Consider the following 56,816-nt stretch of genomic DNA (forward strand, 5'->3'; position numbering starts at 1 on the left):
CGTCGTCCTCGTCACGCACGATCCGGGCGCCGCCGAGGCACTGAACCCGGAGCGGGTCATCCTGCTGCCTGATGGGCAGGAAGATCACTGGTCCCAGGAGTACCTCGAACTCATCCAGCTCGCCTGATTCGTCCCATCCCCGCTGGCTGAGCGAGTTTTCGGTTTGTTGATCACGCGTCGATCGGTGATCTAGCCTGGAAACCGGGGCTCGCTCAGCTGACCGGAGGATGTCATGGCGGAGAGCACGGGGATCGGCGGGGTTTCCGGCGGGGTTTCCCGGGGGGCCCGAATCACCGGGGAATCGCGTGACAAACTCCGCGACGAACTGAAAGCCCAGTACGAAGCCGGTGCGAGCATCCGCACCCTCGCCGAACAGACCGGCCGCTCGTACGGGTTCATCCACAACGTGCTCGTCGAGGCGGACGTGACACTGCGGCGGCGCGGTGGGCCGAACCGGCGTAAGAAGACTGTTTGACCAGGCTGTTGCCGGATCGGGGAGCTTCTGGTGGAATCCGCCCAGCCGGACCCAACAGGGATTCCAGTTTCGATCGGCCGGTCCGCGAGATTCTGCCGTCCGGCCAGGGCTTGCGGTATCACGGAAAATCGCCAGCTTGAAGGTCCGCGGTATGTACTGTCCGAATCATGCGTATGCGGGCTGTAGCTGCGTCCTTGCTGCTCGCTGCCGCCGTGGCCGGTTGCGCGAGTACCGGTACGGGCGGTGATGGGCTCGACTCGCCCGTATCTTCGCCACCGAGTGAGGAATCTCAGCTCTACTCCGCTGCGCTGCACCAACTGGTTCTCGTCGACAATCCCTTCGCGAGATCGCCGTCGCCGGTCGGGTACGTCTACGTCGTCGACAGTTCGCAGTTCGACACCGACCTGAAGAACGACATCACCGCACAGTCCGGCGATCTTCCCTCTGTCGAGTTCGTTGCAAGCCCTGATCAGCGGGCAGATGTCGGAAGACAAGGCTTGACTGGCGTCGAGAACGACGGAGTCATCATCGAGCTCGATCCGACGCAGCGACAGGACGACGGGAGGGCCCACGCCGGCGTACGACTATGGTGTGGCATCGATTGCGGAATCGGGCTCACCTACGTCCTCGAGCGCATCGACGGACAGTGGACAGTCACCGGAACGACGGGCCCCGTTACCATTTCCTGAAGCATGGTTCTTGTTCGGTGCGCCACCGCTACGTCGTCGCGCGAGGCTGTAACTGGACTCCGCGGGGAGGCCGCCGTTTCCATTCGACACGGATGCCTACGGATCCCCGCCGGGTCGCCACCCACACACAACGCCGACGTCCATCCAGGAATGGCCCGCTAGACGTTTGCCGGTGGGCGGCCGGATGAGGAACCGCCGAGCCGTACTCGCAGCGTCGCCAGGCCGGGGCCCTCGAGCTCGTTCGCGACATCGCCGCGTCCGGCGATGGACATGAGCAGGGCCTCGCCGGGTCCGCGGACTTCAGGTCCGCTTCCCGCGGTCCAATCCAGGTCTGTTGCCGCCAATCGAAGGCCCCGGATCCGTCGGTGTGCGCCTATCGGGGGCGCGATGCGCGCGAAGTCGAGAGCGGGTACGAGCGCCTCGACGGGGATATCCCGGGGGAGGCCGAGCGGCCGACGAATGTCCTGCTGGTGGATCATGCCGTCGACGAGTGCGATTCGGCTCCCGAATGCGGTGGTGAGTCCTCGGGGCTGCAGGCTGCGATCCAGTAAGTCGAGCAGTTGGTGTGGGCTGTGCTCTGCGAAGTCGTCCAGCCCGATCGCGTTGGCGCGGTCGAACCGCAACCAACCGCGAGCGAACCTGCTCGCCACCCCGCCGGGGCCCAGCTCTTCGTAGCTCAGCATGTGGGCAACGACGTCGCGGACGCTCCAGCCCGCGCACAACGATGGCGTCTGCCACTGCTGTGGGGTGAGTGAATGCAGGAGAGTCGCGAGTTGGGTCCGCTCGGCGCGGGCCAACTCCTTCACGTCACGCATTGCAACTCCCGGACTGGTCCAAGACCACGAGTAGCCCGTGCCCATTGCCGGCCGTTCCCCTGTTGTGCCGCGGTCGGCGATCAGTAGCCATGACGCAGTATCACTCGATCTCGGCCGGCGGCGGGCCGGTTACGCGCGAACGCCCGCAGCTGATGAAGGGACGAGTCGGTTCAGGTATCTCTGCGACGCACCGATTCCTCGACGAGATCGAGCACGGCCGAGAGGTTCTCGCCGCCGTGGCCGGAGGCGATGCGTGCGATCAGGCCGTCGAGGACCAGGTCGAGGTAGTCGAGCAGAACGTCGGTAGGCAGGTCGTCGCGCAGGCGTCCGGCCGACTTCTGGCGCTCGAGGCGGCGGACGGTGGCCTCGGTGAGTTCGGCACTGCGCTGCGTCCAGTCGCGGGCGAACTCGGGGTCGGTGCGCAGCCGTCGGGCGATTTCGAGTCGCGTTCCGAGCCAGTCGAACTGCTCGGGGGACGCGAGCATGTCGCGCATCACCTGGACCAGACCGCCCTCGGCGACGACGTCGGCCATGCGTTTGGCGTCCTCGTGGGCAAGGGCGAGGAACAGTCCGTCCTTGTCCTTGAAGTGGTGGAAGATCGCACCGCGCGAGAGCCCGGTGGTTTCCTCGACGCGGCGCACGGTGGCGCCGTCGTAGCCGTACTGCGCGAAGCACTGGCGGGCCCCGTCCAGAATCTGGCTCCGCCGCGCCGCGAGATGGTCTTCACTGACCTTGGGCACAGCCGACATCCTTTCGTACGAAACTGCAACGGCGGGCCCGAGACTGACGTCCCGAGCCCGCCGTCAACGCGCTGAGTGATCCCGGGGGACCGGGATCACACGATCAGGTGACTAGCCCCGGATCATGTTGCGCAGCACGTACTGCAGGATGCCGCCGTTGCGGTAGTAGTCCGCCTCACCGGGGGTGTCGATGCGGACGACCGCATCAAACTCTGTACGAGACCCATCCGCCTTGGTCGCGGTGACCTTGACCGTCTCCGGGGTGACGCCCTCGTTCAGCTTCGCGACGCCCGCGATGTCGAAGGTCTCGGTGCCGTCCAGGCCCAGCGAGCCTGCCGACTCACCTGCCGGGAACTGCAGCGGGACGACGCCCATGCCGATCAGGTTCGAGCGGTGGATGCGCTCGAACGACTCGACGATGACGGCCTTGACGCCGAGCAGGCTGGTGCCCTTGGCGGCCCAGTCGCGCGACGAACCGGAGCCGTACTCCTTGCCGCCCAGCACGACCAGCGGGATGCCGGCGGCCTGGTAGTTCTGCGACGCGTCGTAGATGAACGACTGCGGGCCACCCTCGAGGGTGAAGTCGCGGGTGTAGCCGCCCGAGACGTCGTCGAGGAGCTGGTTGCGCAGACGGATGTTCGCGAACGTGCCGCGGATCATCACCTCGTGGTTACCGCGACGCGAGCCCAGGGAGTTGTAGTCCTTGCGCTCGACACCGTTGGCGTCCAGGTACTGCGCGGCCGGGGTACCGGGCTTGATCGGGCCGGCCGGGCTGATGTGGTCGGTGGTGACCGAGTCGCCGAGCAGCGCGAGCACGCGGGCGCCCGAGATGTCGGTGACCGGAGCCGGATCCATCGTCATGCCGTCGAAGTACGGCGCCTTGCGGACGTAGGTCGACTTCTCGTCCCACGCGAAGGTATCGCCCTCCGGGGTGGCCAGGGTCTGCCAGCGCTCGTCGCCTGCGAAGACCGTGGCGTAGGACTTGCGGAACATGTCCTGGCTGATGGCCGACTTGATGGTGTCGTCGATCTCCTGCGCGGACGGCCAGATGTCCTTGAGGAAGACGTCGTTGCCGTCCTGGTCCTGACCCAGCGCGTCGGTCTCGAAGTCGAAGTCCATGGTGCCGGCCAGCGCGTACGCGATGACGAGCGGCGGGGACGCCAGGTAGTTCATCTTGACGTCGGGGGAGATGCGACCCTCGAAGTTGCGGTTGCCGGAGAGCACCGCGGTGACCGACAGGTCGTGCTCGTTGATCGCCTTGGAGATCTCCTCCGGCAGCGGACCGGTGTTACCGATGCACGTGGTGCAGCCGTAACCGCCGAGGTAGAAGCCGAGCTTCTCGAGGTACGGCCACAGGCCGGCCTTCTCGTAGTAGTCGGAGACGACCTGCGAACCCGGAGCCATGTTGGTCTTGACCCACGGCTTGGTCTCGAGGCCCTTCTCGACCGCGTTGCGGGCGAGCAGAGCGGCGCCGAGCATGACCGACGGGTTGGAGGTGTTGGTGCAGGACGTGATGCCGGCGACCGCGACGGCGCCGTGGTCGAGAACGAACTCGCCGCGCTCGGTCTTCACCGTCACCGGCTTGCTCGGGCGTCCGTGCGAACCGTTGGCGGCCGACGGAATCACCGAGGCGACGTCGGAGACGCCGGCCGTCGAGGCCGGGTCGGACGCCGGGAAGGACTCCTCGACGGCCTCGTCCAGCGCGGAGTGGGCGGCCTCGGCACCGTTGGTGACGTAGGTGACGATGTCGCGACGGAACGCGTCCTTCGACTCCGACAGCAGGATGCGGTCCTGAGGACGCTTCGGGCCGGCGATCGACGGCACGACCGTCGACAGGTCCAGCTCGAGGTACTCGGAGTACGCGGGCTCGTGGTCCGCGTCGTGCCACATGCCCTGCTCCTTGGCGTACGCCTCGACGAGCGCGAGCTGCTCCTCGGAACGTCCGGTCAGACGCAGGTAGTTGATGGTCTCGCCGTCGATCGGGAAGATCGCTGCGGTGGAACCGAACTCGGGGCTCATGTTGCCCAGGGTCGCGCGGTTGGCCAGCGGCACCTCGGCGACGCCCGCACCGTAGAACTCGACGAACTTGCCGACCACGCCGTGCTTGCGCAGCATGTCGGTGACGGTGAGCACGACGTCGGTCGCGGTCACGCCGGGCTTGATCTCACCGGTCAGCTTGAAGCCGACGACGCGCGGGATCAGCATGGAGACCGGCTGGCCGAGCATGGCAGCCTCGGCCTCGATGCCGCCGACGCCCCAGCCCAGCACGCCCAGGCCGTTGACCATCGTGGTGTGCGAGTCGGTGCCGACGCAGGTGTCGGGGTATGCCTGACCGTTGCGGGTCATGACGGTGGGCGCCAGGTACTCGATGTTGACCTGGTGCACGATGCCCATGCCCGGGGGGACGACCTTGAAGTCGTCGAACGCGCCCTGGCCCCAGCGCAGGAACTGGTAACGCTCGCCGTTGCGCTGGTACTCGAGGTCGACGTTGCGCTCGAGAGCGTCGGCGCGGCCGAAGACGTCGAGGATCACCGAGTGGTCGATGACCATGTCGGCCGGGGAGAGCGGGTTGACCTTGTTCGGGTCGCCGCCGAGGGCGGTGACGGCCTCACGCATGGTGGCGAGGTCGACGACACAGGGCACGCCGGTGAAGTCCTGCATGATCACGCGCGCGGGGGTGAACTGGATCTCGACGCTCGGCTGCGCCGAGGGGTCCCAGTTCGCGATGGCGCGAATGTGATCGGCGGTGATGTTGGCACCGTCCTCGGTGCGCAGCAGGTTCTCGGCGAGAACCTTCAGCGCGTAGGGCAGCTTCTCGGTGCCGGGGACGGACGCGAGGCGGAAGATCTCGTACGAGTTGTCTCCGACCTCGAGCGTTCCCTTGGCGCCGAACGAATCAATACTGGTGGTCACGTCAGCTCCACTCGTCTTTGAGGTTCGCCGTCGACGGGGCTGTGTCGACGGCTGAAGCGAGGCACGCGAACAGGACCCGATTCGGTCGGCGGACCGAACCCGACAGTTCCGCGGGCGTCTCGAAACGAGTCTAACAGTACGCTTGTCCTGTGAGACTGCAGGGTATTGCCGAGTTCCGGCCGGGGCTGACGGGCCTGCTCGCGTCGGTCCAATCCTCACGCAGTCGGCGCGCGGGCGCAACGGACGAGGCGGTCTCGGCGGCGGGCCGTCACGTACTGTGCAGTGCACGCTTGCCCTTCGTCACCGAACCCGGATGAGAGATGTCTGCTCCTATCGCGCATGCCCTGCTCCCGCTCGTCGCCACCATTCCCGATGGCGTCTCCGTCGACTCGGTGCTCGCGGACCTCGCGGACGACGGAGTCTCGGCGCCCGCATCGGACGTGGAGGGTCTGCGCGACGTCGTGATCCGCGCCGAGGAGCACGGGATCAAGCTCAGTGTCGTTGTCGTGGACAAGGATCCGGGCCGATCCGAGCAGTTGCGGGACCTCGCGACCGAGGTGGGGCAGACCGAGGGCGGCACGGTGCTGGTGCTCGGACCGTCGGCGCCCGGCACCTACAGCGACACCGTGAGCCGGGTCGTGCTCGAGGGTGCGCAGGACCGCACGTACACCGGTAACGCCGTTGAGTCGGCGAACAACTTCGTCGACGAGATCACCGAGCCCGGTACGCCGTGGGGCCTCGTCACCGCCCTCCTGGTGCTGGTGGTGGTGCTGGTGGGCGGGGTGTCCTACTTCGCGAAATCGCGCCGTGGACCCGCCCCCGCGTCTGCCCCGTCCGGTCCGGCCGTGGGCGCCGATGCCGATTCCGACGGGGACAGCGCCGCCCGCTGACGCCCGGCGTTCGCCGCCCGAACTCCCACCCACCGTCCCGACCGCCCGTACCTGCGCGAGGGCCGTCGATTCGGCGTATTCGCGCCATTTCCCCAGGTCGAATTACGTCCACGTCATTTGTGACAAGAGTTCACCAGAGAGCGCAAAGTGTCGTACGGTGCCAATGGCACTTTTTGGGGAAGAAGTGTCGCGAGAGTGATGTGACGATTCGCGTGACCGTTGTGCCGTCACGCGATCTGCGCGTCGCCGGCGGTGCCGTCGGCGTACCTCCCCGCACGGGTCGGACAAGCCGCCGGCCCGGTCACAGCCTTAGGGAGGGTGTTGTGAGGAGGAGGGGTTCTAGGAGTTCACGCGGTGGCGTGCGACGTCCGGGCTTCTCGCGGACGCGTTCACGGTTCGCCCGAGTCGTGTTGGGTGTGAGCATCGTCGGCGCGCTGGTAGCGGGGACACCGGGCATCGCGGCCGCCGTGCCGCCGCCACCGCCCAATCCGTCCGATGCCGAGATCCAGAGCGGCAACGCGCAGGTCTCGGAGGGCGTCGTCCAGGTGGGTGACCTCATCAACCGAGTGGCCACCGCGAACCAGGAGTTGTCGCGGCTCGACGACGAGGTCGCGATCAAGCGCGAGGACGTCAATCGCGCCCTCGTCGACCTGCAGAGCGCTCGGGACGCCGCGGATGCCGCGGGCGGCATGGTGGCGCAGAGCCAGCAGGCGCTTCGTGACGCCGGAACGCAGATCGAGCAGGCTCAGAAGCGGTTCACCGACTACGCGGTGTCGAGTTACACCAAGGGGCGCAACGTCGCGTCGCTGTCGTCGTACTTCGGTGCCGAGGGGCCCGACGACATCCTGGACCGCGCCCAGATCATGCGGGTGCTGTCGGCGAGCCAGAAGGCGGTTCTCGAGAACCTGCAGCGGGCGCGGACCGAGCAGGCCAACCGGGACTCCGCCGCCCGCGAGGCCAAGCAGCGCGCGGACGCCGCGGCAAGCGAGGCCGAGTCGAAGAAGGCGGAGGCGGAACAGGCGATCGTCTCGGCCCGGAGTGCGCTCGAGGAACAGGCCACCCGGAAGGCTCAGATCGAGGCCGACCGCAATTCGGCCCAGGCGCAGCTCGACGCCGCCCGGAGCAACGTTGCCGGACTGCAGGGCCAGCGCGAGGCATACATCAACTGGGACAACCAGCGGCAGGCGGAGGAAGCAGCCGCTGCTGCCGCCGCTGCCGCCGCCGCCGAGGCCGCGCGGCGGGCCGCGGAGGATCGCGTGGCGAACGAGCGGGCGGCCCAGCTGGCGGACGGTGAGCGCCCACACACCCAGATCGACGACGGGGACTCCGGCTGGACGCCACCGGCCCAGTCCCAGCCACGCCCGATGTCTCCGGCCGTCACCGGGAGCGCGGCGATCGAGACGGTGATCGACCGTGGCATGTCGCAGCTGGGCGTCCCGTACGCATGGGGTGGCGGGAACGCCAGCGGCCCGACACTGGGCATCCGCGACGGCGGCGTCGCCGACAGCTTCGGCGACTTCGACAAGGTCGGATTCGACTGCTCGGGACTGATGATCTACGCGTTCGCCGGTGTCGGAATCTCCTTGCCGCACTACACCGGATATCAGTACACGGCGGGCACCCAGGTGGCGTCGTCGGACATGCGTCGTGGCGACATGATCTTCTACGGCCCGAACGCGAGTCAGCACGTCGCCCTCTACCTCGGTGACGGGCAGATGCTCGAGGCGCCGCAGTCCGGGTCGATCGTGAAGGTCTCGCCGGTGCGGTGGGACGGGATGACGCCCTACGCTGTCCGTATGGTGTCCTAGGTCACCTCGCCTGCGTGCGGGGAACGGGTGACACCTGGAATAGTTGAGCGGACAGTCGAGTCGATGAGAACGATCTAGGTGGAAGCGGGGATTCTTGGTGACCTCACGTGACGGCGCGGTAGCTGGGTCCGGCTCGGAGGGAGCGCACGCGAGCGCGGGGGCGCCGGCGTCCGATCTCGCTCGTGACGTGCACACCCTCGAGCGGGCGATCTACGAGGTCAAGCGAGTCATCGTCGGGCAGGACCGCCTGGTCGAGCGCATGCTCGTCGGCGTGCTGGCCAAGGGGCACGTGCTGCTCGAGGGCGTTCCGGGCGTCGCGAAGACGCTGGCCGTGGAGACGTTCGCGAAGGTCGTCGGCGGATCGTTCTCCCGCGTGCAGTTCACCCCGGACCTCGTGCCCACCGACCTGATCGGTACCCGCATCTACCGGCAGGGCCGCGAGCAGTTCGACACCGAGCTCGGCCCGGTCGTGGCGAACTTCCTGCTCGCCGACGAGATCAACCGCGCACCCGCGAAGGTGCAGTCGGCGCTGCTCGAGGTCATGGCCGAACGCCACGTGTCGATCGGCGGCAAGACGTACCCGATGCCCGAGCCGTTCCTGGTGATGGCGACGCAGAACCCGATCGAGAACGAGGGCGTCTATCCGTTGCCGGAAGCCCAGCGCGACCGCTTCCTGTTCAAGGTGCTCGTCGACTACCCGTCGGTGGAGGAGGAGCGCGAGATCGTCTACCGGATGGGCGTCGCCGCTCCGGAGCCGCATCAGGTTCTCGACGCGCACGAACTCGTCCGACTGCAGAAGGTCGCGAGCACCGTGTTCGTCCACCACGCGCTGGTCGACTATGTGGTCCGTGTGATCGCCGCGACGCGCACGCCTCGACAGTTCGGCCTCGACGACGTCGCCGGTTGGATCGCCTACGGGGCGTCGCCGCGCGCGACGCTCGGCATCATCTCCGCGTCCCGCGCCCTGGCGCTGCTCCGCGGACGCGACTACGTCGTCCCGCAGGACGTGCTCGAAGTCATTCCGGATGTGTTGCGCCACCGTCTGGTTCTGTCGTACGACGCGCTCGCCGACGAGGTGTCGCCGGACGACGTGATCACCCGGGTGCTGCAGACCGTCGGGCTGCCGCAGGTCGGCGCCCAGCCGGTTGCGCCGGTGGCACCGCCGGCGTTCGAGCCCGCGCACCTGTCCTCGTCGGGCACGCAGCAACAGTGACCCGTCGCGCGGGAGCAGTGCCGTCGTTCCGCTCCGGATCGCTGCGCGACCCGGAACTGACCGCCGCCCTGCGGACCCTCGAACTGACCGTCCGCCGACGCCTGGACGGGGTGCTCCACGGCGATCACCTCGGTCTGATCCCCGGTCCGGGCTCCGAACCGGGCGACGCCCGCGAGTACCAACCCGGTGACGATGTGCGCCAGATGGATTGGTCGGTGACCGCCCGCACCACCCATCCGCACGTCCGGCAGACGGTCGCCGACCGGGAGCTCGAGACGTGGCTCGTGGTCGACCTGTCGTCGAGTCTGGACTTCGGAACCGTCGGGTGCGAGAAGCGCGACCTCGCGGTGGCCGCGGCCTCGGCCATCACCTACCTCGCCGGCGGCAGCGGGAACCGGATCGGTGCCATCGTCGCCACCGGGGATCGGACGGTGCGGATTCCGGCGCGTGGGGGCCGCGTCCACGCGCAGGCGATGCTCCGGCGCATCGCGTCCACCCCGCACGCCGCCGACGGTGTCCGCGGCGACCTGCGCGGCGCGCTCGAGTCGCTCCGCCGCCCGGAGCGCCGACGCGGTCTCGCCGTGGTCATCAGCGATTTCCTGGGGCCGATCGACTGGGAGCGCTCGCTGCGCGCCCTGTCCGGCCGGCACGAACTGCTCGGCGTCGAGGTACTCGACCCGCGCGATACGGCGCTGCCCGACGCGGGCGACGTCGTGCTGTTCGACCCCGAATCGGGTCGGACGCGGGAGTTCTCGACGACACCCCGGTTGCGCGCCGACTTCGCGCGCGCCGCGCAGTCGCATCGCGACGACGTGGAGGCCGCGCTGCGACGCTGCGGGGCACCACGACTGAGCTTGAGTACCGATCGGGACTGGATCGCCGATGTCGTGCGGTTCGTCACCTCCCGTCGGCACAGCTACGGCGCTCCCGGGACCCGGGCGGCGCGCGGATGAGCCTGTCGCAGTTCGCTTCTCCCTGGTGGTTGTTGTTCCTGGTGGTCGTGGCGGGGTTGGCCGCGGGCTACGTCGTCATTCAGCGTCGCCGCCAGAAGCACGTGTTGCGCTTCGCGAACATGGAGCTGCTCGAGAAGGTCGCACCCAACCGGCCGAACCGGACCCGGCACATCCCGATCGCCCTGATGCTCGTCGGGCTGGTCTTCCTGACCGTCGCGCTCGCCGGGCCGACCGCCGACAAGCGGGTCCCGCGGAACCGCGCGACGGTGGTGCTGGTGATCGACGTGTCGCTGTCGATGAAGGCCACCGACGTCGAGCCGAGTCGTCTCGCGGCCGCGCAGGAGGCGGCGAAGTCGTTCGCCGACGGCCTGACTCCGGGGATCAACCTCGGGTTGGTCGCGTTCGCGGGCACCGCATCGGTTCTGGTGTCGCCGACGCCGAATCGCGACGAGACCAAGGCCGCGATCGACAACCTGAAGCTCAGCGAACGGACCGCGACCGGTGAGGCGATCTTCACCTCGCTGCAGTCGATCGACACGCTCGCAGCGGTTCTCGGCGGCAGCGAGCAGGCGCCGCCCGCCCGCATCGTGCTGCTCTCGGACGGCAAGCAGACCGTGCCGGAGAGCCCCGACGACCCGCGCGGTGGGTTCACCGCGGCCCGGCAGGCGAAGGACAAGGGCGTGCCGATCTCCACGATCTCGTTCGGTACGAGCTACGGCACCGTCGAGATCGAGGGCGACCGCATCCCGGTGCCGGTGGACGATCCCTCGCTCCGGGAGATCGCGAACCTCTCGGGCGGCAACTTCTTCACCGCGTCCAGCCTCGAGGAACTACGCGACGTGTACGACACACTCGAGGAGCAGATCGGTTTCGAGAACGCCCGCGGCGACGCCAGTCGACCCTGGCTCGTCCTCGGCGTGCTCTTCAGCGCGGCGGGACTCGCGACGGCACTCGTGCTGCGGCAGCGCCTGCCCTGATCTGGTCCGTTACGTCGAATTCGTCCACCTCCGCCCGAAACCGGCAACCGAACAGATAGGTTGATCGCATGTCGAAATCCAGCTCCCCGTCCCGTTCCGTGCTCGTGACCGGAGGCAACCGCGGCATCGGCCTGGCCGTCGCGCAGCGCCTTCTGGAGGACGGGCACAAGGTTGCCGTCACTCACCGCGGGTCGGGTGTGCCGGAGGGCCTGTTCGGCGTCAAGTGCGATGTGACGGACGCGGAGTCGATCGACCGTGCGTTCAAGGAGGTCGAGGAGCATCAGGGTCCGGTCGAGGTCCTGGTCGCCAACGCGGGCATCACCGACGACACGCTTCTCATGCGGATGGACGAGGAGCAGTTCTCGCGCGTCATCGACTCCAATCTGACCGGCGCCTTCCGATGCGCCAAGCGCGCCAATCGGGCGATGCTGCGCGCCCGTTGGGGACGGATGATCTTCCTGGGCTCGGTCGTCGGCCTCGCCGGCCAGGCAGGCCAGATCAACTACGCGGCGTCGAAGGCCGGCGTCATCGGCATGGCGCGGTCGATCACCCGTGAACTGGGGTCGCGGTCGATCACCGCGAACGTGGTGGCACCGGGCTTCATCGAGACCGACATGACCGCGGAACTGTCGGAGGACCTGCGCGACACCGCCAAGAAGTTCATCCCGCTGCAGCGCCTGGGCAAGGCCGAGGACGTCGCCGCGGTGGTCAGCTTCCTCGCCTCCGAGGACTCCGCGTATGTCTCCGGTGCCGTGATCCCGGTCGACGGCGGCATGGGCATGGGCCACTAGGCCCTCCCGAAACATCACGCACCCACAGACTTTCATCTACAGGAGAAGCAACATGGGCGGACTGCTCGCGGGCAAGACCATTCTCGTCACCGGAATCATCACCGACGCATCCATCGCGTTCCACGTCGCGAAGGTGGCGCAGGAGCAGGGCGCGAAGGTGATCATCACCGGGTTCGACCGGCTCCGGCTGATCGATCGCATCGCGCAGCGTCTGCCGGAGCCGGTGCCGCCGGCCGTCGAGCTGAACGTCCAGGACGACGAGCATCTCGCGACGCTCGCCGACCGGGTCCGGGAGTTGGCGCCCGAGGGCATCGACGGGGTCGTGCACTCCATCGCCTTCTCGCCGCGCTCGGGTCTGGGTGCCCCGTTCCTGGACGCACCGTGGTCGGACATCTCCAAGGCAATGGAGATCTCCGCGTACTCGTACGCCTCGCTTGCCAAGGCGCTGCTGCCGGTCCTCAACGACAACGCGTCCATTGTCGGCATGGACTTCGATCCGTCCCGTGCGATGCCGTTCTACAACTGGATGGGTGTGTCCAAGGCCACGCTCGAGGCGGTCAACCGGTACGTCGCCAAGGAGGTCGGCGTGCGCGGCATCCGCTCCAATCTCGTTGCGGCAGGGCCGGTCAAGACGCTGGCGGCGAAGGCCATCGCCGGCGACGCGACCGGTGCCGGCGACGAGCTGAACAAGCTGAACACCGCGTGGGACAGTGCCGCGCCGATCGGATGGGACGTCGACGACCCGACCCCCGTCGCCAAGAGCGTGTGCACGGTGCTCTCGGACTGGCTGCCCGGCACCACCGCGTCGATCATCTACGTCGACGGCGGCTTCCACGCGGTGGTCGGCTGACCCGTCCACGGCGGTGTTTCGGCGACGGGCGAGAATGAGGGCATGAGCGGTCAGCAGGAGACGGAGTTCGACGCACTACTCGTGCTCTCGTTCGGGGGGCCCGAGAAGCCCGAGGACGTGCGGCCGTTCCTCGAGAACGTGACCCGGGGCCGGGGGATCCCGCCCGAGCGGCTCGACGCCGTCGCCGAGCACTACATGCACTTCGGCGGGGTGTCGCCGATCAACGCTCTCAACCGCGACATCATCGAGCGCGTCGAGGCGGATCTGCGCGTCGCCGGGATCGATCTGCCGGTGTACTTCGGCAACCGCAACTGGCACCCGATGGTGGAGGACACCGTCGCACGCATGCGTGACGACGGTGTCCGCACCGCGCTGGTGTTCCCGACGTCGGCTTGGGGCGGGTACTCCGGCTGCCGGCAGTACCACGAGGACATCGTCCGGGCCCGTGCGGCGGTCGGCGCCGACGCTCCGACGCTCGCGAAGCTGCGGCAGTACTACGACCATCCGCTCCTGATCGGGGCCTTCGCCGACGCGATCCGCGTTGCGCGACAGCAGCTTTCGGGGAACGTGCGGGATCGCGCGCGGCTGGTGTTCACGGCGCACTCGGTTCCGATCGCCGCCGATGCCGCCGCCGGGCCCCCGGCCGAGGGCGGGCATCTCTACAGCCGGCAGGTCGCCGAGGCGGCCCGCCTGTGTGCGGAGGCCGTCGGCGTCGACGACTTCGACCTGGTGTGGCAGTCGCGGTCCGGTCCGCCGCAGGTGCCGTGGCTCGACCCCGACATCTGCGATCACCTCGACACGGTGGCCGCCGCGGGTGCCCCGGCGGTGATCGTGTGCCCGGTCGGGTTCGTGTCCGACCACCTGGAGGTGGTGTGGGACCTCGACACCGAGGCCCGCGACAAGGCCGCGGAACTGGGCATCGAGTTCGTCCGGGTCGCGACGCCGGGCACCGATCCGCGTTTCGCTCGGATGGTGCGCGCGCTGGTCGAGGAGCGGCGAACCGGCACGGCGCCGGCTCGGCTCGGACGGGAGCCGCTGCTGGGCGCCACCGTGGACGGGCTGCCCTGCGCCACCGAGTGCTGCGCGCCGGCGCGTCGTCCGGCGGGTCGCTGACGCCGGACCCGCCGGCGCGTTTCCGAATGGAAACGCGGGATGTGGAGGGCTATGTTGGGCGGGTGCACGACACCCTCTATCACCGCTTCGAATTCTCGTTCATCGTTCCGCTGCTGACACTTTCGCGGGAGGCGACGATCGCGGAGGAGTTCGGCGGCCGCGTCGACGAACGTTCGGGGCTGCAGCTGCTGACGGTGACGACCGAGGGCATGCGCTGCGCGACCGCCGGTATGAGCCTGGTGGACCAGTTGGCGGCGCGGGGGGTGCGTCCGCTGCGCACCCATCCGGATCTCGTGACTCGGCAGGACGTCGCCGACCGTGCCGGGGTCACCCGCCAGGCGGTGGGGCAGTGGGTGCGCGGCGTGCGGCAGAAGGGAACCCCGTTCCCGGTGCCGTTCAACACCGTCTCCGGCGGCATCTGGCTGTGGGGCGACGTGTACGCGTGGCTGCGGCACCACGACTACGGTCGCGACACCGGCCTGCGATACCCCACCCTCGACGAGCACGTGCGGATCGACCGGCACATCGTGATGAACCACCGCGACGACTGAGCCGTCTCGGGGCCGTCTCGGAGCGGTCAGGCCCGGTGTGCTGACCCCGCGCACGCGGACACCGCGGCCACCCGGGCCGAACGGACCGCCGCCCACAGTGGGCGCAACAGTTCCTCGCGGGCGGCGGCGCTGGACGCCGACGGCGCCTCGGTCGGTGAATCGTCCTCGGCGACAGCGAGAATCGTGGCCACCTGGTCGGCGGAGTCGAGGATGCGCAACGCCCGCGTCGGGATCGCGTCGGGGTACCGATGGTGGGCGCGGTCGTCGAGCGCCTCGGCGATGCGCCGGCGGGGATCGCCGTCGGCGCGGCCGGTCTGCACCGACGACAGGCGCAGCAGTGCGTCGGCGGCGCCGCGGATGGCCTCGCGCATCGCGTACTCGGCCTCGCCCAGTCCCGTGTAGTCGGCCGCCGGCGGCACCGTCGCGATCGGAAAGACCGTCCACCGCAGCACGTCCGGTCCCTCGATCACGGGCACGAGTCCGGTTCCCGGATGCCCGGTCTCGCCGACGATCACGCCCTCGCCGGCCTCGAGCGCCGCCCGCGCGAAGCCGGTGCCGGCGGGCAGGCCGCGCACGTCACCCGGTGCCGGTAGGACGAGACGCACCTCGGCCCCCGCGGGCGCGGTGCCCTGTCGCACGATGCGCAGCAGGAGCGGCCCCGCGCCGTCCTGAACGCCCGGCCAGTCCAGCCCGGCCGACTGCGCGGTTGCGGCGTCGGAGGCGCCGACGATGTGCATCGGCGCCCACTGGTGCAGGGCGTCGATCACGTCGTCGGGGGCGCTGTCGCCGGCGAGCCAGGAACCGGCCCACACGGTCAGCGTCGCGCTGGGGGAACTCACGGTTAACGAGCATAGGACGGCGTGGCGACCGGCGCGCGCACGCCTTGCTCGCATAGCGTGAAGTGCCGTGAACGCGAGCAACAAGTACGGCGACATCTACGCCGGCCACCCCCGGACCCGGAAGCCCTCGATCCCGAAGGTGCCGGCGGAACGGGACCTGGTGGTCGAGGACGCCTCGACCGGATTCTGCGGGGCCGTCGTCGGCTTCGAACGCACCTACGACGGCGACTTCGTCCGACTCGAGGACGGTGCCCGGCGCACCCGACTGTTCGCGATGCGCGAGGCCGCGTTCCTCATCGACGGTCGACCCGTCACCCTCGTCCGTCCCGCGCCGCAGCAGCAACAGAACGCGGCGGCGCAGCGTTCGGCGTCCGGTTCGACGCGCGTCGAGGGCCTGCGGGCCCGCACCGCGCTGCCCAGCCGGATCTGGGTGGAGGGCGTCCACGACGCCGCGCTCGTCGAGCGGGTCTGGGGGCACGACCTGCGCGTGGAGGGCGTCGTCGTCGAGCATCTGGAGGGGCTCGACAACCTCGCGGACCGGTTGGTCGAGTTCCAGCCGGGTCCGGGACGCAAGGTCGGTGTGCTCGTCGACCATCTGGTCACCGGTTCCAAGGAGGAGGGGCTGACGCAGGGGCTCGGCCCGCACGTGATGGTCACCGGCCACCCGTACATCGACGTCTGGGAGGCGGTGCGACCCAAGGCGGTCGGGATCGACGCGTGGCCCAAGGTGCCGCGCGGCCAGGACTGGAAGACCGGTGTGTGCGACGCGCTGGGCTGGGGCACACCGCAGGACGGGTGGCGCCGCGTCTACGGCGCGGTCAGCAGTTTCCGGGATCTCGAGGCCCCGCTGATCGGTGCCGTCGAGCGGCTTGTCGATTTCGTCACCGTCGATTGATCCACAGCCGGGTCCGCGGTCCCGGCGGCCGCGTCCCGAGTTCTGGTTAGATGGTGGCGTGGCAGCTCTGATTTGGCTGGTGGCGGGGGTGTTGTTGGCGGCTGCGGAGGCGTTGGCGGGGGAGTTCTTCCTGCTGATGCTCGCCGGTGGCGCGTTGGCGACGGCCGGCTTCAGCGCGGTGACCGACTTCCCGGTGTGGGTCGACGCGATCGTGTTCGGTGTCGTCTCGGTCGCGCTGGTCTTGGGGGTGCGCCCGGTGTTGTTGCGGCGCTTCGAAGCTCCACCGCTCAAACTGACCAATGCGGCCGCGTTGGCCGGCAAGCAGGCGCTCGTCCTCGAGGAGGTCGGGGCGCACGCCGGGCAGGTCAAGCTCGACGGTGACGTGTGGACGGCGCGTCCACTCGACGTCACCGAGGTGTATCCGCCGGGCACGACTGTGACGGTGATGGAGATCGACGGCGCGACCGCCGTCGTGTGGAGGGGACCGTAGAAGACATGGCAGCACTGATAGTTCTGGCGGTACTGGTCGTACTCGTCGTCGTAGTGGTCGCGAAGTCGGTGGCCCTCGTGCCGCAGGCCGAGGCGGCCGTGATCGAGCGGCTCGGCCGCTACGTCAAGACCGTGTCCGGTCAGCTCACGTTCCTGATCCCGTTCGTCGACCGGATCCGGGCCAAGGTCGATCTGCGTGAGCGCGTCGTGTCGTTCGCGCCGCAGCCGGTCATCACGCAGGACAACCTGACCCTGTCGATCGACACGGTCGTCTACTTCCAGGTGACCAACCCGCAGGCCGCGGTGTACGAGATCAGCAACTACATCGCCGCCGTCGAGCAGCTCACCATCACCACCCTCCGCAACGTGGTCGGTGGCATGACCCTCGAGGAGACGCTGACCTCGCGCGACTCGATCAACGGTCAGCTGCGCGGCGTCCTCGACGAGGCCACCGGACGTTGGGGTCTGCGCGTCGCGCGGGTCGAGCTCAAGAGCATCGATCCGCCGCCGTCGATCCAGGAGTCGATGGAAAAGCAGATGAAGGCCGACCGCGAGAAGCGCGCGATGATCCTCACTGCGGAGGGCCACCGCGAGTCGTCGATCAAGACCGCCGAGGGCGCGAAGCAGAGCCAGATCCTCGCCGCCGAGGGCGCGAAGCAGGCCTCGATCCTCGGGGCCGAGGGTGAGCGTCAGTCCCGGATCCTGCGGGCGCAGGGTGAGCGCGCCGCGAAGTACCTGCAGGCGCAGGGCGAGGCCAAGTCCATCGAGAAGGTGTTCGCCGCCATCAAATCGGGCAAGCCCACCCCCGAGATGCTCGCGTACCAGTACCTGCAGACGCTGCCGCAGATGGCGCAGGGCGACGCGAACAAGGTCTGGCTCGTCCCGAGCGACTTCGGTGACGCCCTCAAGGGATTCGCGAAGACTCTCGGCGCACCGGGCGACGACGGTGTCTTCCGCTACGAGCCCACCCGCACCGAGGACGAGGACCTGCCGCGGCCCGAGGACGACTCGGAAGAGGTGGCCAGCTGGTTCGAGACCAAGACCGACCCGGCCGTCGAGCGGGCGGTCCGTGCGGCGGAGGCCGTCGCGCGGACGCCCGTCGAGAGCCCGCTCACCCAGGAACACCTGCTCGGCGGCACCGACGAGCCCGGCGAATTGCCTCCCGGCAAGGAGTAGGCCGTGCCGCGGTGACGCGGCCGCGGGCCTGTCGAGCGACGCACGCACGTCGCGGCATCGGCCATCGGGGCATTGTCGTCATCGGAGGTGGGTGCCGAGGAACTCGACCACTCGGGGCACGACATGGTGCGCGTGGGTCATGACGCCGCCGTGGCCGGCGTCGGGGACGACGCACAGTTCGGCAAGGGGCATCTGTTCCACTGCCGCTCGGGCCTGGGTCGGACCGAGCAGTGGATCGAACTCGAAGGCGACGGCAAGAACCGGAACGTCGATCTTCGGCAGCCGGTCCATCCGGCCGTGGTCTCGGAGCCAGGCGTGAGACGCACGTGCCTGGGCGACTTCGCCGTCGCTCGACGTCCACTGCGCACTCTGATAGGCGGACATGGCGGCCCACTGTTCGACCATGGGCGACGCTGTGGCCAGTGCTGTGGGCGGCAGTGCCGTCAGGAGGGTCTGCATGGTCATCACGTCCGCAGGCAGAGCGCCCAGTTGATCTATCAGGGTCGATTCGCTGTTGACGACGGCATGCAGGAGGGGCGTGGTCGGACCGGGGCCGGCGATGAGGACTGCGGCGGCGAAGAGCTCCGGCTGTGTGGCGAGCAGGTGTTCGGCGGTGAAGCTGCCCAGCGAGTAGCCGACCAGTGCGGGTGGGCGGTCGAGATCGAGGGTGGCGATGAGGGCCAGCAGATCGTCGCCGAGGTCCTCGACCGTGCAACTCGCGGACGGTGCCTCGCTCGGTACGACGCCCCGAGATGCATAGGCGATGGCATCGAAGCCGTGATCGACGAGGGCTGGGGTCAGCCCGGCAACGTCCCAGGCGACGGGAGGCATCCCCGTGCCGCCGATCAGGACGACGGGAGGGCCCTCTCCTCGGCGATCCACCCCGAGCCGGATTCGTCCGGTATCGATCATCTCCATGGCAGGGATTCAATCACCGGGAGCTCGGTGGAATGTCGACAATGACCTTCCTCTGACCTTTCGCTGCCGGCGCGGGCGCTACGGCAGCGCGATTGTCGCGAAGCCTCGGGACAGGTCGCTGCTCGGACGGAGCCTGTGGCCTCAGGTCAACAGCGCCCGGCCGACACCGGCGGCGGCCACGGCCCACAGCACGCTGGTGAAGGTGCCGATGATGAACTGCTCCGACGCGTGCGGTTCGCGCAGTTCGGGGTAGCGGGCGAGGCCCTTCACCGCGAGGACGATCGCGATGCCCTCGGGCCAGCCGGCGAGGATCGAAACGGCGACTGCGGCCCGTTCCAGGAGACCGATGACCCGGCCGCCGCGGAGCGGGCCGTCGTCGGGTTCCGGACCGGCGTCGGGCTGGCGGCGGGCGAACCGGAAGGCCGCCAATACCATCGGCGCGCCGCCGGTAGCGGCGGCCGTCACTGCCAGGACGTAGGTCGCGGCGAGTGCGAACCCCGTGACCGGGGGCGCGCCCGTCGCGGCGACGGCCGCACCGCCGAGCGCCAGTACGGCGACCACGGGCGCGATCCGGACGACCGCCCCGGAGTGCGCGGACGACGCCGCGAGGCGGCCCGCGACGGTCCCCACGAGCGCGGCGACCCCGATCAGGGTCAGGCTGAGTACGGTCATCGATCGGCCTTCCGGAGTAGTCGCTCGGTCAGTCGGCGGCCCGCAACCTCGGCTTGCCAGCCCGCGGCGGTGAGTCGCTGGGATACGGCCTGTTTGCTGATGCCGAGTGCGGCGGCGGCCTCGGCCTGCGTGAGGCCGCGTTCCATGAGCGACACCGCGGCGTGCCCCTGTGGGGAGCGGCGCGAGACGAGTAGCGCGACGAGGGTCAGTGCCGCGTCGGCGTCGGCGGCGGCATCCGGGTCGGCCGCCTCGACCGCGACGCCGCCGGGGGCCTTCTTCGCGCGTTCGACGGCCACCCGGGCGGCCTCGAACGCCGGCCCGCGACCGGCCCGCGTCTGGGTCGGCAGCGGTTCCTCGACGATCCCGATACCGATTCCGATGCTCCAATGACCTCGCCGAACGAGGTCCAGCACGAGGTCGACCACGGCGGCAGCGTCGTCGTCGACGGCCTGGACCTCGTCGCCGGCGGTGCGTTCGAACGGGCGGAGCAGGCGTCGGTTCCCGAGATCGGCGAGCAGTGGACCGACGCGGTCGATGTCGCGTCGGCTGCCCCGTTGATCCACGGTCAGAACGAACATAGAGCAAGGCTAAGAGCTTGAAACCGGAAGATCAAGCTTCAAAGCTTTACTTTACGAAGTCCAGTCTCAATCCTTGACTGCCGCCTCGGGGACCGGCGTTCGCGCATCGACGAACAGGCCGAGGACGCCGACAGCGATGCACACTCCCGACACCGCCAGCATCGCTGGATCGGTCTTGCCGGTCAGTGCGTCCGCGAGCAGCACCACCCCGACTGTGCCCGGAACGGTCCCGACGACGGTGGCGACGGTGTAGGGGAGTACCCGGATCGACGACACTCCGCAGCAGTAGTTGACCACCGAGAACGGGATCGCGGCGATCAATCGGAGAGACCCGACCGCGAGCCAACCGCGTCGCGCCAGGCGCGCATCCACCGCCTTCACCGCCGGGTGGGTCAGATGGGCGGCGACCGCATCACGACCGATCGCGCGCACCACCAGCAGCGCGAGAACCGCGCTGACGGTCGTGGCTGCGAGTGCGACCGCGATGCCCGTCGCGGCACCGAAAAGCACGCCCGCGCTGACTGTGAAGATGGTGCGGGGAATCGGTGCCATCGTCACGACGACGTGCACAATGAAGAATGCGACCACGAACATCGGCCCGACCGACTCGGACCACGTCCGGACCTGGTCGATCGAGGGGTGCGGCACCATCGCGGCGGCGACGAACAGCACCGCCAGGCCGACGAGGGCAGCGAGGAGCCGGGGATCCCTCAGTCGCGCAATCACAATCGGCCAGGATACCCGCGCTCGACCTGGTTTCCGTCGGTCTGCCCGGCTATCGACTCGGCCGGCGGCACGTCACGGTGGCGACCGCGCACACGCGTCCGTCCGCGTCGGTGCTCGTCACCCGGGCGACCGCGACCGCGCGACCGGCACGGATCACCTCCGCAGTGAAGACGAGGTCGGCGTCGACGGGAGAAGGCCGGAAGAAGTTGATCCGCAGCGATGCGGTGTGCATCGGCGTATCCGGTGCGCTGACGGCGGCATTGCCGATCAGATCGATCGCGCAGGCCTGGATCCCGCCGTGCATCACGCCGAGCTTGTTGGCCAGGGCCTGGTTCGGCGGCACGATCAGCCGCGGATGCTCACCGGCGCGCTCGATCCGGCCACCGATCCGGACGAGCGGCGCGACCGACGCGGCCGGCACCGAGGCGGCCGTTGCGAGGGGGCGGACCACCGTCGCGCTGCGATCGGTGCCCGCGTCCACGAAGTTTCCCCACGCGGTGCCGGTCGCGATCACCGTGCCGGCGCTGTCGCGGATCTCCGTCGAGCTGGTGCCACCGTCCGCCGTCACGGCCACGACCCGGCCGTCGGCGTGCAGTTCGGGCCCGTGCCACCCGGTGGGTGTGACGAAATCCACTGACAGGTCCGCGGTCACCAGTCCGCTGCGTTCGCCGCGCCGGTCCCACAGCGTGAATCCGAGGATGTCGTCGACGAGAATGCCCAGCGTGGCGGTGGGGGAGGTGGCCCAGGAGTCGAGCCCTTCGATGTCCATCGTGAGCCGGTTGAACCCGTCCAGGCGCTGCGGCGGACGCATCCGGAACAACCTCTGGGGAGTGACGGACACGCCTTCTTCCAGCACGTTCGCAACGCTCATGAGCCGAGGCTAACGAACGTCGGGTGGTCCTCACGTCAGCGGCCACGAGGATGCGGTTAGCATCACAGGTCAGAGGACGACAATCGTCCCATTTGTTTGCCCGATTGTTTTGCCCGATTGGAAGACCGGTCGCCATGAGCGATCGCACGTGAGAGTGAGAGGGAGCCGCCCCGTGTCACCAGCTTCAGAGGCCGAGGACGCCGCGCGCGCCTACTCGGAGTGGCAGCAGGCCGTGGCCGGCGTGCTCGCCAAGTCCCGTCGAGTGGACGCCGCCGAGCTGGGCCCGGAACCGCAGAAGCTTCTCGAGACGACCACCTACGACGGTGTGACGATCTCGCCGTTGTACACCGGACGTGACGAGCTTCCCGAGTCGCCGCTGCCCGGACAATTCCCGTTCGTCCGTGGCACCGATGCCAGCCGCGACGTCAACGCCGGCTGGTTGGTCAGTGCCCAGTTCGGTCAGGACACGCAGAACGCCGCCGAGGTCAACCGCGCGATCCTCGACGGCCTCGAGAACGGCGTCAGCGCCGTGCGGCTGTCGCTCGGCGGCCAGAACCTTCCCGTCGCCGCGCTCGACCTCGCGCTCACCGGTGTGCTGCTGGATCTGGCGCCGCTCACGCTGGACGCCGGTGCCGACACCGCCGCCGCGGCACAGCAGCTCTTCGCCCTGCTCGACCAGCGCGCCACCGCCGGTGACGGTGTCACCGACCGCGCCCAGGTGCGGGCCGGTCTCGGTGCGTCACCGCTGACGGACGCGTTCGCCGGCGCCGCGGGCGTCGAGCTGTCGGATGCCGTCTCGCTCGCCGAGACCGCGGCCGGCCGTGACGAGTCGATCCGCGCGATCACCGTCGACGGCACCGCATTCCACAACGCCGGTGCGAGTGACGCCGAGGAGCTCGGTGCGGCCGTCGCGGCCGGCGTCGAGTACCTGCGGGCGCTCACCAACGCGGGTCTGACGATCTCGGCGGCCCTGGGCCAGCTCGAGTTCCGCCTGGCCGCCACCGACGACCAGTTCCAGACCATCGCGAAGTTCCGCGCCGGCCGCCAGGTGTGGGCCCGCGTCGCGCAGGTGTGCGGTGCCTCCGAGTTCGGTGGCGCGGTGCAGCACGCGGTCACCTCCGCCGCGATGATGGCGCAGCGCGATCCGTGGGTGAACATGCTCCGCACGACGCTCGCCGCGTTCGGTGCCGGTGTCGGCGGCGCCGACTCCGTGACCGTGCTGCCCTTCGACGTTGCACTGCCCGCGGGTGCCGCAGGCGTGTCGAAGTCGTTCTCGGCGCGCATCGCCCGCAACACCCAGCTGCTGCTGCTCGAGGAGTCGCACCTGGGGCGCGTGCTCGATCCCGGCGCCGGTTCTTGGTACGTCGAGGGCCTCACCGAGGAGATCGCGGCCAAGGCGTGGGAGTTCTTCCAGCAGATCGAGACCGTCGGCGGCTACTCCGCGGCGATCGGTTCCGGCGTGATCGGTGACCGCATCGCCGCCACCAAGGCTGCCCGCGACTCCGACATCGCGCACCGCAAGACCGCCGTCACCGGTGTCAACGAGTTCCCGAACCTCGCTGAGGCCCCGCTGCCGGCGGGCGCTGCCGAGGCCGGTGCCACGGTGGCCCGCTACGCCGCGGCGTTCGAGTCGCTGCGCGATCGTTCCGATGCGTTCCTCGCGGCGAACGGCGCACGGCCTCAGGTGTTCCTGGCGCCGCTGGGGCCCGTCTCCGAGCACAACGGACGGTCCACGTTCGCATCCAACCTCCTCGCCTCCGGTGGTATCGAGGCGATCAACCCGGGTCCGCTGGACGCCGGAGACGGCAGCATCGCACCGGCGGTGAAGGAGTCCGGAGCCCGCATCGCGGTGCTGTGCGGCACCGACAAGCGCTACGCGGAGCAGGGCGCGGCGGCCGTGGCCGCACTGCGGGAGGCCGGCATCGAGCAGGTGCTGCTGGCCGGTCCCGAGAAGATCTTCGCTGACGTCGAGGGCGCTCAGCGTCCCGACGGATTCCTTACCGCTCGCATCGATGCAGTGACGGCGCTGTCCGGCCTGCTCGACGCAATCGGCGGCGACAACAAGTGACTGGGAGCATCGAAGTGACAACGAACGAGGTGCAGCACGTCATCGGCAGTTTCGCCGACGTCGCGCTGACGGACCCGCAGTTCCCGAAGCCGGCTGCACCCACCTCCGAGCAGACCGAGGCGCTCATCGAGAACCTCGCGACGGCGAACAACTACACCCCCGAGCAGGTGGTGTGGTCGACGCCCGAGGGCATCGACGTCAAGCCGGTCTACACCAAGGCCGACCGGGACGCCGCCGAGGCCGACGGCTACCCGCTGGGCAGCTACCCGGGTGCGGCCCCGTTCCTGCGCGGCCCCTACCCGACGATGTACGTCAACCAGCCGTGGACCATCCGCCAGTACGCCGGCTTCTCCACCGCCGCCGAGTCGAACGCGTTCTACCGCCGCAACCTCGCGTCCGGTCAGAAGGGCCTGTCGGTCGCTTTCGACCTCGCGACGCACCGCGGCTACGACTCCGATCACCCGCGCGTGCAGGGTGACGTCGGCATGGCCGGTGTCGCGATCGACTCGATCCTCGACATGCGTCAGCTGTTCGACGGCATCGACCTGTCGCAGGTGTCGGTGTCGATGACCATGAACGGCGCGGTGCTGCCGATCCTGGCGTTGTACGTCGTGGCGGCCGAGGAGCAGGGTGTCGCTCCCGAGCAGCTGGCCGGAACCATTCAGAACGACATTCTGAAGGAGTTCATGGTCCGCAACACCTACATCTACCCGCCGAAGCCGTCGATGCGGATCATCTCCGACATCTTCGCGTACACGTCGGCGAAGATGCCGAAGTTCAACTCCATCTCCATCTCGGGCTACCACATCCAGGAGGCCGGTGCGACCGCCGACCTGGAGCTGGCCTACACGCTCGCCGACGGCATCGAGTACATCCGCGCCGGTCTCGACGCGGGCATGGACATCGACAAGTTCGCGCCGCGCCTGTCGTTCTTCTGGGCGATCGGCATGAACTTCTTCATGGAGGTCGCCAAGCTCCGCGCCGGGCGTCTGCTGTGGGCCGAGCTGGTCGAGAAGTTCGCTCCGAAGAACGCCAAGTCGTTGTCGCTGCGTACCCACTCGCAGACCTCCGGCTGGTCGCTCACCGCGCAGGACGTGTTCAACAACGTCGGCCGCACGTGTGTCGAGGCGATGGCCGCGACGCAGGGCCACACCCAGTCGCTCCACACCAACGCGCTCGACGAGGCGATCGCGCTGCCGACCGACTTCTCGGCCCGCATCGCCCGCAACACGCAGCTGCTGATCCAGCAGGAGTCGAACACGGTCCGTCCGATCGACCCGTGGGGTGGCTCGCACTACGTCGAGTGGCTCACCAACGAACTCGCGAACCGGGCCCGCGCCCACATCGCCGAGGTCGAGGAGGCCGGCGGCATGGCGCAGGCCATCGGTGAGGGCATCCCGAAGCTCCGCATCGAGGAGGCCGCGGCCCGCACCCAGGCCCGCATCGACTCCGGCCGGCAGCCGCTGGTCGGCGTCAACAAGTACGTGCCGGACGAGCCGGACAGCATCGAGGTCCTCAAGGTCGACAACACCAAGGTGCGTGCCGAGCAGATCGCCAAGCTGCAGCAGCTGCGCGCCGAGCGTGACGAGGCCGCCACCCAGGCGGCTCTCACGGAGCTCACCCGCGCCGCGGCGTCCACCGAGGGCGGCATGGAGAACAACCTGCTCGCTCTCGCCATCGACGCCGCCCGCGCCAAGGCGACCGGCGGCGAGATCTCCGACGCGCTCGAGAAGGTGTACGGGCGCCACCAGGCCGAGATCCGGACCATCAGCGGTGTGTACCGGGACGAGGCCGGAAAGGTGAGCAACATCTCGAATGCAATCGAACTGGTCGAGAAGTTCGCCGAGGACGAGGGACGTCGTCCCCGCATCCTCGTCGCGAAGATGGGCCAGGACGGCCACGACCGCGGCCAGAAGGTCATCTCCACGGGCTTCGCCGACCTCGGCTTCGACGTCGACGTGGGACCGCTGTTCCAGACACCCGAGGAGGTCGCCCAGCAGGCGGCCGACGCCGACGTCCACATCGTCGGTGTGTCCTCCCTCGCCGCCGGTCACCTCACGCTGGTGCCGGCGCTGCGGGAGGCCCTCGCTGCGGTGGGTCGCCCCGACATCATGGTCGTCGTCGGCGGCGTCATCCCGCCGGGCGACTTCGAGGAGCTGTACCAGGCCGGTGCCGCGGCGATCTTCCCGCCCGGCACGGTCCTGGCGGATGCGGCCATCGGTCTGTTGCAGAAGTTGTCGGAGCAGTTGGGACACGATCCGATTGCCGCCGACTAGCCGTCCGCCGCTCGATCTGGCTGCGCTCGGTGACGCGGTCCTGGAGGGCCGGCGAAGTGATGTGTCCAAGGCCATCACCCTCGTCGAGTCCACCCGGGCCGATCACCGGGAGCAGGCGCAGCAGTTGCTGCTGGGCCTGCTCCCGCACGCCGGAAGCGCGATCCGGGTAGGCATCACGGGTGTTCCCGGTGTCGGCAAGTCGACGACCATCGAAGCGCTCGGGATGCACCTGATCTCGTTGGGGCACAAGGTCGCCGTCCTCGCGGTCGACCCGTCCTCGACGCGCACCGGCGGCTCGATCCTCGGCGACAAGACCCGGATGCAGAACCTGTCGGTGGAACCGAACGCGTTCATCCGGCCGTCCCCGACATCGGGCACCCTCGGCGGTGTCGCGAAGGCGACCCGCGAGACGATGGTTCTGCTCGAGGCGGCCGGCTACGACGTGATTCTCGTCGAGACGGTCGGTGTCGGGCAGTCGGAGGTGACGGTCGCGAACATGGTCGACACGTTCACGTTCCTCACCCTCGCCCGGACCGGTGACCAGTTGCAGGGCATCAAGAAGGGTGTCCTCGAGCTCGCCGACATCGTCACCGTCAACAAGGCCGACGGCAAGCACGAGACCGAGGCGCGGGTCGCGGCTCGCGAACTGGCCGGTGCACTCCGGTTGATCTATCCGCACGACGCGTTGTGGAAGCCGCCGGTGCTGACGATGAGTGCGCTCGAGAACATCGGCGTCGACAAGTTCTGGGACGAGGTGCTCCGGCACCGCCAGGTGCTCGGCGATGCCGGTGAACTCGAACGTAAGCGGCATCAGCAGCAGGTGGACTGGACGTGGTCGATGGTGCACGACCAGTTGTTGCGCCGACTCGACTCGAACGCGCGGGTGAAGAAGATTCGTGGCGACGTCGAGGACCAGGTTCGTGAGGGGTCGCTCACCGCGGCTCTCGCTGCGCACCGGATCCTCGAGGCATTCGACGGCGCCGAGTAACGCTGTCCCGCAGTCGGAACCACGACGAGGGCTCCACACCGTCCGACGGTGTGGAGCCCTCGTCGCTTCCGTCTCACATGTCGGTGGTCAGCCGTACCCGTCCCTCGGAATCGATACTCCAGCCAGGGTTGTGGCAGATCTCCCAGATCACGCCGTTGGGGTCGGCGAAGTGTCCGTGATAGCCGCCGAACGCCGCGCGCTGTGGGTGTTTGATCAACGATGCTCCCGCGCGGACCGCCGCGGCGACCAGTGCATCGACCGCTTCCGGGCCGGCGACGTTGTGCGAGAACGTGATCCCCGATGTGGCGACGTGGGTACCGGGCCGGCCGATGTCCTCACGGAACTTCTCCGCGTCGAACAGTCCCAGGACCATCCCCGGCGCGGTCTGGAAGAAGATGATCTCCCCAGGCACGTCCAACAGCGGTTCCCACCCGAGTCCGCCGCAGTAGAACGCGCGCGCCGCGTCGAGGTCGGGCGTCGCGAGGGTGACGAAGTGGATGTGTTGTTCCATGTCCCGGAGTGTTGCACCGATACGTGTGATCCGCACGGGCCCCGCATCGCCGATCACGATGCGGGGCCCGGGCGGTGTGTGAATTGATTCAGACGTCGACGGACGGATCCGCTGTCGCCGTGACTGCTTCGGCCGGGGGTGTCCACCGCGCGACGCGGACCCCGGCGAGTTCGGCCGCGTCCTGGGTGGTCGCGATGCTCGGCAGCAGGTATCCCCACATCTCGTCGACGCGTTGCTCGATGTCTCTGCGGCGTGCCAGGACCTGGGATACGAGTTGGACGCCGGTGAACGACCCGATCATGAAGCGGGCCAGCGTGGGAGGATCGACGGTCCCGCGGATCTCACCCCGGGCGATGCCCGACTCGATGAGTTTCTGCGCGCTCGCGATCCAATCGATGTATGGCTGGGCCGGGGCGTCCGCAGTTCCGCTGAACTCGAGTGTCAGCCGCGTGCCCGCGCGGACGATCGGATCGTGCACTATCTGCCGGGCCATCTCGTGACACAGCATCACGAGTTGTCGCAGTGAGCCCGCACCGGTGTTTGCGATCGCATCGACCGTGTCGATCGACGTTCGATGGTGCTCCTCTATGACGACCCTCGCGAGTTCGTCCTTGGACCGGAAGTGGAAGTAGAGCGCACCCTTGGTGGTTCCCGCCCCGTCGACGATGTCGCCGAGGCTCGCTCCTTCGAATCCTGACTGCTCGAACATTCGAGCCGCTCCGGTGATGATCTGTTGCCGTGTTGCCACAGCGCGTGCCTGTCTTACCACGTGAACCGCCTTTTCCCGACTTGACGATCCGGTCGAGCGCACGGTCGCTGTGCGGACTGGACGCTCTTCCAGATCGACGAAACCGTACCAGTGTCGAGCTACCGGTCGGTTCGGTTCCCCGGGGGTGTCACGGTGCGTGCGAAGGCGGCGAGACGGAGGATCAGGTCGTCGAGAAATGCGTCCGCGTCGGTTTCCCAGGTGATCGCCGCGTTGGGAGACCTTCCCCACAATCCGTGCCAGTCGGCGACGGTCTGCCCGCGGGTGATCCGCCCCTCGGTTTCCACGTCCACCGTGGCGGCGCGATAGCGGGCGATCGTGGGATCGAGCGCGACGGCGGCGGCGAACGGATCGTGCATGTGCGCGATGAAACCCTGTCCGTGGTCGCGGTGGAACTGGAAGTAGAAGCGCACCGCGTCAGACAGGTGTCGCACGATCGGATTCGACGTCGTGGACCGGGCGTCCGGGGCGTCGTCGGAGCCGATGAGCTCGACCGGTGTGCTGTCGGCGAGCTCGGCCAGCCGACGCAGATGGTCGGGGCGTAGCTCGATCCGCTCGGTGACGTCGAGGCCGCAGACGATCGGGGCACGGTCCTCGGGCACCGACGAGAACGCCGCGAAGACCTCGGCGGCCGCCTCGGGGTCGACCGAGATGTTCCACTCCGCGACCGGCGTGGTGTTGCCCGGGTGCTGGAAGGCCCCACCCATCACGACCAGCCGCCGGAGCCGCTGGGGGAGTTCGGGATCGGCGCGGATCGCGAGCGCCAGATTGGTGAGGGGACCGGTCACGAGCGCGACCAGTTCGCCGGGATTCTCGCGGGTGAGTTCGATCCACGCCTGCGCGGCGGAACGCTCGGACAGGGCCCGAGTGGACGGCGGCAGGACCGCGTACCCGATGCCCTGCGGGCCGTGGGTGTCCTCGGTGGTGCGCAGCGGGATCTTCAGGGGGCCGTCGGCGCCGACCGCGACCTCGATGTCGGGGCGCCCGCACAGGTCCAGCCACGCCAGGTTGTTGGCCGCGACCTGCGCGGTCGGGACATTGCCGGCGGTCGACAGGACCGCGACGATGTCGGCGTCCTCCCGTGCCAGCAGATAGAGCAGCGCGACCGAGTCGTCGATCCCGGTGTCGACGTCGACGATCAGTCGGGTCGGCGGGGTCATCGCGAACCGGCCGTGACGGTTTCCCGGTGATGGACCGGGAAATTGACGGATCGGGCGATGAAGCAATTCTCGGGGGCGACCACATGATCGCCTGTCCAGGTCACGTCGAGGACGTAGCTGTGTATGGTCACGTCCCCATTCTCGCGGAATCCGGTTGGATGCGAGACAAACTCGTGTCCGGCCGGAAGCGGCCGCCTAGCATGACGGCGTGATTCCTCGGCAGCGTGCGGTGCGGTTCGTGTGGGTGGTATTCGGGTTGCTGGCGATCGTGCACCTGTCGGCGCAATTGGTCGACCGGGAGCGGGTCGCAGACGTCACCCAGTGGTTCCTGATGCCGGTGCTGGCGGGAGCGTTGTGGCTCGGGACGGGCGGGTCTGCCGCCCCCGGACGCAGTCGACTGGTCGTGCTGACCCTCGTCGCACTGGGCTTCTCGTGGCTGGGCGACACCGCTCCCGATCTCGCCGACGGCGACCTCTCGTTCCTGCTGATGGTCGGATTCTTCCTGCTGGCACAGGTGGCCTACATCGCGGCGTTCGCGCCGTACGGGCGCGTGGAGGTGTGGGGTCGTCGCCGCTGGTCGACCGTCGGGTACCTCGTCGCGGGCGGGTTCCTGGTCCTGGCGTGCGCGCCCGGCGCCGGCCCGCTGCTGGTGCCGGCCCTGCTCTACGGTTCCGCGCTCGGTGCGATGGCCATCCTCGCTGCGGGGGTGAACCGTTTGGTCGCGGTCGGCGGCGCACTGTTCCTGGTGTCCGACGGCATGATCGCGCTGGGCGCGTTCGCGGACTGGTTTTCTCCGCCGGTCGAGGGGTTCTGGGTGATGTTCACCTACATCGCCGCGCAGGTGCTGATCGCGCTCGGCGTGCAGGCGGCGGACCGCGATCACCAGCGCGGTTCGTCGGCACCCCACGTTCTCGCCGGGAACGGGTAGTCGTCGAACCCGGCAAGGACCGGTCGTGCCGTGGTGATTCCGCCGTGGCTCACGACCGTGTCCGGTCCGGGAAGTTGGGCGGCCCGAGCGGCCTCCCGGCGTCCGGGAGGTCGAGCGCGGGCAGCCGTGCGGACAGATACTCGTCCGAGTGGGTGGTCACTGTCGCGAGCGTACGGTCCGTGCCGAGCGTCGGCGCTGCGACCCGCGGCGCCGTCTCTCGGCAGCGGCGACTCCTGAGCCGCGTCCCAAGATTGCGGACCGTAGTTGTCCGTAATTGCTCGTAGCGTGGTTCTCATCGAGCTTCACCGACACGACCGAAGGGCGACAGACATGACCGGGAACTCCACGACCCCCACCGCCGGCGAGAAGGCCGACATCCTCGCGATGCTTGCGGACCAGCGCAACAGTCTGCTCATCACCGTCCGCGGCATCGACGACGAACAGGCCCGGGCGCGCAGCACTGTCAGCGATCTGACGCTCGGGGGCCTGATCAAGCACGTCTCGCGGATGGAGCGGAACTGGGTCCGGAACATCGTCGAACGGGACGAGACCGCGGAGTTCGACATGGAGGTCGCGATGGAGACATATTTCATGGCCGAGGGCGAGTCGATCTCCGGGTTGCTCGCCGAGTACCGGGCGGCGGTGGAGGAGACCGAGCGGGTGGTTGCGTCGCTCGACGACCTCGATCTGCAGGTGCCGTTGCCCACCGCTCCGTGGGCGCCGGAACGTCAGTGGTGGAGTGCCCGCCGCGTGCTGCTGCACATCCTGCGCGAGACCGCCCACCATTCGGGCCACGCGGACATCATTCGCGAGGCCCTCGACGGGGCGAACACCACGATGCAGATGGGGGCGGACGCCGGTATGGAGTTCTGATGGGGGAGAACGGGCACGCCGCGCGGGTGTGCCCGTTCATACTGGTCGAAACCCGGCCTCGAGACGAGGAGGACGACGGCCATGTGTCGACTGTTCGGACTGTCCGCGGCCCCACACCGCGTCATCGCCACCTTCTGGCTGCTCGACGCCGAGGACAGCCTCGCGGAGCAGAGCAGGCGCATGCCGGACGGTACCGGCCTCGGCACGTTCACCGCGGACGGTTTGCCTCGCGTCGAGAAGCAACCCCTCGCGGCGTACCGGGACCGGCAGTTCGCGCGCGAGGCGAGGGAGCGCGAGTCGGAGACGTTCGTCGCGCACGTGCGGTACGCCACGACCGGAGAGAACGACGCCGTCAACACGCACCCGTTCGAGCAGCAGGGACGACTGTTCGCGCACAACGGGGTGATCGAGGACCTGACCGAGCTCGAGGCCGAACTCGGTGACTACCGCGATCTCGTCAGGGGCGAGACCGACTCGGAGCGGTTCTTCGCGCTGATCACCCGGCGCATCGACGAGAACGGCGGTGACGTCGCGGCCGGCATCGCGGCGGCGACCGGGTGGATCGCCGACAACCTCCGGATGCTCGCGCTGAACTTCGTGCTCGCGACTGCGGACGAGTTGTGGGCGTTCCGGTACCCGGATGCGCACGACCTGCTGGTCCTGCGGCGCCGACCCGGCGGGTCCAGCGGGCGCCGACACCTCGAACAGGCCAGCACGGCCGGCACCGTCCGCGCCCGGTCCGGGGCCCTCGCGTCGCTGCCCGCGGTGGTGGTCGCCACCGAGCAGATGGACGAGGATCCGGACTGGGAGTCGCTGTGTCCGGGCGAGTTGCTGCACGTGGCGGCGGATCAGACGGTGACCAGGACCATGGTGCTCGACAGGCCGCCGCGACACCGGCTGGCCCTGTCGGACCTCACGGGCCGTGCGGCCGCGGCTCAGGCGCCGAGCGGCCCCTGAGCCTCAGGCGCGCTGCGCCCGAATGACCAATCCGGCGTCCCGCAGTCGCGTCACCAGCACGTCGCCCAGCGCCGTCGCCGGCGTCAACACACCGGACCTGTCCGGGAGGTCGTCGCGCTGCAACGCCAGCGCCAGGGCTGATTCGCCGAACATCACCGCCGTCGCCGCGTACCCGGGATCGCCCTCGGCGGCGACACGGGCCGTGTAACGAGCGCCCGTCGTCGTGTCGCCGTACAGATCGATCGTGAAGTGGCCGTTGCGCCGGGCCTTCTCGCTCGGCCCCTCGCCGGGCTTCGGCAGTACCCGATCCAGCAGCCACCGGGTCGGCGGAAACAGTAGCCCGGCCACGGCCGCGCCCATGCCGACCGCCACTGCGCCCGCGATCGCCCGTGACGCGAACGACGACCCGACGTTCATCACCTCGCGGTAGCGGAACTGCTTGCCGTACGCGTAATCGGCGAGGGCGTTGCTGCGGCGCACGACGCGGGTGTTGGCCGACGCCATGAAGAACGGTGCCTTCCAGCCCTCCAGCCCGGGCGCGATGTCCGACCCGCGGACGACCGCCATGTCGGACTGGCGACCGAGGTCCGGTTCGGCCGCGCGGTCCGGGCTCAGCGAATACGGCGCCGCGGCGATGCGCCGCAAGGTGGCGTCGCGTTTGACGACGTCGAGTTGGGTGCGGACCGAGTCGATCGTGCCGCCGCTGGCACCCCCGCTCATCGAGGTCACGACCAGCGTCGTGTCGGTCAACTCTCCGGCGCCGTCGGCCTCCACCTGACGATGCAGGACGTGGACGCCCAGGTCCGAGGGAATCGAGTCGAAGCCGCACGAGTGGACGATCCGCGCGCCGCTCGCGCGGGCGGTGTCGTGGTACAGGTCGATGCTGTCGCGCGCGAAGAGGGTCTCGCCGCTGAGGTCGGCATAGTCGGTGCCGGCCTCCGCGCAGGCCCGGACGAGCGGCAGACCGTACTTGGCGTACGGGCCGACCGTCGTCGCGACGACGTGCGTGGCGGCGGCGAGGGCGCGGAGAGAAGCGTCGTCACCGGCATCGGCCAGCAGCAGGGGCCACTCGGCAGCGGCCGGTCCCAGCTGGCGGCGAACCCGTTCGAGCCGGTCGATCGCGCGGCCGGCCAGCCCGATGCGGGTGCGGGCGGGCGCATGTTCGCTCAGGTACTCGGCCACCAGCCTGCCGACGAAGCCGGTGGCTCCGTAGACGACGACGTCGAGATCGCGGGTGCGCGGGGCAGCTGTCATGCCGACGACCCTACTCGTGGGTAATGATTTGTGCGGCGTACATCACACCGGCGCGTGCCACCACCCCGAGCGATGACGCCGCAGGACGACGTACCCGATCCACGACGCGATCACGAACGCCGCGACCAGGCCGCGGACCAATCCCACGGCATTCTCGGGATACACGACACCGGTCAGATAGTGGGAAATGAACCCAGTGGACGGCAACTGCTGGTCACCGGCCCGCTGCCGGGCCCAGTTCTCGAGGTTCGTGAGCGGACATTCCAGGCCGGCCAGGACCGTGCTGAAACCCCAGGCGACCGCGGCGACGTGCAGCCAGATCGTGCGGCGCCACCGCCACGCGAGGAAGCCGCCGGCCACGACATAGCCGAGGAATGCCAGGTGGACCACCACCGTGGCATCGGCCAACAATCGATACAGCACCGCGACACCTCCCGACGTCGGGACGGGACCACTCGGTTTTCAGGCTACTGCGGGTCGAGCTGCCTGCGGTGCTACTGCGGTGCTATTGGGTGCTATTGGGGTTCCTTGACGACGAGGATCGGCACGTCGACCTCCAGCAGTAGGCGCTGCAGCGACCGTTCTAGAAGGAACTTGCCGATCGGCGACATCCGTTTGCTGCCCGCGACGAACAATCCTGCGCCGCTGTCGGAGACCAGGTCGACGAGAGCGCCGACACGGTCGCCGCTGTGCTCGCCCGTCCGCAACTCCCACGGAGATCCCCCCACCCCGCCGTTGTCGAGAACGGTCTGCACCGACGCACGCATTGCCTCGACGTCACCGTCTCCTGCGGCGTCGTCGAGGATGTGCAACACCAGGAGCTGCTCGCGACGCTGCATGGCCTCGCGTGCGGCGTACACCATCGCAACGCGCCCCTCCGGAGTATCGCTGTATGCAACGGCAATGGCCATGGAGCCTCCCAGACGAGTGAAACAGTGCCCGTCCAGTATCGCCGCTCGGCCGTCGAAGCACCGTGTGGCACACGTCGCGATTCAGGTGTGACGTGCGCCCGTCGGCCCGAGTTTCGGGGTCGTGCGTGGGAGTGAGTGGCTACCAGGGCGAGGTCTGATAGTCCTTGAGGAAGCACCCGTACAGGTCGACGCCCGCCTCACCCTGCACGATCGGGTCGTACACACGCGCCGCGCCGTCCACCAGGTCGAGCGGGGCGTGGAAGCCCTCGTCGGCCAGTCGCAGTTTCGTGTAGTGCGGGCGCTCGTCGGTGATCCAGCCGGTGTCGACCGCCGTCATGAGGATGCCGTCCTCGAGCATCTCCTTGGCGCTGGTGCGGGTGAGCATGTTCAGCGCGGCCTTCGCCATGTTGGTGTGCGGGTGGCCCGGACCCTTGTATGCGCGGCTGAACTGGCCCTCCATCGCGGAGACGTTCACCACGTACTTGCGCCGCGCCGCCGCCGCCGCCATCGACGGCCGCAGCCGCGAGACGAGGATGAACGGGGCGACCGAGTTGCACAACTGCACCTCGAGAAGCTCGATCGGGTCGACCTCCTCGACCGTCTGCACCCAGCTGTTGGTGTGCGCGATATCGGGCAGCAGGCCGCCCGCGTCGATCGCGACGCCGCGCTCGATGCGGGCGGGTGTCGCCGAACCGGCGACCAGCGCGAGCGAGCTGACCTCCGCGGCCGACAGGTTCGCGGCCGAGGCGAGCGTCGCCGTCGACAGCGATCCGGCCAGGGCCGCCGGGTGTGCCTCGCTGGTCTTGCCGAACGTCACGACGTCGGGCAGTTCGCCCGCAGGCAGCGCGCCGGACTCGGCCTCGGCGAGCGCGCTGTAGGCGCCGGGGGAGCGGCGGACCGTCTGCGCGGCATTGTTGATCAGGATGTCCAGCGGACCCTGTGCGGCAACGGAATCGGCGAGCGCGACCACCTGGGCGGGATCGCGCAGGTCGATGCCGACGACCCGCAACCGGTGGATCCAGTCGGCGCTGTCCTCCATCGCCTTGAAGCGGCGGATGGCGTCGTTCGGGAATCGCGTCGTGATGGTCAGGTGGGCGCCGTCGCGCAGCAACCGCAGCGCGATGTACATGCCGATCTTGGCGCGTCCGCCGGTCAACAGGGCGCGGCGCCCCGTGAGATCGGTGCGGGCGTCACGCTTGGCGTGACTGCGGGCCGCGCACTCCGGACACAACTGGTGGTAGAACGCATCCACCTGTGTGTACCGCTGCTTGCAGATGTAGCACGGCCGCGGGCGGATGAGGGTCCCGGCGGTCGCGCCGGCGGCGCTGGAGGTGAGCGCAATCCCCGCGGTCTCGTCGTCGATCCTGTCGGGTGAGCCCGTGGCGGTGGCCGCGACGACGGCCCGATCGGCCTCGGACACCGCGTCCCGCGTCTCGACGCGACGGCGGCGCTTGAGTTTCTTGAACAGGTTGCCGACCGCGCGCTGGAGCGCGACCGAGTCGGGGTGGTCCGCGTCGAGTGCGGATGCCTCCGACAGCACCCGCATGCAGATGTCCAAATCGGCGGGATCGATACCCGTCATCGGTTGTGCCATCGGTAGGTAACTCAGTCCTGATCTCGTGCGCGTGTGCGTGATCCCGTGCGGGTGGTCGACAGATCAGTCTACCGAGTACTCGATCGGGCTCTTCCGGCCGCTGTGCTGGTGACACCGTGCCCTCGTCAGAGGAGCATGTGAAGTACCAGGGGGAGTGCCCCCGGGGCAGTCCCCCGCTCGAGAGATGACACTCGAGGAGGGTGAGGACAATGAGCAAGTCGAACGGGTCCGGCCAACCCGGATCGGACCGATCGGGCGCGTCGACGGCCTCCGCCGTCGGCACATTCGAGATGTTGCACGCGGAATCGGTGGTGCCGGTCGAGTCGCCACTGCAGAAGGAAGGCCCATTTCTTCCGGAACTTACCGAGGTGGATCTGCTGGTACGCGCACCCGAGGCGCGACGCGACTTCAACGTGTCGGGCTCCGGCGTCACCGTCGCGGTGCTCGACACCGGATTGCGTTCCACGCACGTCGATTTCGCGGGACGAGTGGTTCCGGGCCGCAACTTCACCTCCGACTACGGCGGGGATCCCGCCGAGATCACGGACGGGAACGGACACGGCACTTCCGTCGCGGGCATCGCCTGTGCGGGACGGATCCACACCGGAATCGCACCGAACGCGCGGGTGGTGCCGGTCAAGGTCCTCGCCAACGACGGCACGGGTCGCTTCGCCGACATCCGCGACGCACTGGACTGGGTCCTCGACCGGCGCGCGTCGCTCGGGATCTCGGCGCTGTGCCTGGCGACCGGTGCGTCCGACAACCGCACGACGGACACCGACATGCCCGGCGACGCGATCGGGGCGCTGCTGCAGGAACTCACCGACGAGGGCGTGTGCTGCTGCGTGGCGGCCGGCAACGACTACTACGCACACGGCGGCATGCAGGGAATGTGCTATCCGGCGGTGTTCCGTCAGACGATCAGCGTCGGTGCGGTGTACGACGCCGACGAGGGCAGCTTCCGCTACCGCGACGGCGCCAAGGCGTTCGCGTCGGACTCCGACCGCCTCACGCCGTTCACGCAGCGACTGCACCGGACCGTCGGTGGCCCGTGTGCGACCGACACCTTCGCACCGGGATCGCCGATCACCTCGTCGGGCATCCTCAACGACACCGGTGAGTCGATCCAGTACGGGGCCAGTCAGGCGACACCGGTCGTGCTGGGCGTCGTGGCGCTGCTGCAGTCGTTCTACCTGCGCACGATGGGGCATCTGCCCACCGTGGTGGACGTCAAGCGGTGGCTGGCCCGTGGCTCGACAGTGGTCTATGACGGCGCCGACGACCACGACAACGTCAATCACACCGAGCTGACCTTCCCGCGGACGAGCGCGCTCGGATCGCTGCTGGTGTGTGCGAAGGACCTCGCGGTGCGGGAACTGGCGACGGCCGATCGGGCGAGCATGCGGATGGGGGCGATGCGCCACTGAGACGAGTTCGCGGGAACATGTACGGAGAAATCGAAAGACGGTGGCTCCGAACGAGAGTGGCTCCGAGGAGTACACAGAAACGAGAAGATCCCCGGCTCCTGGAAAACCAGGTACCGGGGATCTTCTCGTCTGTCTCAACTCAGAGTGTCCGAGGGGGGACTTGAACCCCCACGTCCGTTAATAGGACACTAGCACCTCAAGCTAGCGCGTCTGCCATTCCGCCACTCGGACTCGTTGTTGCAAGCTGTTCAGTTGTTTTTCTCTTTGCCCCGTTCTCCGGGTGCCTGGAAAGATTATCCGATCTTTCGCCAGGTCCAAAATCGCCTGGTCAGAGGGGGGTTTTGGACCAAAAGCGGGCATCGATGGTTGCACGTGCGGTCGCTGCGACGGTGGTAGGAAAGTGAGGTGCCATCACATGAAGAAGCAGTGTCCTCACCACAGCCCGTGAGTCGCGCCGAATCGGAGGTCGTCGACCTCGTCAGCGCGCTGATCCGGTTCGACACCTCCAACACCGGCGAACTCGAGACCACCAAGGGCGAGCGGGACTGCGCCCTGTGGGTGCAGTCCAAGCTCGAGGAGGTCGGGTACGAGACCGAGTACGTCGAATCCGGTGCCCCCGGGCGGGGCAATGTCTTCGCGCGGCTGCGCGGTGCGGATCCCGGGCGCGGAACGCTGATGATGCACGGCCACCTCGACGTCGTGCCCGCCGAGCCCGCGGACTGGAGCGTGCACCCGTTCTCGGGGGCCGTCGAGGACGGCTACGTGTGGGGCCGTGGCGCGGTCGACATGAAGGACATGTGCGGGATGATGCTGGCGTTGGCCCGCCAGTTCAAGGCCGAGGACACCGTGCCGCCGCGGGACATCCTGTTCGCGTTCGTCGCGGACGAGGAGGCCGGCGGCAAGTGGGGCTGCCAGTGGCTGGTCGATCACCGGCCCGATCTCTTCGAGGGCGTCACGGAGGCGGTCGGGGAGGTGGGCGGCTTCTCGCTGACCATCCCGCGCGCGGACGGCACGGAACGCCGCCTGTATCTCGTGGAGACGGCCGAGAAGGGGCTCGGCTGGATGCGGCTCACTGCCAAGGCCACCGCAGGCCACGGATCGTTCCTGCACGAGGACAACGCGGTGACGATCCTCGCCGACGCGGTCTCCCGGCTCGGCAACCACACCTTCCCCCTCGTGATGTCCGATTCGGTCGCGGAGTTCCTCACCGTCCTCTCCGAGGAGACCGGCGTCGACTTCGACCCGAACTCGCCCGACATCGACGGCACCCTGGCGAAACTCGGCAGCATCGCCCGGATCATCGGCGCGACGCTGCGCGACACCGCGAACCCGACGATGCTCAAGGCCGGCTACAAGGCCAATGTGATCCCGCAGACCGCGGAGGCCGTGTTCGACTGCCGCGTCCTGCCCGGCCGGCAGGCCGCGTTCGAGCGTGAGGTGGACGAGCTGATCGGGCCGAACGTCACGCGCGAGTGGATCACCAAGCTCGATTCGTACGAGACGACGTTCGACGGCCACCTGGTGGACGCGATGAACGACGCCGTGCTCGCGCACGATCCGAACGGCCGCACGGTGCCGTACATGTTGTCGGCGGGCACCGACGCAAAAGCGTTCGCGCGCCTGGGGATTCGCTGCTTCGGCTTCGCGCCGCTGCGGCTGCCGCCGGAGTTGGACTTCGCGGCGCTGTTCCACGGCGTCGACGAGCGGGTGCCGGTGGACGCGTTGCACTTCGGCACCCGAGTGATGGAACACTTCCTGCTACACAGCTGACCCGCTGTACCCGAGATCTGGGAGAGGATTCACATGGCACACGATCCGTACGACGGACTGCCCGACCTGCCGTCCTTCACGCTGACGTCCGACGACGTCACCGACGGCGCCCCGCTGAAGAACGATCAGGTCAGCGGGATCTTCGGGGCCGGTGGACACGACATCTCGCCGCAGCTGTCGTGGTCCGGGTTCCCGCCCGAGACCAAGAGCTTCGCGATCACGATGTTCGACCCCGACGCGCCGACGGCGTCGGGCTTCTGGCACTGGGCGGTCGCGAACATTCCCGTCACCACCACGTCGCTGCGCGCCGATGCGGGCGACGAGACCGGTTCCGGGCTGCCCGAGGGCGCCGTGACGCTCCAGAACGACGGCGGCCTCGCCCGGTTCCTCGGCGCGGCGCCGCCGCAGGGGCACGGGCCGCACCGCTACATGTTCGCGGTCCATGCGGTGGACGTCGACCACCTCGACGTCACGCCCGCCTCGACACCGGCATTCCTCGGCTTCAACCTGTTCTCGCACGCGATCGCGAGGGCGATCATCACCGGTACGTACGAGCAGAAGTAGGCCGGCACACAGCAAGGCCCGTCACCGCGATCGGTGACGGGCCCTGCTCGTGGAATCCGGGTATTACGTGCGCGCGCCGGCACCCACCGCGTCGCGGATCGACTGGAACCCGGCCTCACGGACCTTCCGGGCCAGTCCCTTGTGCAGCTTGTGGGCGTAGAACGGCCCGCCGTAGATGAAGCCGGTGTAGCCCTGGACCAGGGTCGCCCCCGCGAGGATCCGTTCCCAAGCCTGATCGACGGTCTCGATGCCGCCCACCGAGATCAGCACCAGCTTGTCGCCGACCCGCGCGTGCAGACGGCGCAGCACCTCGAGTGAACGCCGCGCGACGGGGGCGCCGGACAGGCCGCCCGCGCCGATCTCCTCGATCCGCGACTGCGGGGTGCGCAGGCCCGTGCGGGAAATCGTGGTGTTGGTCGCGACGATGCCCGCCAGGCCCAGTTCGACGGCGAGATCGGCGACGGCGTCGACGTCCTCGTCGGACAGGTCGGGTGCGATCTTCACGAGCACCGGGATGTGCACGGTGTCGAGCACCGCCTGCAGCAGCGGGCGCAGCGATTCGACGGCCTGCAGGTCGCGCAGCCCGGGGGTGTTGGGGGAGCTGACATTGACGACGAGGAAGTCGGCGAGCGGTCCCAGTAGGCGCGCGCTGGCGGTGTAGTCGCCGGCCGCCTCCTCCGCGGGGACGATCTTGGTCTTGCCGATGTTCGCGCCGATCGGTACGTCACCGCGGCGGTGCCGCAGGTAGTTCGCGGCGTTGCCTGCGCCGTGGTTGTTGAAGCCCATCCGATTGATCAGTGCGCGATCGTCGGACAGACGGAACAGGCGCGGCGCGGGATTGCCGGGCTGGGCCTGCGCGGTGACGGTGCCCACCTCGGCGAAGCCGAAGCCCATCGGTCCCCACGTGTCGACGCCGGTCGCGTCCTTGTCGAACCCGGCGGCAAGCCCGACCGGTGCCGGGAAGTCGACGCCGAACGCCTTGGTGCGCAGTGCCGGATCGTCGACGACGAGCACCTTGGCGACCAGTGCACGGATCGGAGCGAAGCGCGTCACGAGCCGCATCGCGGCGAACGCGAGGTGATGGATGCGTTCCGGGGGGATCCGGAACATCAGACGCAGAAGCAGGTGGTACACGAATCTCCCTAGATTCCAGGTGCCGGAATGTGATGGGTGGTCTTGCGGCGGCGGAGCACGATCCGACGGCTGCCGTCGGTGTACAGGCGGACGCGTGAGAGCTCCCAGCCGCCGAACTCGGCCTGCAGTGCCAGTCGCATCGACGCGCTCACCCGGGTGACGTCGCGGGGCAGGCTCAGCGGAATGTACTCGAACTCCTCGGAATCCGTCTCCCATTCGCGGGGAATCCCGCGGCGCCGCTGCGACCTGGACGTCACCGTGGATCACCCCGCCGCGAGCGGGATCGTCTGCAGTCCGTCGCCGACCGCGGACCCGACGACGAGAGTGCCGGCGGCGGTGTCCACCGCAACGGAGTTGGGCTGGCGGACGGTGTCGTAGCGGACCTTCTCGACGGGGATGCCGGTCGAGATGTCGTAGCCGACCACCTTGTTACTGGCGGTCAGCGTGACCCACACGAGATCGGTCCGCTCGTCGTAGGCGATCCCGAACGGGGCGTTCGCGACGGGGTAACGCTGGCGCATGATCAGCGGGTCGGTGGTGAACACCAGCAGTTCGTTGCCGGCGGTGTCGGTGACCAGGATCCGCCCGTGCTCGTCGGTGATCAACTGGGTGGCGCCCTCACCGGCGCGCAGAGCCAAGCCCAGGTCCGCGTCGTCGAGGTCGATCTGTGTCAGCGACGTCTGGCGGCGATCCAGTGCGCTGAGGTCGCCCTTGGTGAGCGCGAGCGCGTCGACGGAGGCCAGACCCGAGATCGTCTCGCTGACCGATCCGGTGGGGTCGACGATCTGGATCTGGCCGTTGGCCAGGCCCACCGCGAGCTTGCCGTCGGGCAGGAAGACCGCCGAGCGCGCGTCGCCGTCGACGGTGACGGACGACGACACGCCCCCCGCCTTCAGATCGACGATCTGCACGCGGCCGTTCATGGGCAGCAGGAGTCGGCCCTCGGGGGCCGACGTCATCTGCGCGGCGACACCGTCGATCGGGATCTCGCGGGGCGTGCCGCCGCCGTCCGGTGTGGCGTTGAGGGTGAACAGTTTGCTGTTGCCGTCGGTCAGCAGCGCGGTGGTGTTCGACGTGGGGTCGAACGTGATCGCGTCGATCGGCCGACCGAGATTCTGCACCGCACCGGTGGGGGTGGCGCCGGCGGGGGAGACTGCCGCGGTGGCCGGTTCGATGGTCTTGAGGTCGTCGGCGTTCTTCTCGGACGAACACCCGGTGAGCAACAGCAACGCGGCAGCCCCAATCGTGCAAGCGGTGATGCGCGGTGCCGGTACTCGCATGGGTGTGCTCCTCGGATGCTGCAGCGGTGCTGCCGTGTGGTGCGTGTGTGCTCGCCTTCTAGCATCCATGATCGACCGGACCGGCCGGAATCCGAGTCACCCCGGACGTGAGGCGTACGACACTCACTTCCCGGCGGCCGGTGTGCCGTCCCGGCGCGGGAGCACCAGCGTGGCGCCCGACCTGGGGTGCCTGAATACCTCGACCGGATGACCGTAGACGCGGGACAGCAACTCCTCGGTGAGCACCTCGGCCGGTGGTCCGTCGACGGCCGCACGGCCGTTCTCGAGGACGCAGATCCGGTCGGCGTAGGCCGCGGCCAGTCCCAGGTCGTGGAGCACGACGACGACCGCGGCACCGTCGGCCGCCCGGTCGCGGGCGATGCGCATCACGGCCTCCTGGTGACCCAGGTCGAGGGCCGCGGTGGGCTCGTCGAGGAGGGCGGTCTCGGTGTCCTGCGCGAGCACACGGGCGAGTGCGACGCGCGCGCGCTCGCCGCCCGAGAGGACGCTGAACGGCCGGTCCGCGAGGTGTCGGACGTCACAGATGTCCATGCACTCGTCGATGACCTTGTCGTCGTCGGCGTCCCGCCCGGTGCGCTGCCACGGCGCGCGCCCCATCGTGACTACCTGGCGGGCGGTGAACGAGAACCCCACGGTGTGCTGCTGCGGCAGCACAGCGCGCCGGCGCGACATGTCCGACGGTGTCCAGTCGCCGAGCGGCTTGCCGTCGAGTTCGACGGTGCCCGCCGCGACCGCCTGGTCGCCCGACAGCGCCGCCAGCAGCGTGGACTTGCCGGCGCCGTTGGGGCCGACCAGCGCGAGCACCTCACCCGAGCGGACCGTGAGATCGACGCCGTCGAGGACGGTGCGTCCGCCTCGCTCGACGCTGATCCCGGTGGCCCGCATCGTCACGGCGCCGCGTTCGGTGCGCGCGGGGACGTCGGCGGCGCGGCCGAACAGGCTTCGGGTGCGGTCGATCATCGAACCCATCACGCCCACCCGCCCTGACGGGAACGGGTGCGGCGCAGGAGCCAGAAGAAGAACGGTCCACCCACGAGCGAGGTCAGCATGCCGAGCGGAAGGTCGGCGTTGTCCACGAGCGTGCGGGAGCCGAGGTCGGCGGCCAGCAGGACCACTGCGCCACCGAGCACGCTCGCGGGTAGTAGTAGTCGATGCCCGGGGCCTACGAGCATGCGCATCACATGCGGTACGACGAGGCCGACGAACAGGATGATGCCGGTGAACGCGACGCCCGACGACACCAGCACCGCGACGATCACGATCGCGATCAGTCGCAGCTTCTCGACGTCGACACCGAGGTGCCGCGCCGCGCTCTCGCCGAGGGCCAGCAGGTCGAGTTTCGGGGCGATCAGCATCGACGCGGCGATGCCCGCGATCGCCATCGGAGCGACGATCGCGACGGCGTTCCAGCTGGCGCCGTTCAGGCTGCCCATCTGCCAGAACACGATCTGGTCGCGGGCAGCGGGGCTCGCGACGAACGTGAAGAACGCGATGACTCCTCCGGCGAACGCGTTGATCGCGACACCGGTGAGCACGAGGGTGACCACCTCGGTTCGGCCGTCGGAACGGGCGAGTAGGTAGACGAGGGTGGTCGTGATCAGTCCCGCCACGAAGGCGGAGCCCGCGACGGCCGGTCCGGCGGTGAATGCGCCGCCCAGCACGATCGCGGCACTGGCACCCACCGCCGCGCCGGCCGAGACGCCGATGACGCCCGGCTCGGCGAGCGGGTTGGAGAACACGCCCTGCAGGAGGGCTCCCGAGCAGCCGAGCGCCGCGCCGACGAGGATCGCGAGGATCACGCGCGGGAACCGCACCTGCCACAGCGTCACCTCGCCGCTGGGATGCGACGGCATCGGTCCGATGTCGAGCCCGATGCGGTGCAGGACGCTGCCCAGGACCTCGGCCGGGCTGGTCGGCACCTGACCGATGCAGGCCGACGCGAGGGCCAGCACGGCCAGCAGGACTACCAGCCCGACGATGACCGTGCCGGGCTGCACCCGGGGCCGGCTGGCTACCGAGGTACTCATTCCGCGTCGGGGTGGTAGATCGCCTCGGCCAGCGCCGCCAGCACCTGGCCGGTGTTGGAGCCGAAGCTGAGCAGCATGGTGTCGGACATGTCCACGACCCGCTTGTTCTGGCCGGCCGGAGTCTGCGCGATACCCGGAACCTTCTCCAGGCCGTCGACTCCACTGATGGATTGGAGGCCACCGCTCATCATCAGCATGACGTCGGGTGCCGCCGCGATCATGGCCTCACTCGTGATCGGGACGAACTCGCTGGTCAGGCCCGAAGCGGTGCCCGCGTCTGTGGCGCCGAGCGCCTCGATCAGCGAGTCGGCACCGGAACCGGGCCCCCCGAGCATCGTGATCGAGGGACCACGCATGTAGAGGAACGCGATCTTCAGCGCCTCGGAACCGGCAGGCACCGACGCCTTCGCGTCGGCGATCTCCTGCTCGGTCCGTGCGACGAGCTGCTCTCCCTGTGCGGGCACGCCCAACGCCGCGGCCACCGCGGTGATCTGCCCCGGCACACCCTCGAGTGTGCGGGTGGGATCGAAGTAGACGACCGGAACCCCGGCGGCCCGGAGCTGTTCCTGCACCGACTTGGGGCCGATGCTGGTGTCGGTCAGCACCACGGTCGGGGCAAGGTTCAGGATCGCCTCGGCATTCATCGCCTGTCCGCCGGGGGTGATGTTGGGGATGTCCTTCGCGGCCGGGAAACCGGATGCAGTGTCGCGACCGACGACGCGGTCACCGAGACCCAGTGCGAACACCGTTTCGGTCAGGGTGCCGTATCGGTCGGCGGTGACGATCCGGCTGGCATCGTTGATCGTGACGTCGACACCGTCGAAACTGCGCACCGTGACCGGAAGCTGCGGGGTCGGGCTGTCCGCAACCGGCCGTGGATCGGCGTCGGCGACCACCGCGGTGGTCTGGCCGTGCTGCGCGGTTTCGTCGGTCGCGACGGACGTGCAGGCCGCGAGTGAGACTACGGTCGCGGCCGAGGCGGCCACGACGAGGAGCCGGGAGAGCGCAGATCTCATTTCACAAGGTAGCGATCGATATCGGCCTCGAGATCGGCGAACAGGCCGCCGTTGAGGCCGTAGGCGAGGTTGACCTCGCTGATGAAGCGTGCCTGCTCGTCTGCGGACAGCGGTGCCTGATCGAGCTTGGCGCGGTACTCGTCCTTGAACACCTTCGGCTTGGCGATCTGGTCGAAGATGTAGAACCGCAGGCCGTCGACCTCGTAGCCGTACGCGCGCTCGAGCATGCGTCGGATGATCTGACCGCCGGACAGGTCGCCCATGTAGCGCAGGTAGTGGTGCGCGACGAAGTCCGCCGGGGAGGTGAAGGCGACCTCTTCGAGGCGCGCGACGTACGCCGCGGTCGCGGGAGTCGCGACCAGCTGGTCGCGCCAGGCCGGGCCGAGCAGGAACTCGAGGTCGGCCGCGAGGGCCGGGAGGCGGACGAGCTCGGGAGCGATGAACGGGGCCGCGATCGGGTCGGCGACGTGAGTGTCGGCGGCGCGCTCGAGCACCTCGTACACCAGGTAGGTCTGTGCCAGCAGGGCGGCGAAGCCCTCCTTTGTGAGCTTGCCCGCAAGGAGATCGCCCACGAACCGGGACTGCTCGGTGGCGCGGTGAGCCGCATCGGTCTCGGTCTTGATGCGCTCGGCGAAACCGAGCTCGCCGGCCTCGGTACCCTGGTCGAGCACGTCCATGTGATCTCCTTCACGATGACATTCGTCAGACACAACGGCTACGAGGTTAGCCTATCCTCGGGATCGTTGTCGTTACTAATCACCCTGAATCAATCGAAAGTTGGACGCTCGACCGATCAGGCGCTGACGTCGTCGAGCGCCGACGCGATCGCCGCCGGCAATTCGAGCTCCTCGGCGGACAGCACGCCGGTGAGCTGGGCAAGATCTCGTGCGCCGACGACCGCGCTCGCGACACCGGGCCGGTCCCGCGCCCACGCGAGGGCCACCGCGAGCGGTGACGTGCCCAGACCGTCGGCCGCGGTGAGGACCGCGTCGACCACCCGGACCGACGACTCCGTGAGGTAGCTGCGAACCTCCGCGGCATGCTGCTCGTCCGCGCCGCGCGAATCGGCCGGGATCCCGTCCCGGTACTTGCCGGTGAGGACGCCCCCCGCGAGCGGCACCGCGGCGAACACGCCGATTCCGTGGTGCGCCGCGGCGGGAAGAAGCTCTTCCTCGACACCGCGGGCGAGGAGCGAGTACTCGGCCTGGGTCGCGACCAGTCGTCCCGGCCCGCGATAGCCCGCCGCGGTCGCGAGCTGCCAGCCCAGGTAGCCGCGGGCCCCCGTGTATCGGACGCGGCCGCTGCTGACCGCCTGGTCGAGGGCCGACGCGACCTCGTCCACCGGGGTCAGCGGATCCCAGGTCGCCACCTGCCACATGTCGAGGTGGTCGGTGCCGAGTTCGCGCAGTGTCGAATCCAGCTGCGCGAGCAGACCGCGGCGGGAACAGTCCACGCGCTGCCCGTTGTGCGCGTACGGATTGATTCCGGCGCTGCCGCCGAGGATCAGGTACTCGCGGGGCACCACGTCGTCGAGCAGTTCCGCGAGCAGGCGCTGGGCCTTGCCGTCGCCGTAGGCGGGGGAGGTGTCGACGAGGGTGCCACCGGCATCGACGAAGGCGGACAGCTGTGCCGCAGCTTCGTCCCCGTCGGTATCCCGACCCCAGTGCAGGGTCCCCAGCCCGAGCCTCGACACGCGCAGACCGCTCGTTCCCACCGCTCTGTATTCCATAACCGCCCACGTTTCGACACCGGATGTTTCAGCTGACTTCACCGGCAGGACAACGCCCGCCGGTGAAGAACACTAGTAGCGCGCACGGCGCGCCGAGTACAGCCACGCCGGGTACCGTCTGTCCGGTGAAACTTGGACCACACGCGTGTAATACGGATGCCCGCAACCTGATCCGCCGTACCTCACTCGACGCGAGTGGCCCGGGGTCCCTCGCGTGATCGGGGAGGCCATGACCTGGCTCCAGGCGATCGTTCTCGGCGCGGTGCAGGGGCTCACGGAGTTCCTGCCGATCTCGTCTTCGGGCCATCTGCGGATCGTCTCGGAGATCTTCTTCGGCACCGACGCCGGTGCGTCGTTCACCGCGGTGACACAGCTCGGCACCGAGGCCGCGGTGCTGTTGTACTTCGCCCGGGACATCGGCCGCATCGTGGCGGCCTGGTTCCGCGGACTGTTCCATGCAGAGCACCGCGGGGACCTCGACTACCGCATGGGCTGGTACGTCATCATCGGCACCATTCCCGTCGGTGTGCTCGGCTTCCTGTTCAAGGACCAGATCCGCACCGGCGCAAGGAATTTGTGGCTGATCGCGACGATGCTGATCGTCTTCGCGCTCGTGATCGCGGCGGCCGAGTACTACGGGCGCAAGACCCGGCCGATCGAGGACCTGCGTGCCCGGGACGGCATCATCATGGGTTCCGCGCAGGCACTCGCGTTGATCCCCGGCGTCTCCCGCTCGGGCGGCACCATCAGCGCCGGCCTGTTCCTCGGCCTCACCCGCGAGGCCGCCGCCCGCTACTCGTTCCTGCTCGCGATCCCCGCGGTGGTCGCCTCCGGATTGTTCAGTCTCCCCGACGCATTCGAACCGGCCGGTGAGGGACTGATCGCGTCCGGACCGCAGCTGTTGGTGGCCACGCTGATCGCGTTCGCCATCGGTTACGCCTCGATCGCCTGGCTGCTCCGCTTCGTCGTGAATCACTCGATGTACTGGTTCGTCGGGTACCGCATCATCCTCGGTGTCGCTGTGTTGGCGCTGCTCGCGACCGGCGTGGTCTCGGCGACGTGACCGGTCTCGGAGCGGGACGCCATTAGGCTGTAGCCCATGACGGTGATCCTGCTCCGACACGGACGTTCGACGGCGAACACCTCGCGCACCCTCGCCGGTCGTTCGCTGGGCGTCGCGCTCGACGACGTCGGAGTCGAGCAGGCCAAGGGGCTCATCGACCGGCTGTCGGGTGTCGCGATCGCGGAGATCGTGCAGTCGCCGCTGCTGCGGTGCGAGCAGACCGTCGCCCCGCTCGCGATCGACCGGGGGCTGACGCCGCGGACCGACGAGCGACTGGCCGAGGTGGATTACGGACAGTGGACCGGCCGGAGTCTGAATGACCTGGTCGAGGAACCCCTGTGGCGGGTGGTCCAGCAGCACGCGTCGGCCGCTGTCTTTCCCGACGGTGAGGGGTTGGCGCAGGTCCAGGCCCGTGCGGTGGCCGCGGTGCGGGAACACGACCGGCGCCTGGCCGAGGAACACGGCAGGGACGTCGTGTGGATCGCCTGCAGCCACGGCGACGTGATCAAGTCGGTGCTCGCCGACGCGGTGGGCAGCCACCTCGACGGATTCCAGCGCATCGTGACCGAGCCGGCGTCGATCAGCGTCGTGCGGTACACGGCGACCCGACCATTCGTCCTGCGGATGAACGACACCGGGAGCGACCTCGCCGCCCTGAACGGCGCCGGCGACGGGAAACACGACGCGCAGGAGTCGGTGCCCGGCGGTGAGGTCGGCAATGATCGGCCGCCGGGACAGTAGGCGGATAATGAAGCGGTACGCAGAATTCGAGGAGGTGCAATGCCACGCGCGATACATGTCTTTCGCACCCCTGATCGATTTGTTGCGGGGACGGTCGGCGAACCCGGCGACCGGTCGTTCTATCTCCAGGCCGTGCACGACGCGCGGGTGGTGAGCGTGCTGCTCGAGAAGCAGCAGGTCCAGGTGCTCGCCGATCGGATGGGTCTCCTGCTCGAGGAGGTCCACCGGCGGTTCGGCACCGCAGTGCCGCCCGAGGCGGGCGAACTCGGTGACCTCAGCCCACTGCTGACACCGCTGGACGTCGAGTTCCGGGTCGGCACGATGGGCCTCGGATGGGACGCCGAGGCGGAGTCCGTCGTCGTCGAACTGCTCGCGGTAAGCGAGACGGAGTTCGACGAATCGGTCGTCCTCGATGATGCGGAGGAGGGCCCCGACGCCGTGCGGGTGTTCCTCACCCCGATCCAGGCGCGCGAGTTCGCGTTGCGGTCCGAGCGCGTGGTCGCGGCGGGTCGTGCCCCGTGCCCGCTGTGCGGCGAGCCGCTCACCGCGGACGGCCACGTCTGCATTCGCACCAACGGATACCGGCGGATCGCGGGATTCGATTCGTCCGTCGAGTTCGGAGAAGAGCTCTGACTGCGGTGTCGATCGACCCGTCGGATCCCGCGGCCCGCGAACTGCTCGCGGACGGTGAACTGACGCTGGTCGGTCGGATCGTCCACGCGAGTAACGCGACGCTGGTGTGTGAGGCGTCCACGAACGGCCGGTCGGTGCGCTGCGTGTACAAGCCGATCCGGGGCGAACGCCCACTGTGGGACTTCCCGGACGGCACCCTCGCGGGCCGCGAGGTCGCGTCGTATCTGATCTCGGAGGAGCTGGGCTGGGGCGTGATTCCCCGCACGATCCTGCGCGACGGTCCGTTCGGCCCCGGCATGGTGCAGCAGTGGGTCGAGACCCCGGACCGTCACCCCGAGTCGGGCGGGCAGCTCGATCTGGTGGACATCTGCCCTCCCGAGGAGGTGCCGCCCGGCTTCTTCGAGGTGCTGCGCGCCCTCGACGTCCAGGGCACCGAGGTGGCGTTGATCCACGCCGACGATCCCCGGCTGCAGCGGATGGCGGTCCTCGACATCCTGCTCAACAACGCCGACCGCAAGGGCGGGCATGCACTCGAGGGGGTCGACGGGTCGGTGTACGGCGTCGACCACGGCATCTGCCTGCACGAGGAGAACAAGCTCCGCACGGTGCTGTGGGGCTGGGCGGGCTCGCCGATCGGGGACGACCTGATGGCCGACGTGGCCGGGTTCGCGGAGCGGCTCGAGGGCGAGGAGTTCCCGGCCGTTCTCGCCCGGCACATCACGGCCCGTGAGGTCGATGCTCTCCGCGACCGTGCGTGGGCGCTGGTCGCGGCACCGGTGATGCCGCATCCCGTCGGATCCCGGCCCATTCCCTGGCCCGCGTTCTAGTCGTTCCAGGGGTTCCGACGGTTCCAGCGGTATCCGACGGTCAGTTTGGGCCGATTCGCGACGCGTCCTCCCGATCGGCCAGTCGTGCCAGCCGAACCAGGTCACCTTGTAGTGCGTCCCTGCGATCGTGGTGGGCGGGCACCGTCAGCGAAATCGTCCGGTCGAACCAGGTCGGCAGGTTGAGGATTCGATAGGACTGCACGATCCGGGTTCCCGAATCCGTCGGCTCGAGCACGAACCGCCATTCGGTGTTGTCGCCGTAGATTCCGCCGTCTGTCACCCACACCATCTGGCGGGGAGCGTCGAGTTCGGTGACGGTGCACGTTCGGCTCCATCGCACGAATCCGGCCTTACTGCTGCCCCGGAACCGCGCGCCGACCGATGCGGCCGAAGCCCCGTCGAGCCACCGTGCGGTGTGGCACTCGTGACTCCACTCGCGGACTCGGGTCACGTCGGCGAGCACGTTCCAGACCGCCTCCGGGGACGCCGAGGTCGTCACCTCGTGGCGGCCGCCGAGTGGTGACTTCAGGGGGGAGAACTCCGCCGACCGCCACCGTCGGAACGCCGCCCGCCGGTAGCGCTTGATCATCACGTGGAGCATCAGCCAGCGCGGGATCGCCGGCACGAGCTGCACGATGGCCCGCCGGTCGTCCGGCTCGGCGTCGTCCACGATGAACAACCCCTCGTCGAACAACTCGATCGGACCGAGCGGCTTGATGTTGAATTCCTCGTCCCACTTCCGCCACTCGGCCTCGGTGATCGTCGCCGACACGATCGGCATCATCTGACGCTCCTCACGCTCGAGGTGCGGCAGCAACAGCTTGCTCAGCCGGTCGAGCGCTGCAACTGTGGCATCCTTTGCCTCCGCCGAATCACGGTATGCGCCGGCCACTTCCTCCACGCGCTCCATCGCCGGGACGATGGACTGGTGGTCGGCGTTCATCTCGTCGAGCAGGGGGCACGCGTTCCGGTTGCGCAGCCGGACGAGCGGGTACAGGTGGTTGTCCTCCGATTCGTGGTGGTGATGGAGGAATTTCATCATCCACAGGAGGTGGTCCGCGATCGCGATACGTTGCGCATCGAAGGGCGCAGGCCAGCTCGTGAGCGTGTCCCGCGCTCGGGCCAGATCACGCCGGAGAGCGGAGTGCACGATTCCCATGACACGGGTGTCAGCCGGTCCTTCGAGGTCTGTTCCGGCGTTCATGGTGGTTACTCCTCAGGAAGGTCGAGCAGCCGGACGACGGTCTCGGCCACCCAGGTTTCGTATTGCTGGTCGGACCATCCGGACCCCTCCGTGAGCCGGAGGTAGACCTCGTTGCTCAGCACCGCGGTCAGCCCGTCGATCTCGGTCGCTGTCACAGGTCTACGAGCCAACGCGGTGGCCATGGCCGCCACCGAGTCACGGTGGTCGGCGTGGTTCTTCGCGAGGAGTTCGGCGAGTTCGGCGTCGTTGGACGCCCCATGAGCCAGAACACGGTCGAGATGCGCGGTCCGTCGGAAGATCCAGGCCGTGAATCGGCCGGTCGCCGCGGCACGCTCGGCGAGACCGCCCTGGCCGATCGCGCGGAACTCGGCGCGGTCGAGCAGCGGCACCGGATCGTCGTCACCAACCACGGCGATGTCGAGCGCGACCTTCAGCAGTGCGCGTTTGTTGCCGACGCTGCTGTACACAGTCTCGATCGCGCACCCCGCCTCGGCCGCCACGTCGCGCATCGACGTACCGGACCACCCGCGCTGGACGAACAGTCGTGTCGCCGCCGCGAGCACGGCATCGCGGGTTTGCCCGGCCATCTCCTGACGTAACGGGGAGTCGTAGCGCCGGGGATTTGTCCTGGTCACACTCCCATCGTAGGACATGCATATATTCATTACAACAGCGTTCCAGCGATCTGCGGCGGCTGCGAGTACGGAAACACCGGTCCACTAGGCTCGTGCCCATGCAGTCTTGGTCCGATACCGCTGTCCCGTCCGTGCCCGGTCAGGGGCCGGCCCTCCGGCTCTACGACACCGCGGACCGGCAAGTCCGGCCGGTCACTCCCGGCCAGGTGGCGAAGATGTACGTGTGCGGCATCACGCCGTACGACGCGACCCACCTCGGGCACGCCGCGACGTATCTGACGTTCGACCTGGTGAACCGGATCTGGCGGGACGCCGGTCACGACGTGCACTACGTCCAGAACGTCACCGACGTCGACGACCCGCTGTTCGAGCGAGCCGCACGCGACGGCGAGGACTGGATCGTGCTCGGCATGCGGGAGACCGCGCTGTTCCGTGAGGACATGGAGGCGCTGCGGGTGCTCCCGCCGCGGGACTACATCGGCGCGGTGGAATCGATCAACGAGGTCGTGGAGTTGGTCGAGAAGTTCGTCGCATCCGGTGCGGCGTACATCGTCGACGACCCCGAGTACCCCGACGTGTACTTCCGGGCGGACGCCACCGCGCAGTTCGGCTACGAGTCCGGCTACGACCGCGCCACGATGGATCATTTCTTCGCCGAGCGTGGCGGCGACCCCGACCGCCCGGGCAAGCAGGATCCGCTGGACGCCCTCGTGTGGCGCGCGCAGCGTCCGGGCGAGCCGTCGTGGCCGTCGCCGTTCGGTCCCGGCCGTCCGGGCTGGCACATCGAGTGTGCCGCAATTGCGCTGAACCGCATCGGGTCCGGTTTCGACGTTCAGGGCGGCGGCAGCGACCTGATCTTCCCGCACCACGAGTTCTCGGCGGCCCACGCGGAATCCGCCACGGGCACGGAGCGTTTCGCGCGCCACTATGTGCACACGGGCATGATCGGGCTCGACGGCGAGAAGATGTCGAAGAGTCGCGGCAACCTGGTGTTCGTCTCGAAGCTGCGCGGTGAGGGTGTCGATCCGGCCGCGATCCGGCTCGGCCTGCTGTCAGGCCACTACCGGACCGACCGGGCGTGGACGGACCAGGTGCTCGCCGATGCGCAGGCCCGGCTGGAGTTGTGGCGCAAGGCCGCGGTGGTCGAGTCCGCACCCTCGGCGGAGGACACGATCGCCCGGGTACGGCAGCATCTCGCGGACGACCTGGACACGCCCAAGGCGCTCGATGCGATCGACGGTTGGGCCCGCCGGGCACTCGACCACGGTGGACCGGACGAGTCCGCGCCGGCCGCACTCGGGGCGGCGGTCGACGCGCTGCTGGGCGTCGACCTGCGCTGAGCGCGGTCACAGCCGCGTGAATCGTTCCCGGTCCTCCTCGAACTCGGTGAGGATCTCGGTGGTCAGTGTCGGTCGGGTGTCGGCGATCGCCGCGAGGTAGTCCTCGGTGGTCGCCGGCCGGCCCGAGCGTTCGGACACCTCGCGTTCGAACGCGGCCTGCGAGCCCTTCCGGGAGGCGAACTCGATGTCGGCGGGGGTGAACAGTTCGCTGGCCTCGACCAGTCGGTCGAGGTCCACGTGGACAGCTGACGCGCCCAGGTAGCGCTGCCACACGGCGCGGCGTGCGGGCGCGTCGGGCGGTCCGACGGGGATGACGTAGTCGAATCGGCCGGGACGCAGGAACGCGGAGTCCAGTGAATGGACCGAGTTGGTCGCGCACACCATCAACCGATGCTCCGCTTCCCGGAATGCCGGGATCAGCTTGAGGAGTTCGTTGGTGACGCCGTGTGCCGGGCTGGTGGCGAGTCCGGTTCGGGCACTGGCGATCTCCTCGACCTCGTCGATGAACACCACGACCTCGTCGAGTTCGGCGAGGTCGGCGAACACCTCGCGTAGCGACGCCGCCAGGCCGCCCTCGGACGTCGCGGCCAGGCGGGAGGGGAACAGTTCCACGAACGGCCAGTCCAGCCGGGACGCGATGGCCTTGGCGAAGCTGGTCTTTCCGGTACCGGGCGGGCCGAAGAGGATGACCGCCTTCGGCGGCTGGACGCCGTACTGGTCTGCAAGGTCCGGGTTTTCGAGCGGCGAGACGATCCGCCGCTCGATGACCGCCTTGACGTCCTCCATTCCGGACATCGTCTGCCACAACCCGTTCGGCATCACCCGGCCACCCAGTTCGCTCAGCAGAGTCTTGTCCGGGCCGAGGGGCTCGAGCAGTTCGTAGTAGACCAGTCCGTCGCGGCGGAGGTACCCGGAGTGTTCGAACGCGGCGGACCCGGTCGCGGCCTCCGGAAGGACCGCCGAGATCCGATGGGCGCCGGCGCTGCGCAGCCGACGTTCCAGGTTGGCGAGCAGCGCGCTGCCGATGCCGCGGTTGCGCCAGCGGGATCCGAGCGCGACCAGCAGGATCCACGCGCGTTCGCCGTGGACCTGCGCGACAGCCATGCCGACGAGTTCGTCGCCGACGGCGGCCACCACGGCGGGTTGACCGGCACGTGCGGCCGCCATCACCTCGGCGAGAGTGAAGACGGGCTCGGGGGACCCGGGGGACCGGCTCTGGTCCCATACCTGAATCGCCTGATCCAGGTCGTCGTTCTGGAAGTCTCGCAATCGCCACACCGGCATCTGCGCTCACCTCGGCTCGATCGGCAGCGGGTGTACCCAGTACACACCCGGAGCGCTGCGGTGTCAGGTTGTCGGCGGTCGCGAGGCGGTGCCGGGAACGGCGCATTTGGGCAGGTCGCGTCCCTGATCGGCGCCGAAGTCGTATGGTGAGGCTCACCGGCTCGGTAAATTGTGGGAAGGGGCACTGCGACGCTCCGGAGGCGAAACGGCCATGACACCAGACGAACTCATGAACGAGGCATGCCGGCTCGCGATCGAGTCGGTGACGAACAACTGGGGTGGCCCCTTCGGCGCGGTGATCTCCCGGGACGGTGAGATCGTGGCGCGCGGTCAGAACCGGGTGCTGTTGACCGGTGACGTCACCGCGCACGGGGAGATCGAGGCGATCCGCAAGGCGGTCCTGGTGCTCAATGCCGAGGCCCCGAGCATCGCGGCCGAGCATCTCGACCAGTCGACGCTGAAACTGGTTCCGCGCCCCGAGGGCTCACCGGATCGCGTTCCCGAGCGCGCTCGGATGCTGATGGGGATGGAGATCTACACCAGCGGCGCTCCGTGCCCGATGTGCATGAGCGCGATCTACTGGTCTCGCCTGGACGCGATGTACTTCGCGAGCGACCTGGCCGCGACCACCGCCATCGGGTTCGACGATGCGTTCCAGTACGACGATTTCACCCGTCCGTACGGGGAGCGATCCATCAAGATGGAACAGGTGCGTCAGGATCTGGGGGCGGCCGCGTACGCGGTGTGGTCCGAGAAGTCCGACAAGCACCCCTACTGAGCCGTCACCGCGATGGTCGCCTCGGATGCCGGATCGCCACGTCGCGCCCCGGCGACCGTGGTGGTCACCCACGTGCTCCGGTCCGGCCGCGAGCCGGACTTTCGGCGCTGGCAGCACGAAGTCGACACGGCGGCAGCAGGATTCGACGGATTCCTCGGGACGGAGATCACCCGGCCCGCGGACGGTGGGCACGAGTGGTCGGTCGTCTACCGGTTCGACTCGGTGGCCAATCTGCAACGTTGGCTGCGCAGCGAACACCGCCGCGACCTCGTCTCCCGCGCCGGCCCGCTGTTCGAGCGGGAGCCCACCCAACACGTGCTCGTCGACGACGAGGCTCGGGAGACGGTGACCGTCGTCGTGGCACATCCGCCGGTGCCCGGTCGAGAGCAGGAGTTCCTGTCGTGGCAGCGGCGAATCACCGAGGCCGAGAAGCGCTTCCCGGGGTTCCGGGGCTCCGAACTGCATGCGCCGATCCCGGGTGTCCAGGACGAATGGACGATCCTGTTCACGTTCGACTCGCAGACCGACCTGGACCGTTGGCTCGGGTCGCCGGAGCGGGCCGCGCTGCTCGCGGAGGGGCGAGAGTTCCGGGACTTCAGCCTGCGATCCATTCCGAACCCGTATGGGTCGTGGTTCCCGTCTCCCGGTGGCGCAGTCGCGCCCGTGCCGTCCTGGAAGACGGCGACGTCGGTGCTCGTCGGTCTCTATCCGCTGGTCGTGGTGCTGACGATCACGATCGACGAGGTGTGGCCCGCGGCGCCGCTGTGGTTGAGCCTGCTGATCGGCAACATCGCGTCGGTGGGCCTGCTCACGTGGGTCGTGATGCCGATCGTCACGCGCGCGCTGCACTTCTGGCTCGAACCCGGCGACCACACCGACCGGCGGGTCGACACTCTCGGCCTCGTGTTGTCGGTGGCTTTCCTCACCCTTGCGGCCGCGGTGTTCTGGCTCCTGACCACGGTGGTGTGGACGCTGCCGTGAGCGGCCCGCGGCCTAGCCGGATCCGGTGACGGTGAGCCACAGCAGGGCCACGTTGAGGGCGATGATCAGACCCGCGGACACCCAGGCGAGTGCGGTCGTCGCCGACGCGTTGCGTTCGGGCCCCATGAGTTCGG

Annotated in this window: 58 protein-coding genes and 1 tRNA gene (1 of these 59 running past the window's edge); 30 read left to right on the forward strand and 29 right to left on the reverse strand. The window is 68.8% G+C overall.

Annotated elements, in window-relative coordinates:
• Positions 1-232 precede the first annotated feature (232 nt).
• Positions 233-475, forward strand: coding sequence for a helix-turn-helix domain-containing protein (locus DEU38_RS19305; RefSeq protein WP_114723021.1), 243 nt, complete (start codon positions 233-235; stop codon positions 473-475).
• A gap of 194 nt (positions 476-669) precedes the next feature.
• On the forward strand, positions 670-1,164 hold the full coding sequence (locus DEU38_RS19310) for a hypothetical protein (protein WP_114723022.1): 495 nt from the start codon (positions 670-672) through the stop codon (positions 1,162-1,164).
• A gap of 158 nt (positions 1,165-1,322) precedes the next feature.
• On the opposite strand, the gene DEU38_RS19315 is transcribed toward DEU38_RS19310, so the two are convergent.
• From DEU38_RS19315 to acnA, 3 genes are all read right to left on the reverse strand, one after another.
• A complete protein-coding gene (locus tag DEU38_RS19315) occupies positions 1,323-1,979 on the reverse strand; it encodes a maleylpyruvate isomerase family mycothiol-dependent enzyme (protein ID WP_114723023.1) in 657 nt (218 codons plus the stop codon).
• A 170-nt stretch (positions 1,980-2,149) separates the two neighbouring features.
• On the reverse strand, positions 2,150-2,719 hold the full coding sequence (locus DEU38_RS19320; protein WP_114723136.1) for a TetR/AcrR family transcriptional regulator: 570 nt from the start codon (positions 2,717-2,719) through the stop codon (positions 2,150-2,152).
• A gap of 111 nt (positions 2,720-2,830) precedes the next feature.
• Positions 2,831-5,632, reverse strand: coding sequence for an aconitate hydratase AcnA (gene acnA / locus DEU38_RS19325; RefSeq protein WP_114723024.1), 2,802 nt, complete (start codon positions 5,630-5,632; stop codon positions 2,831-2,833).
• Positions 5,633-5,952: 320 nt separating this feature from the next.
• On the opposite strand from acnA, the gene DEU38_RS19330 reads away from it, so the two are divergent.
• From DEU38_RS19330 to DEU38_RS19370, 9 genes are all read left to right on the forward strand, one after another.
• The gene (locus tag DEU38_RS19330) at positions 5,953-6,522 is read left to right on the forward strand and encodes a DUF6676 family protein (protein ID WP_258558014.1); all 570 of its coding nucleotides are present in this window, start codon (positions 5,953-5,955) and stop codon (positions 6,520-6,522) included.
• Positions 6,523-6,881: 359 nt separating this feature from the next.
• On the forward strand, positions 6,882-8,330 hold the full coding sequence (locus DEU38_RS19335; RefSeq protein ID WP_181818856.1) for an NlpC/P60 family protein: 1,449 nt from the start codon (positions 6,882-6,884) through the stop codon (positions 8,328-8,330).
• Between the two features lie 97 nt (positions 8,331-8,427).
• Positions 8,428-9,543 carry a MoxR family ATPase gene (locus DEU38_RS19340; protein WP_114723026.1) on the forward strand — a complete coding sequence of 372 codons (1,116 nt, stop codon included), beginning with the start codon at positions 8,428-8,430 and terminating at the stop codon, positions 9,541-9,543.
• Complete coding sequence (locus DEU38_RS19345) at positions 9,540-10,496, forward strand: DUF58 domain-containing protein (protein WP_114723027.1); 957 nt, start codon at positions 9,540-9,542, stop codon at positions 10,494-10,496. The genes DEU38_RS19340 and DEU38_RS19345 overlap by 4 nt, the downstream gene beginning before the upstream one ends.
• Positions 10,493-11,473, forward strand: coding sequence for a VWA domain-containing protein (locus DEU38_RS19350; protein ID WP_114723028.1), 981 nt, complete (start codon positions 10,493-10,495; stop codon positions 11,471-11,473). The genes DEU38_RS19345 and DEU38_RS19350 overlap by 4 nt, the downstream gene beginning before the upstream one ends.
• Before the next feature lie 68 nt (positions 11,474-11,541).
• On the forward strand, positions 11,542-12,264 hold the full coding sequence (gene fabG1 / locus DEU38_RS19355) for a 3-oxoacyl-ACP reductase FabG1 (protein WP_114723029.1): 723 nt from the start codon (positions 11,542-11,544) through the stop codon (positions 12,262-12,264).
• A 52-nt stretch (positions 12,265-12,316) separates the two neighbouring features.
• A complete protein-coding gene (gene inhA, locus DEU38_RS19360; protein ID WP_114723030.1) occupies positions 12,317-13,114 on the forward strand; it encodes an NADH-dependent enoyl-ACP reductase InhA in 798 nt (265 codons plus the stop codon).
• A gap of 42 nt (positions 13,115-13,156) precedes the next feature.
• On the forward strand, positions 13,157-14,227 hold the full coding sequence (locus tag DEU38_RS19365) for a ferrochelatase (protein WP_114723031.1): 1,071 nt from the start codon (positions 13,157-13,159) through the stop codon (positions 14,225-14,227).
• Between the two features lie 62 nt (positions 14,228-14,289).
• Positions 14,290-14,778, forward strand: a complete 489-nt coding sequence (locus DEU38_RS19370) for a helix-turn-helix domain-containing protein (RefSeq protein WP_258558017.1) — start codon at positions 14,290-14,292, stop codon at positions 14,776-14,778.
• A 26-nt stretch (positions 14,779-14,804) separates the two neighbouring features.
• On the opposite strand, the gene DEU38_RS19375 is transcribed toward DEU38_RS19370, so the two are convergent.
• Complete coding sequence (locus DEU38_RS19375; RefSeq protein ID WP_114723032.1) at positions 14,805-15,617, reverse strand: hypothetical protein; 813 nt, start codon at positions 15,615-15,617, stop codon at positions 14,805-14,807.
• 67 nt (positions 15,618-15,684) lie between these two features.
• Here DEU38_RS19375 and DEU38_RS19380 point away from each other — a divergent pair, with 67 nt between their 5' ends.
• Genes DEU38_RS19380 through DEU38_RS19390 form a run of 3 tightly spaced genes read left to right on the forward strand, consistent with a single transcriptional unit; the run spans position 15,685 to position 18,177 of the window.
• The gene (locus DEU38_RS19380; RefSeq protein WP_114723033.1) at positions 15,685-16,512 is read left to right on the forward strand and encodes a DUF3097 domain-containing protein; all 828 of its coding nucleotides are present in this window, start codon (positions 15,685-15,687) and stop codon (positions 16,510-16,512) included.
• A gap of 58 nt (positions 16,513-16,570) precedes the next feature.
• Complete coding sequence (locus DEU38_RS19385; protein ID WP_114723034.1) at positions 16,571-17,002, forward strand: NfeD family protein; 432 nt, start codon at positions 16,571-16,573, stop codon at positions 17,000-17,002.
• Positions 17,003-17,007: 5 nt separating this feature from the next.
• Complete coding sequence (locus DEU38_RS19390; protein WP_114723138.1) at positions 17,008-18,177, forward strand: SPFH domain-containing protein; 1,170 nt, start codon at positions 17,008-17,010, stop codon at positions 18,175-18,177.
• 78 nt (positions 18,178-18,255) lie between these two features.
• Here DEU38_RS19390 and DEU38_RS19395 read toward each other — a convergent pair whose 3' ends face one another.
• From DEU38_RS19395 to DEU38_RS19415, 5 genes are all read right to left on the reverse strand, one after another.
• Positions 18,256-19,095, reverse strand: coding sequence for an alpha/beta fold hydrolase (locus tag DEU38_RS19395; RefSeq protein ID WP_114723035.1), 840 nt, complete (start codon positions 19,093-19,095; stop codon positions 18,256-18,258).
• A gap of 141 nt (positions 19,096-19,236) precedes the next feature.
• A complete protein-coding gene (locus DEU38_RS19400) occupies positions 19,237-19,767 on the reverse strand; it encodes a hypothetical protein (RefSeq protein WP_114723036.1) in 531 nt (176 codons plus the stop codon).
• Positions 19,764-20,345 (reverse strand): hypothetical protein, encoded by a 582-nt coding sequence (locus DEU38_RS19405; protein ID WP_114723037.1) that lies wholly within the window; start codon positions 20,343-20,345, stop codon positions 19,764-19,766. The genes DEU38_RS19400 and DEU38_RS19405 overlap by 4 nt, the downstream gene beginning before the upstream one ends.
• Before the next feature lie 66 nt (positions 20,346-20,411).
• On the reverse strand, positions 20,412-21,071 hold the full coding sequence (locus tag DEU38_RS19410; RefSeq protein WP_174910046.1) for a TVP38/TMEM64 family protein: 660 nt from the start codon (positions 21,069-21,071) through the stop codon (positions 20,412-20,414).
• A gap of 49 nt (positions 21,072-21,120) precedes the next feature.
• On the reverse strand, positions 21,121-21,942 hold the full coding sequence (locus DEU38_RS19415; protein WP_114723038.1) for a PaaI family thioesterase: 822 nt from the start codon (positions 21,940-21,942) through the stop codon (positions 21,121-21,123).
• Between the two features lie 172 nt (positions 21,943-22,114).
• Between DEU38_RS19415 and mutA the strand changes: the two genes are divergently transcribed.
• The 3 genes from mutA to meaB are packed head-to-tail and all read left to right on the forward strand — an operon-like array spanning position 22,115 to position 27,274.
• Entirely contained in the window at positions 22,115-24,010 is a 1,896-nt protein-coding gene (gene mutA, locus DEU38_RS19420) for a methylmalonyl-CoA mutase small subunit (RefSeq protein ID WP_114723039.1), read from the forward strand.
• Positions 24,011-24,024: 14 nt separating this feature from the next.
• Positions 24,025-26,286: a methylmalonyl-CoA mutase gene (gene scpA / locus DEU38_RS19425; RefSeq protein WP_114723040.1), complete on the forward strand. Its 2,262-nt coding sequence runs from the start codon at positions 24,025-24,027 to the stop codon at positions 26,284-26,286.
• Entirely contained in the window at positions 26,273-27,274 is a 1,002-nt protein-coding gene (gene meaB, locus DEU38_RS19430) for a methylmalonyl Co-A mutase-associated GTPase MeaB (RefSeq protein ID WP_254622918.1), read from the forward strand. Before scpA ends, meaB begins: the two co-directional genes overlap by 14 nt.
• 73 nt (positions 27,275-27,347) lie before the next feature.
• Here meaB and DEU38_RS19435 read toward each other — a convergent pair whose 3' ends face one another.
• The 3 genes from DEU38_RS19435 to DEU38_RS19445 form a co-directional block, all read right to left on the reverse strand.
• Positions 27,348-27,785 (reverse strand): VOC family protein, encoded by a 438-nt coding sequence (locus DEU38_RS19435; protein ID WP_114723041.1) that lies wholly within the window; start codon positions 27,783-27,785, stop codon positions 27,348-27,350.
• 88 nt (positions 27,786-27,873) lie between these two features.
• Positions 27,874-28,554: a ScbR family autoregulator-binding transcription factor gene (locus DEU38_RS19440; RefSeq protein WP_181818857.1), complete on the reverse strand. Its 681-nt coding sequence runs from the start codon at positions 28,552-28,554 to the stop codon at positions 27,874-27,876.
• A gap of 98 nt (positions 28,555-28,652) precedes the next feature.
• Positions 28,653-29,711 (reverse strand): nucleoside hydrolase, encoded by a 1,059-nt coding sequence (locus DEU38_RS19445; protein ID WP_114723043.1) that lies wholly within the window; start codon positions 29,709-29,711, stop codon positions 28,653-28,655.
• Positions 29,712-29,919: 208 nt separating this feature from the next.
• On the opposite strand from DEU38_RS19445, the gene DEU38_RS19450 reads away from it, so the two are divergent.
• From DEU38_RS19450 to DEU38_RS19460, 3 genes are all read left to right on the forward strand, one after another.
• On the forward strand, positions 29,920-30,639 hold the full coding sequence (locus DEU38_RS19450) for a lysoplasmalogenase (RefSeq protein WP_181818858.1): 720 nt from the start codon (positions 29,920-29,922) through the stop codon (positions 30,637-30,639).
• Positions 30,640-30,969: 330 nt separating this feature from the next.
• A complete protein-coding gene (locus DEU38_RS19455; RefSeq protein WP_114723044.1) occupies positions 30,970-31,512 on the forward strand; it encodes a DinB family protein in 543 nt (180 codons plus the stop codon).
• Positions 31,513-31,593: 81 nt separating this feature from the next.
• A complete protein-coding gene (locus tag DEU38_RS19460) occupies positions 31,594-32,469 on the forward strand; it encodes a class II glutamine amidotransferase (RefSeq protein WP_114723045.1) in 876 nt (291 codons plus the stop codon).
• A 3-nt stretch (positions 32,470-32,472) separates the two neighbouring features.
• On the opposite strand, the gene DEU38_RS19465 is transcribed toward DEU38_RS19460, so the two are convergent.
• The 4 genes from DEU38_RS19465 to DEU38_RS19480 form a co-directional block, all read right to left on the reverse strand.
• Positions 32,473-33,723 carry a trans-acting enoyl reductase family protein gene (locus tag DEU38_RS19465; protein WP_114723046.1) on the reverse strand — a complete coding sequence of 417 codons (1,251 nt, stop codon included), beginning with the start codon at positions 33,721-33,723 and terminating at the stop codon, positions 32,473-32,475.
• A 42-nt stretch (positions 33,724-33,765) separates the two neighbouring features.
• The gene (locus DEU38_RS19470) at positions 33,766-34,146 is read right to left on the reverse strand and encodes a DUF2784 domain-containing protein (RefSeq protein ID WP_114723047.1); all 381 of its coding nucleotides are present in this window, start codon (positions 34,144-34,146) and stop codon (positions 33,766-33,768) included.
• Positions 34,147-34,238: 92 nt separating this feature from the next.
• Positions 34,239-34,634 (reverse strand): universal stress protein, encoded by a 396-nt coding sequence (locus DEU38_RS19475; RefSeq protein ID WP_114723048.1) that lies wholly within the window; start codon positions 34,632-34,634, stop codon positions 34,239-34,241.
• A gap of 139 nt (positions 34,635-34,773) precedes the next feature.
• On the reverse strand, positions 34,774-36,228 hold the full coding sequence (locus DEU38_RS19480) for an SDR family oxidoreductase (protein WP_114723049.1): 1,455 nt from the start codon (positions 36,226-36,228) through the stop codon (positions 34,774-34,776).
• Positions 36,229-36,437: 209 nt separating this feature from the next.
• Between DEU38_RS19480 and DEU38_RS19485 the strand changes: the two genes are divergently transcribed.
• Entirely contained in the window at positions 36,438-37,655 is a 1,218-nt protein-coding gene (locus DEU38_RS19485) for a S8 family serine peptidase (RefSeq protein ID WP_114723050.1), read from the forward strand.
• Positions 37,656-37,800: 145 nt separating this feature from the next.
• Here the strand turns inward: DEU38_RS19485 and DEU38_RS19490 are convergent.
• Positions 37,801-37,886: transfer RNA gene (locus DEU38_RS19490), tRNA-Leu, on the reverse strand.
• 213 nt (positions 37,887-38,099) lie between these two features.
• Between DEU38_RS19490 and DEU38_RS19495 the strand changes: the two genes are divergently transcribed.
• Complete coding sequence (locus tag DEU38_RS19495) at positions 38,100-39,425, forward strand: M20/M25/M40 family metallo-hydrolase (RefSeq protein WP_258558020.1); 1,326 nt, start codon at positions 38,100-38,102, stop codon at positions 39,423-39,425.
• Between the two features lie 33 nt (positions 39,426-39,458).
• Complete coding sequence (locus tag DEU38_RS19500; RefSeq protein WP_114723052.1) at positions 39,459-39,989, forward strand: YbhB/YbcL family Raf kinase inhibitor-like protein; 531 nt, start codon at positions 39,459-39,461, stop codon at positions 39,987-39,989.
• Positions 39,990-40,052: 63 nt separating this feature from the next.
• Here the strand turns inward: DEU38_RS19500 and DEU38_RS19505 are convergent, their stop codons facing one another.
• The 8 genes from DEU38_RS19505 to DEU38_RS19540 all read right to left on the reverse strand — a co-directional run bounded on the left by DEU38_RS19505 (position 40,053) and on the right by DEU38_RS19540 (position 47,196).
• Positions 40,053-41,123, reverse strand: coding sequence for a quinone-dependent dihydroorotate dehydrogenase (locus DEU38_RS19505; protein ID WP_114723053.1), 1,071 nt, complete (start codon positions 41,121-41,123; stop codon positions 40,053-40,055).
• Positions 41,124-41,131: 8 nt separating this feature from the next.
• The gene (locus tag DEU38_RS19510) at positions 41,132-41,380 is read right to left on the reverse strand and encodes a DUF5703 family protein (protein ID WP_114723054.1); all 249 of its coding nucleotides are present in this window, start codon (positions 41,378-41,380) and stop codon (positions 41,132-41,134) included.
• Between the two features lie 6 nt (positions 41,381-41,386).
• Entirely contained in the window at positions 41,387-42,403 is a 1,017-nt protein-coding gene (locus tag DEU38_RS19515; protein WP_114723055.1) for a YncE family protein, read from the reverse strand.
• Between the two features lie 123 nt (positions 42,404-42,526).
• Complete coding sequence (locus DEU38_RS19520; RefSeq protein ID WP_114723142.1) at positions 42,527-43,393, reverse strand: heme ABC transporter ATP-binding protein; 867 nt, start codon at positions 43,391-43,393, stop codon at positions 42,527-42,529.
• Positions 43,393-44,451, reverse strand: coding sequence for an iron ABC transporter permease (locus DEU38_RS19525; RefSeq protein ID WP_114723056.1), 1,059 nt, complete (start codon positions 44,449-44,451; stop codon positions 43,393-43,395). The genes DEU38_RS19520 and DEU38_RS19525 overlap by 1 nt, the downstream gene beginning before the upstream one ends.
• A complete protein-coding gene (locus DEU38_RS19530; RefSeq protein ID WP_114723057.1) occupies positions 44,448-45,467 on the reverse strand; it encodes a hemin ABC transporter substrate-binding protein in 1,020 nt (339 codons plus the stop codon). The genes DEU38_RS19525 and DEU38_RS19530 overlap by 4 nt, the downstream gene beginning before the upstream one ends.
• Complete coding sequence (locus DEU38_RS19535; protein WP_114723058.1) at positions 45,464-46,144, reverse strand: heme oxygenase (biliverdin-producing); 681 nt, start codon at positions 46,142-46,144, stop codon at positions 45,464-45,466. The genes DEU38_RS19530 and DEU38_RS19535 overlap by 4 nt, the downstream gene beginning before the upstream one ends.
• Positions 46,145-46,260: 116 nt before the next feature.
• Entirely contained in the window at positions 46,261-47,196 is a 936-nt protein-coding gene (locus DEU38_RS19540) for an aldo/keto reductase (RefSeq protein ID WP_114723059.1), read from the reverse strand.
• A 217-nt stretch (positions 47,197-47,413) separates the two neighbouring features.
• On the opposite strand from DEU38_RS19540, the gene DEU38_RS19545 reads away from it, so the two are divergent.
• Genes DEU38_RS19545 through DEU38_RS19560 form a run of 4 tightly spaced genes read left to right on the forward strand, consistent with a single transcriptional unit; the run spans position 47,414 to position 50,460 of the window.
• Complete coding sequence (locus DEU38_RS19545) at positions 47,414-48,259, forward strand: undecaprenyl-diphosphate phosphatase (protein ID WP_181818866.1); 846 nt, start codon at positions 47,414-47,416, stop codon at positions 48,257-48,259.
• Positions 48,260-48,295: 36 nt separating this feature from the next.
• The gene (locus DEU38_RS19550; protein ID WP_114723060.1) at positions 48,296-49,000 is read left to right on the forward strand and encodes a histidine phosphatase family protein; all 705 of its coding nucleotides are present in this window, start codon (positions 48,296-48,298) and stop codon (positions 48,998-49,000) included.
• A gap of 39 nt (positions 49,001-49,039) precedes the next feature.
• Entirely contained in the window at positions 49,040-49,633 is a 594-nt protein-coding gene (locus DEU38_RS19555; RefSeq protein WP_114723061.1) for a DUF3090 domain-containing protein, read from the forward strand.
• Between the two features lie 5 nt (positions 49,634-49,638).
• A complete protein-coding gene (locus DEU38_RS19560) occupies positions 49,639-50,460 on the forward strand; it encodes an SCO1664 family protein (RefSeq protein WP_114723062.1) in 822 nt (273 codons plus the stop codon).
• 40 nt (positions 50,461-50,500) lie between these two features.
• Here DEU38_RS19560 and DEU38_RS19565 read toward each other — a convergent pair whose 3' ends face one another.
• Positions 50,501-51,664: a hemerythrin domain-containing protein gene (locus tag DEU38_RS19565; protein ID WP_114723063.1), complete on the reverse strand. Its 1,164-nt coding sequence runs from the start codon at positions 51,662-51,664 to the stop codon at positions 50,501-50,503.
• A 5-nt stretch (positions 51,665-51,669) separates the two neighbouring features.
• Positions 51,670-52,299, reverse strand: a complete 630-nt coding sequence (locus tag DEU38_RS19570; RefSeq protein ID WP_181818859.1) for a TetR/AcrR family transcriptional regulator — start codon at positions 52,297-52,299, stop codon at positions 51,670-51,672.
• Between the two features lie 98 nt (positions 52,300-52,397).
• Here DEU38_RS19570 and mshC point away from each other — a divergent pair, with 98 nt between their 5' ends.
• Entirely contained in the window at positions 52,398-53,639 is a 1,242-nt protein-coding gene (gene mshC, locus DEU38_RS19575; protein ID WP_114723065.1) for a cysteine--1-D-myo-inosityl 2-amino-2-deoxy-alpha-D-glucopyranoside ligase, read from the forward strand.
• Positions 53,640-53,645: 6 nt separating this feature from the next.
• On the opposite strand, the gene DEU38_RS19580 is transcribed toward mshC, so the two are convergent.
• The gene (locus DEU38_RS19580) at positions 53,646-54,923 is read right to left on the reverse strand and encodes an ATP-binding protein (RefSeq protein ID WP_114723066.1); all 1,278 of its coding nucleotides are present in this window, start codon (positions 54,921-54,923) and stop codon (positions 53,646-53,648) included.
• Between the two features lie 211 nt (positions 54,924-55,134).
• Here DEU38_RS19580 and DEU38_RS19585 point away from each other — a divergent pair, with 211 nt between their 5' ends.
• Positions 55,135-55,701, forward strand: a complete 567-nt coding sequence (locus DEU38_RS19585; RefSeq protein ID WP_114723067.1) for a nucleoside deaminase — start codon at positions 55,135-55,137, stop codon at positions 55,699-55,701.
• 12 nt (positions 55,702-55,713) lie between these two features.
• Positions 55,714-56,682, forward strand: a complete 969-nt coding sequence (locus tag DEU38_RS19590; protein ID WP_114723068.1) for an antibiotic biosynthesis monooxygenase — start codon at positions 55,714-55,716, stop codon at positions 56,680-56,682.
• A gap of 12 nt (positions 56,683-56,694) precedes the next feature.
• Here the strand turns inward: DEU38_RS19590 and DEU38_RS19595 are convergent, their stop codons facing one another.
• Positions 56,695-56,816 carry the 3' portion of an Nramp family divalent metal transporter gene (locus DEU38_RS19595; RefSeq protein ID WP_114723069.1) on the reverse strand. The gene runs 1,135 nt beyond the window's last position, so only the last 122 of its 1,257 coding nucleotides appear in the window; its start codon lies beyond the right edge, outside the window — the gene reads right to left on this strand; it ends in the stop codon at positions 56,695-56,697.

The sequence above is a fragment of the Rhodococcus sp. AG1013 genome (assembly GCF_003350365.1).
In the GTDB taxonomy this organism is placed as follows: Bacteria; Actinomycetota; Actinomycetes; order Mycobacteriales; family Mycobacteriaceae; genus Prescottella.

Bases quoted from the DNA above. Each gene is read 5' to 3' on its own strand.
- DEU38_RS19540 (WP_114723059.1), bottom strand. From the start codon at position 47,196: ATGGAATACAGAGCGGTGGGAACGAGCGGTCTGCGCGTGTCGAGGCTC.
- DEU38_RS19525 (WP_114723056.1), bottom strand. From the start codon at position 44,451: ATGAGTACCTCGGTAGCCAGCCGGCCCCGGGTGCAGCCCGGCACGGTC.
- DEU38_RS19590 (WP_114723068.1), top strand. From the start codon at position 55,714: ATGGTCGCCTCGGATGCCGGATCGCCACGTCGCGCCCCGGCGACCGTG.
- DEU38_RS19415 (WP_114723038.1), bottom strand. From the start codon at position 21,942: ATGAGCGTTGCGAACGTGCTGGAAGAAGGCGTGTCCGTCACTCCCCAG.
- DEU38_RS19565 (WP_114723063.1), bottom strand. From the start codon at position 51,664: ATGAACGCCGGAACAGACCTCGAAGGACCGGCTGACACCCGTGTCATG.
- DEU38_RS19435 (WP_114723041.1), bottom strand. From the start codon at position 27,785: ATGGAACAACACATCCACTTCGTCACCCTCGCGACGCCCGACCTCGAC.
- DEU38_RS19500 (WP_114723052.1), top strand. From the start codon at position 39,459: ATGGCACACGATCCGTACGACGGACTGCCCGACCTGCCGTCCTTCACG.
- DEU38_RS19535 (WP_114723058.1), bottom strand. From the start codon at position 46,144: ATGGACGTGCTCGACCAGGGTACCGAGGCCGGCGAGCTCGGTTTCGCC.
- DEU38_RS19460 (WP_114723045.1), top strand. From the start codon at position 31,594: ATGTGTCGACTGTTCGGACTGTCCGCGGCCCCACACCGCGTCATCGCC.
- DEU38_RS19475 (WP_114723048.1), bottom strand. From the start codon at position 34,634: ATGGCCATTGCCGTTGCATACAGCGATACTCCGGAGGGGCGCGTTGCG.
- DEU38_RS19455 (WP_114723044.1), top strand. From the start codon at position 30,970: ATGACCGGGAACTCCACGACCCCCACCGCCGGCGAGAAGGCCGACATC.
- mshC (WP_114723065.1), top strand. From the start codon at position 52,398: ATGCAGTCTTGGTCCGATACCGCTGTCCCGTCCGTGCCCGGTCAGGGG.
- DEU38_RS19330 (WP_258558014.1), top strand. From the start codon at position 5,953: ATGTCTGCTCCTATCGCGCATGCCCTGCTCCCGCTCGTCGCCACCATT.
- DEU38_RS19480 (WP_114723049.1), bottom strand. From the start codon at position 36,228: ATGGCACAACCGATGACGGGTATCGATCCCGCCGATTTGGACATCTGC.
- DEU38_RS19580 (WP_114723066.1), bottom strand. From the start codon at position 54,923: ATGCCGGTGTGGCGATTGCGAGACTTCCAGAACGACGACCTGGATCAG.
- DEU38_RS19405 (WP_114723037.1), bottom strand. From the start codon at position 20,345: ATGTTCGTTCTGACCGTGGATCAACGGGGCAGCCGACGCGACATCGAC.
- DEU38_RS19350 (WP_114723028.1), top strand. From the start codon at position 10,493: ATGAGCCTGTCGCAGTTCGCTTCTCCCTGGTGGTTGTTGTTCCTGGTG.
- DEU38_RS19445 (WP_114723043.1), bottom strand. From the start codon at position 29,711: ATGACCCCGCCGACCCGACTGATCGTCGACGTCGACACCGGGATCGAC.
- DEU38_RS19555 (WP_114723061.1), top strand. From the start codon at position 49,040: ATGCCACGCGCGATACATGTCTTTCGCACCCCTGATCGATTTGTTGCG.
- inhA (WP_114723030.1), top strand. From the start codon at position 12,317: ATGGGCGGACTGCTCGCGGGCAAGACCATTCTCGTCACCGGAATCATC.
- DEU38_RS19530 (WP_114723057.1), bottom strand. From the start codon at position 45,467: ATGAGATCTGCGCTCTCCCGGCTCCTCGTCGTGGCCGCCTCGGCCGCG.
- DEU38_RS19485 (WP_114723050.1), top strand. From the start codon at position 36,438: ATGAGCAAGTCGAACGGGTCCGGCCAACCCGGATCGGACCGATCGGGC.
- DEU38_RS19465 (WP_114723046.1), bottom strand. From the start codon at position 33,723: ATGACAGCTGCCCCGCGCACCCGCGATCTCGACGTCGTCGTCTACGGA.
- DEU38_RS19365 (WP_114723031.1), top strand. From the start codon at position 13,157: ATGAGCGGTCAGCAGGAGACGGAGTTCGACGCACTACTCGTGCTCTCG.
- DEU38_RS19550 (WP_114723060.1), top strand. From the start codon at position 48,296: ATGACGGTGATCCTGCTCCGACACGGACGTTCGACGGCGAACACCTCG.
- DEU38_RS19395 (WP_114723035.1), bottom strand. From the start codon at position 19,095: ATGGAGATGATCGATACCGGACGAATCCGGCTCGGGGTGGATCGCCGA.
- DEU38_RS19585 (WP_114723067.1), top strand. From the start codon at position 55,135: ATGACACCAGACGAACTCATGAACGAGGCATGCCGGCTCGCGATCGAG.
- DEU38_RS19305 (WP_114723021.1), top strand. From the start codon at position 233: ATGGCGGAGAGCACGGGGATCGGCGGGGTTTCCGGCGGGGTTTCCCGG.
- DEU38_RS19315 (WP_114723023.1), bottom strand. From the start codon at position 1,979: ATGCGTGACGTGAAGGAGTTGGCCCGCGCCGAGCGGACCCAACTCGCG.
- DEU38_RS19390 (WP_114723138.1), top strand. From the start codon at position 17,008: ATGGCAGCACTGATAGTTCTGGCGGTACTGGTCGTACTCGTCGTCGTA.
- DEU38_RS19400 (WP_114723036.1), bottom strand. From the start codon at position 19,767: ATGACCGTACTCAGCCTGACCCTGATCGGGGTCGCCGCGCTCGTGGGG.
- DEU38_RS19515 (WP_114723055.1), bottom strand. From the start codon at position 42,403: ATGCGAGTACCGGCACCGCGCATCACCGCTTGCACGATTGGGGCTGCC.
- fabG1 (WP_114723029.1), top strand. From the start codon at position 11,542: ATGTCGAAATCCAGCTCCCCGTCCCGTTCCGTGCTCGTGACCGGAGGC.
- DEU38_RS19520 (WP_114723142.1), bottom strand. From the start codon at position 43,393: ATGGGTTCGATGATCGACCGCACCCGAAGCCTGTTCGGCCGCGCCGCC.